This is a genomic window from Aeromonas sp. S9(2024) (assembly GCF_041403185.1).
Taxonomy (GTDB): Bacteria; Pseudomonadota; Gammaproteobacteria; order Enterobacterales; family Aeromonadaceae; genus Aeromonas; species Aeromonas enteropelogenes.
The window spans coordinates 56,781-113,591 of record NZ_JBGLRE010000002.1 but is presented as its reverse complement, the minus strand read 5'-3'; the positions used below and the strand labels follow the sequence as shown (position 1 = coordinate 113,591).

Below are 56,811 nucleotides of genomic sequence, written 5' to 3'. Positions count from 1 at the left end.
GATTTGAACAAGCTTTCATTTCGTTGAATGCATCTAAAGTCTATGGTTTGGAAAGAAATCGAAAGCTGTTTTGATGATTAAATAGTCAATGGTGGTGCAATGAAATCGGTGCAGGGGTTGATCGAAAGACATAAGCAGGGGGAGCCGGTCGGCATCTATGCCGTCTGCTCCGCCCACCCGCTGGTGCTGGAGGCGGCCATGCGCCTGGCCGCCACAGGGAATGAGTTGTTGCTGATAGAGGCGACCTCCAACCAGGTCGACCAATACGGCGGTTACACCGGCATGACGCCCGCCGATTTTCGTGACCATCTGTATCGGCTGGCCAAGGTGTGCGACTTCCCGGTGCACCGCCTCATGTTGGGGGGCGATCATCTGGGGCCCAATCGCTGGCAAGGGGAGCCGGCCGACCAGGCCATGGCTCATGCCGACGAGTTGATCGCCAGCTATGTCGCCGCCGGTTTCAAGAAAATCCATCTCGATTGCAGCATGCCCTGCCAGGGAGATGCCGTGCCCCTAAGCGATGAGTTGGTCGCCGAGCGGGCCGCTCGTCTGGCACGGGTGGCCGAAGAGACCTGCCAGGCCCGGTTCGGGCGCAGCGATCTGGTCTACGTGATCGGTACCGAAGTGCCGGTGCCGGGGGGCGCCCATGACGATCTGGTTGAGCTGGCCGTCACCACGCCACAGGCTGCTCGTCACACCCTGGAGGCGCACCGGCAGGCGTTTGTCCGCGCAGGGCTGAATACGGTCTGGCCACGGGTCATTGGCCTGGTGGTGCAGCCCGGTGTCGAGTTCGATCACACCCGTGTCATCGATTATCGGCCCGAACAGGCGGCGCCCCTCAGCCGGATGATCGAAACCTATCCCGACATGGTGTTCGAGGCCCACTCCACCGATTATCAGACCCCGACGGCTTGTCGCCAGCTGGTGCGCGACCACTTTGCCATTCTCAAGGTCGGCCCGGCCCTGACCTTTGCCCTGCGCGAGGCGCTGTTTGCCCTTGTTGCAATCGAAGAAGAGCTGGTCCCCACCTATGCCTGCTCGGGCCTGCGTCAGGTGATGGAAGAGGCGATGCTGGATCACCCCGATTACTGGCGCCATCACTACCATGGCAGTGCCAGGGAGTGCCGTCTGGCTCGTGGTTACAGCTATTCGGATCGCATTCGCTACTACTGGCCGGACAGCCGGGTCGACGCCAGCTACGCCAGACTGCTCGCCAATCTGGCCGCCGAGCCCATCCCCTTGCCCCTGCTTAGCCAGCATATGCCCCTGCAGTATCGCAAGGTGCGCCAGGGCACGCTGTCGGCCACTCCCCACGACCTCATTCTCGATCAGGTGCAAGAGGTGTTGCGGCACTACGAGTTCGCCTGTCATCCCCGGTTAGACCCAGTTGTATAAGGAGTTGCAGAGATGATCCTTGGTTATTCCGTTGAGACATTGCGTCTCGCCAATGGCCTGGCCACCGCCAGCGAGATCCACCAGCAGCCCGCCACCTGGCGGGAGACCCTCACCATGGTCGAGGCGTGTCGCCATCTGCTGGATCCTTTTCTCGCTCCCTTGCTCTGCCATGACCATCTGAGGGTGATCCTGACCGGTGCCGGTACCTCCGCCTTTGCCGGGCGCGCCCTGGCCCCTTATCTCGCGGCTCGCCTGAATAAGCGGGTCGAGGCGATAGCAACCACCGACATAGTCACCGATCCGGCTGAATATCTGGCGCAGGATTGTCCGACCCTGCTCATCTCCTTCGCCCGCTCAGGGAACAGTCCGGAGAGCGTGGCCGCAGTCGAGCTGGCCAGCCAGTTGCTCAGTGACTGCTATCACCTGGTGCTCACCTGCAATAGCGAGGGGGAGCTCTATCGACGCTGCCAGCAGGAGGCCAACTCTCTGGCACTGTTGATGCCGCCCCAGACCCATGACCGCAGTTTTGCCATGACCAGCAGCCTGACCTGCATGATGCTGAGCTGTCTGGCCGTCTTCTTGCCGGCACAATTCAACCCAAGGGGCTGTGTCGAGCTGGTGTGCGCCAGCGAGGCTATCCTGGCCCAGGTGGTACAGCGCCTCCCCGATTGGAATGACCCCATGGCCGAGCGAGTCATCTATCTTGGCAGCGGCAGCCTGCAGGGTGTCGCCCAGGAGGCCGCCCTGAAGTTGCTGGAGCTGACCGGCGGCCTCTTGATCGGCATGCATGACTCGCCCACCGGATTTCGTCACGGTCCCAAGTCCGTGGTCAACGAGCAAACCCTGGTTGTGCTGTTTGTCTCCAACGACCCCTATACCCGTCAATACGATCTCGATCTGCTGCGCGAACTGCGTGCCGATGGCAAGGCGGCCCGGGTTGTTGCCATCGCAGATAGGCACGACTCCCGCATCGAGGAGGGGGAGCACATCTACCTGCCTCGTACCCTGGCACAGGACGACGCCCAGCTGGCCTTCTGTTACCTGCTCTATGCCCAGTTCTATGCCTTTCATACCGCCTTGTGCCTGGGCATCAGCCCGGACAATCCCTGCCCGACGGGGCAGGTCAACCGGGTAGTGCAAGGGGTCAACATCTATCCGTACAAACGCCTGGATAAGAGGGCGATGTTCGCAAGAGGCGAGGAGGGGGGCCTGTTATGCCTGTGAACCTGTTTTGCACTCGAAATCGCAAACGTTTTCAACCGGTTCGGGCCCTGTGTCCGTCATCACCAGAACAGGAGTGAGTCCCATGCTGGGCATCATCATCAGCGGTCACGGCGGGTTCGCCAGCGGATTGGCAGAGGCGATGGAGCAGATCCTGGGGGAACAACCCTGCGTGGTGGCCATCGATTTTCCCGAATCCTCCACCACCGCCCGGCTGGAACGGCAATTTGCCCAGGCCATCCCGACGGTGGATCAGGGGGACGGGGTCGTGTTTCTCACCGACTTGCTGGGGGGAACCCCCTTTCGGGTGGCTTCCTTGCTGGCCATGAGGGTGCCCGGGCGAGAGGTGATCACCGGCACCAACCTGCAGTTGCTGCTGGAGATGCTGCTGGAGCGCGATGATCTGAGTGCCAGCGAGTTTCGCATCGAGGCCCTTGCCTGCGGTCATCGGGGACTCACCTCCCTGGCCGACGAGATGAACAAGGAGCAGCAAGCACAGGCTGGTTTGGTGGAGGGGGGGATTTAAATGGCTTCACGGATCCGTGCCCGTTACCTGCTGACCGAGCAGGGGTGGCTGGCACATCAGCAACTGACCTTCGAGGCGGGGCGCATCACCGCCATCGACCCCTTCACGGGAGGCGAGCCGGAATGGGATGTCGAGCTGTTGGTGCCCGCCCTTATCGATGGTCATGTTCACGGCGGCGCCGGGGTGGACGTGATGGATGAGGAGGCCGGCGCCCTGGCCCATCTCTCCCTTGCCAAGGCGGCCGAAGGGGTCGGCGCCTTTCTGGCCACCACGGTGACTGCGCCATTGTCGCAGATTGAGCAGACCCTGAACAGGATCGCCGACGGCGTGGCCAACGGGATGCCGGGGGCACAGCTGCTTGGCAGCTATCTGGAAGGGCCCTACTTCACCCCCGAGCACAAGGGGGCCCACGATCAGGCCCTGTTCCGCGAGCTGGATATCCCGGAGCTGGAGAGGCTGCAACAGCTTGCTCGCGGCACCCTGCGGGTGGTCGCCCTGGCGCCGGAGAAACCCCGGGCGCTGGAGGCCATCCGTCACCTTGTTGCCAACGATGTGCGGGTCATGCTGGGTCACTCGGCCGCCGACCATGACACCACCATGGCGGCGCTCTCGGCCGGCGCCACCGGGTTGGTGCACTGCTTCAACGGCATGCGCGGCCTGCACCACAGGGAACCCGGCATGGTTGGCGCAGGCCTGATCCATCCCCATGCCTGGCTGGAGCTCATCGCTGACGGCCACCATCTGCATTCCGGCGTGCTCAGGCTTTGCCACTGCTGCGCCGGCGAGCGCCTGCTGCTCATCACGGATGCCATGTGCGCCGCCGGCATGCCGGACGGTCACTACCTGCTGGGCAACCACAGGGTGGAGATGAAAGCGGGAGTGGTACGTACTGAAGCCGGCGGTCTGGCCGGCAGCACACTGACCCTGCTTGGCGCGGTACGCAACATGGTACAGCTTGCGGACGTACCGCTTGCCGATGCCATCCACATGGCCTCACTGGCGCCGGCCCGCATGCTGGGGATTGCGGATCGCCTCGGTTCCCTCTCGGTCGGCAAGCAGGCCAACCTGCTCGCCCTTGGCAATGAGCTCGCTCAACAACACATCTGGGTGGCGGGCAGGGAGATAGATCCAGCCTGTTTCAGCCCCCTCTTCTCTGAGTCTCGCGTCAGCCATGGCGCACAGGAGTCACCATGTATCTGATCTCTTCCCATGAAATGCTCAAGGATGCCCAGTGCCGGGGTTATGCCGTTCCCGCCTTCAATATCCATAACCTGGAAACCGTGCAGGTCGTGGCCCGCACGGCGGCGCGCATGGGCTCCCCCGTCATCCTGGCGGGTACGCCGGGCACCTGTCGTCACGCCGGCGTGGAGTACCTCGTCTCCATCTGCCAGGCCGCGGCGCAGCAGTACCGCATCCCGCTGGTATTGCACCTGGATCACCATGAGGACGAGCAGGACATTCGTCGCAAGGTCGAGGCGGGCATTCACTCGGCGATGATCGATGCCTCTCACTGCCCGTTCGAGGAGAACATCGCCAAAGTGCGCAGCGTGGTGACCTTCTGTCACCGGATGGGGGCCAGTGTCGAGGCCGAACTGGGCCAGCTTGGCGGCCAGGAGGATGACCTCGTGGTCGATGCAGACCACGCCCACCTGACCGACCCGCTGAAGGCGGCCGAATTTGTCCTGCGTACCGGCATCGATTCGCTGGCCGTCGCCATCGGGACTGCCCATGGTCTCTACAAGGAAGAGCCCCATCTTGATTTCGCCCGCCTCGCCGCCATTCGCCAGCAGGTGGATATCCCTTTGGTGCTGCACGGCGCCTCCGGCGTGCCGGAGGCCGATGTGAGGCGCTGCATCGGACTTGGGATCTGCAAGGTCAATGTCGCGACCGAACTCAAGATCGCCTTTGCCGATGCCATGAAGGCCTTTCTCGGCAGTCACCCCGATGCCAGTGATCCACGCCAGTATCTGGTGCCAGCGATGGCTGCCATGGAAGAGGTCGTCGCCGCGAAGATATGCATGTGTATGAGCGACGGCAAATTATAAAAACAACTCATCTCAATTACATAAGGGAGGAAATGCCACTATGCCAAATATTGTCTACACCCGAATTGATGAACGAGGATTGCACGGCCAGGTGACCGTGGGTCATGGGCCACATTCGGGTTGCAATTTAATTCTGTTTGCCAATGATGCGGTGGCCAATGATCCGGCACAGCAAGCACTGGCAAATATGTCGGCAGGTGAATTTGATACCCGCTTTTTTACTTTGCAAAAAACCATTGACGTTATTCATAAGGCCGCCGGCCACCAGAAGATATTTATTCTGGTGCGTACCCCTCAGGATGCATTGACGCTGGTGAAAGGCGGTGTACCCATTACCAAAATCAATATAGGAAATATGCACTACAAGGAGGGAAAGGAGCAGGTTCATGCCACTGTGTCGTTGGATGATGATGACAAACATACATTTCGGGAACTGCTTGAATTGGGGATCCCCTGCACGATTCAGCGTAATCCATCAGACACTCCAATCGATATTGGACAATATGTGAAGGTGTAGATATGGATATGATAACTGTATTGGCCATCGCCATCTGGTGCGGTTTGGCGGGCCTTGATTACTATGGTTCCGGACTGATGATTGGGCGGCCCATTGTCACAGGGTCCGTGGTCGGCCTCTTGATGGGCGATCTCAAAACCGGTCTCGAGATCGGCGCCACGCTGGAATTGGCCTGGCTTGGGCTGGTGCCGTTGGCCGGCGCCCAGCCGCCCAATGTCACCATCGGCTCGGCGGTCGGGGTCGTGTTTGGTATCCAGTCAGGATTGTCTTCCAGTGCGGTCGTCGGGGTGGTGATCCCCTTTGCCATCTTGATGCAGCAGTTGACCGTCATTCAATTCACAACCTTTGCGACCTTGATGGCCAGGGTCGATAAAATGGCCGCAGAGTGCGATATAAAAGGGATCGAGCGAATAAATTATCTGGGAATGGCGGCCTATTTCTTTACCTTCTTCATCTGCGCATTTATTCCAACCTATTATGGGGACGTTGTTGCCAAAACGATCGTCGAGCAGGTTCCCAAGGGTATTATCGAAGGATTAAGCATTGCCGGTGCCATGATGCCTGCGCTCGGTTTTGCCATGCTGTTGAAAATGATGTTGAAAGAAAAGAGATATATTCCATTTTTCATCATCGGTTTTATTTGCGTCACCTTCCTGGAACTGCCGGTGATTGCCATTGCGCTGCTCGGTTTGTCGGTTGCCATTATCGATTATTTCAACCAGGCCGAACGCAAACAAAGCATGACCCGACCTGAGGATAAACAGATGGATGAGGGAATTTGACATGTCACAGCAAGCCAATGAAATCAAAAACGATGATGAATATCTCGATCAGGGCAATGAAATCGTTCTGGATAAAAAATTGATGCGGCAATCCTGGCTGCGGATGCTGTGGGTGCAGGCTTCATTCAATTATCAACGCATGCAATCATCCGGATTTCTTTATGCCATGTTGCCGGCATTGCAGCGGATCCATAAAAACAAACATGATCTGTCATTGTCACTCCGGTTGCACAATGAATTTTTCAATACTTCTCCCTGGCTGGTTAGTTTTATGCAAGGGGTTATTTTGGCCATGGAAAAAGGCAAGCAACCCATAGAAACCATTCGAACCTTCAAAGTGGCCGCCATGGGGCCATTGGGCGGTATTGGTGATGCCATGTGCCAGTTGACCATGCTGCCTATTACAGCCTCCATCGCAGCATCATTGGCCCTGGATAAGGTCTATATAGCACCGCTTATTTTTCTGGTGCTGTTCAATATGGTGAGATTCTCGATATGGGTGCCTCTTTTCAATTATGGCTATAAATTGGGGCTCAATGCATTAAGCACCTTGAAACAACAGAGTGAAGCCTTTAGTCGCGGTGCCACCATTCTTGGCCTGATGGTGGTGGGGGCGCTGACGGCTTCCTTTGTCCGGGTTCAACTGGACGTCAAGATCCCTCTGGGCGAGACGGCGTTGAGTCTTCAGGAAGGACTGTTAGACAAGATAATGCCCAATATCTTGCCGCTCGTTGTCGTCGCCTGCTGTTACCAGTTGATTATGCATGGCTTGTCGCCTGTGAAAATCATGCTTGGCATGATCGCCGGTTCGATCATTTTTCATTACGCCGGAATACTTTGAGCCAGTGAGGGAAAGAGAATAATGATTAGCTATCTAGAGGAATGCAAAATCATCATCGAGCAGGTGATGAAGAGTGAAGAAAACAATATTTTGCATGGAGCAAACCTGATGACCCGCACCGTTGCACAGGATGGTGTGATCCATGTATCTGGCGGTCATTGCCATATCTATGCCATGGAGACTTTTTATCGGGCTGGCGGTCTGGTGCCCATCAACCCGCTATTACCCCATATTTTTGCGACGGCGCCGCGTACCCAGGCTTATTCCGATCACATATATGAGGTGGAGGGGATCGGTTCCACTATTTTTGCGGATCAATGCGTCTCGACGAATGACTGCATCATATTGGCGTCGATAGCGGGCCGCACCATCCCCGTGGTGGATATAGCATTGGCCGCCAAAAAACGGGGCTTGCCGGTGATTGCATTGCAGTCACTGGCATTTAGCAGGCAGACAACACCGAAACACTCTTCCGGTCTCTTCCTGAGCGATATCGCCGATGTGACGATCGATCTGCATATTCCTTACGGGGATGCCGTTATCGAGCTGGAGGGCTTGTCTGAAAAATGTTGCCCTGTCTCGTCCGTGATCGGTTTCACCGTCATCCAGGCGCTGGTGACGCAGACAGTATGCAATCTGGCCGAATCCGGCCTGACCCCTCTCGTGTGGGTGAGTTCCAATCTCGACAGGGGCGATGAGATAAACAAAGAACATATTTTGTCCATGAAAGGACGGGTCAGCTGCCTGTGAGGGAGGGAATACTATGTACAAAAAATATGTGGCCGGATTGCTGCAGCATATGGATGTCGTGAAGGAGCAGCAGGCAATAATAGAGACGTGTGCCAAGGCGATGGCGCAGACCATCATCCAGGATGGCATGATCCATGTCACCGGCTGTGGCCATTCACAGATGTTTGCCCATGAGATGTATTACCGTGCGGGTGGTCTCGTGCAGGTGAATGCGATTCTGCCACCGGTATTGGCATTAGCCCCCTATGCCCCCATGAGCACCTTTGCCGAACGGCAGCATGGCTTGGCCGCCGTCGTGCTGGATGCCGAAAAAGAGTTGCGGGCGGGGGACATTCTGATCGTGGTATCGACTTCGGGCCGCAACCCTGTGCCCGTCGAGTTTGCCATGGAAGGGAAGAAGCGAGGCTTGACCGTGATCGGGCTGACGTCTCTTGCCTTTACCCGTTCGGTCAGCTCCCGGCATCAGAGTGGTAAAAAACTGGCGGACGTGTGCGATTACCTGCTGGATATGGGCGGTGTGCCGGGAGATGCCATCGTGCCCGTTCCCCATCATGATTTTGCCACCGGTTCAATCTCTTCCATTATTGGTTTTACGATCCTGAACAGCCTGGTTTGTGAATGTGTCAAACAGATACTCAGGCTGGATCAAAAACCACTGCTATGGCGCTCGGTCAATGCCGCAGAGGCCGCCGAGACGAACCGTGTCAATCTGGATAAATATAAAAACAGAGTGACCTGCATGTAAATCATTGACGATGTTGCCGGTATTTTTACGGCAGCATCGATTTATATTGTCACATGAGGTTTGCCATGAAAAAACACACGCGATTTATGATAAGTGGAATAATAGGTCTCGGTTGTTTCTCCTTTCAATATGTCTGGGCTGCGGTGACAGCTGAACATACGTCTCCCGAGCAGGTGTTTCTGGTCAATGATTCACCGGGTTTCTCATTTATTGATGAAACCGGGAAATACCTGTATCACGATACCCTCTCGCAATATAACAAATACAATCCCAATAATGCCGATCATGCCTGGCGATTTTTCAGCGCCAAAAACTACCAGGGGGCAAGCGACAATATAAAAGACAAGCTGGGGGATTATGAAAAGATAAAACAGATCTACGACCAGGCAACGGTACAGAACACGGTTCCGTTATGTACCAATACTCCCTTGATGAAGCGTATAAAACCTCGTGGCAGTGGCTATGACTATATCAATTACTGCGGTTTGATGGATGTCTGGGTCGATCCGGATAGCGGGGACTGGTATGGCTTGCTGCATGACGAAATTTTTGGTCTGACTCCCAGGTATGATGCTATCGAGTTGGTCAAATCCACGGATAAAGGATTGAATTGGGCCGTCACCGATGTCATCCAGACCTCCCAATATGGCATGGCGGATTCGCGAGACGAAGCGCTGGGGCAAACTTACAATTACGGTGGTGGCGACCCTCGTCTGTTCGTGGATTATGCCTCCGGTTATTTTTATCTCTTCTATACCAGTCGGGTCATGAATCTGTCCGGCTGGTCCGGGTTCAGCTCCTTCATGCAGGAGCATGTCATGAGGGCCCCGATCTCGGGGAAAATGTCGCCAGAGACGTGGCGAAAATATCATGATGGAAAGTGGGAAGCATTCTCTGCGGATGACTATTCCCTGGGTAATGCCGGTGCCGCCAGCAACATAGTGTCGGTAGAGTTGTCCCCCAAGGGGTATTTCACTCCCGAATATGACCCTGTCACCATGAGCGGCACCGCATCCGAGCTGGCCGGGCAGGGCAAACTGGTCAATTCGCCATTAAGAGTGATCAATGTGGCGTGGAATAGTTATCTGAAAAAATATGTGGCAACCCCCGAGCCATCGTCAGGGCCGAAAAATGAGGGCAAGGCGCCGTTGGCGCTTTACGTGACCGATAGTCTGTCGAGCCAGAAGTGGGAGAAGTTGCTGACATTGGACAGCTATGTCACCCGCTCCTGGTATCGCTTCATGATGGATCCGCAGGTTCAGACAAGGTCCAATTTTATCGTGGGAAAAACCTTCCGGACCTATTGCTATGTTGAGTGCCAGAAATATGGTGGTGAATATATCGATGTGACCCTCCAGCGCTCACAAGAAGAGATCTCGCCCATACTGGAAAATACTCTGCTTAAAAACCGTGACGGCGAGGTATTGACCGCAGATGACAAGTTCAACCTGACGGTGAAAAAAGAACCGGGCGAGGGTGATATGTCCTGGGGATTACAGGATAGGCAGGATGGTTATTATTCTGTGGTGGCCTATCCAACCGGGAATACGGCGCAAAAACGATATTTGGGGGTGACCGGCAGCGGGGCGGTCAACGTTTTGAGAAAGTGGGGAGCCGAGGTCGGGTTGCTTGATAATCCTTGTCAGGATGCCACCGCCGATGAGTGCTTGAGCGCGCAGTGGATCAAGGTGCCGACTGTGATTAGCCGTGACGATGGCAGTGAGCGCCGTGATGGCAGCTATCGCCTGGTCAATCGCTTCAGTGGCTTGACGCTCAATCTCGATGCGAGTCAGGCTCAGGATCGCCAGGCCACCTTGTCGCCCTTCCGTTCCTGGGATTGCACCGGGGCGACTTGCAAGGACAGAAACAGGGCTTCCTCACAGATACTGCAATGATCCCTTGGTCGTGCGGTATTGGCACGCTCTCCCGGATCCTCGTCAAAGCGCCTTGAGAAGAGGCTGGAGGAAGAGAGGCTGAAGGGACAGGGACTTCTTAAGGTGCAGAGACATAAGAAAAAATAAGCCGCGCAGAAAAGAACAGAGCCACCCGTCGGGTGGCTCTGTTGTGATGGGGCCGTACATAGGCGGCCGAACCGGGGTTGCCGCAGGCCATCAGGCCATCTCGGCTTCAGCCTCCCGGGCGTTGGCCGGGGTGGCCAGCTTGTCGATGCGCACAGCCGCGACCTTGAACTCGGGGATCTTGGCGTGGGGATCGGTGGCATTGATGGTGAGCCGGTTGGCCGGCGCCTCGGCAAAGTGGAACGGAATGAATACCACTCCGGGCTGCATTCGCTTGGTGACGAAGGCGGGCAGCTCGATATGGCCGCGGCGGCTGGTGACCTTCACCCGCTCGCTGTTGCCAATCCCGAGGCGTTCGGCATCCGCCACACTCATCATCACCCTGGGGCCGGCGAGCTTGTCGAGCCCCCGGGTCTTGCGGGTCATGGTGCCGGTGTGGAACTGCTCCAGCAGGCGCCCAGTGGTGAGCACTATCGGATAGGTTTCATCCGGCAGCTCGGCGGCATAGCGGAATGGCGTGGCCACCATCTCCCCCTTGCCCCGGGTGAACTGCTTGCCGTGGAGCAGGCGAGTCCCCTCGGGAGCCTGGTCATGGCAGGGCCACTGCAATCCGGCCTGACCCACCTTGTCCCAGTGGATGCCGGCGTACTGGGGCGTCACCCGGCAGATCTCCTCGGTGATCTCGGCCACATTCTGGTAGTGCCAGTCGCCCCCCATGGCATTGGCGAGCTGCTGGATGATCCACCAGTCTTCCCGCGCCTGCCCCGGCGCCTTGATGGCGGGGGAGAGACGCTGCACCCGCCGCTCCGTGTTGGTGAAGTGGCCGCTCTTCTCGGCAAAGGAGCAGGAGGGGAGCACCACATCGGCCAGCTGGGCGGTTTCGGAGAGGAAAATGTCCTGCACCACCAGGAACTCGAGACGCTTGAGCCCCTCGATGACGTGATGCTGATCAGGATCGCTCAGCACCGGGTTCTCTCCCATCACATAGAGCCCCTTGATGGTGCCGACGCAGGCGGCATCTATGGTCTCGGTGAGGGTGAGGCCGGGCTTGGTGGGTAGCCAGGGGGCCTGCCAGGCGGCCGCGAAACGGGCGTGCACCTTGGGGTCGGCCACCTTCTGGTAGCCGGGCAAGTTGTTGGGCAGGGCCCCCATGTCGCAGGCCCCCTGCACGTTGGACTGGCCCCGCAGCGGGTTGATGCCGCCCCCCTCGATGCCGATGTTGCCGCACAGCAGCTGCAGGTTGGCGATGGCCCGCACGTTGTCGTGGCCCGTGGTGTGCTGGGTGATCCCCATGGAGTAGTAGATGGCCGTGCGCTCGGCGGTGCCGATGAGGCGGGCGAGCTCAATCACCTGCTCGGCGGGGACGCCGGTGATGAGGGCCACCTTGTCCGGCGCATAGGCGGGAGAGAGCACCTCCTCTCGCAGCGCCTCAAACCCTTCCACCCGCTCGGCGATGTAGCCCTTGTCGTGCCAGTCGTGCCGGATGATCTGCTGCATGACGCCGTTGAGCAGCATCACGTCGGTGCCGGGGCGATGGGCCAGGTAGAGGCTGGCATGATCGGCCATCTCGATCCGTTTCGGATCCGCCACCACCAGCCGCGCCTTGCCCTCGCGTACCACCCGCTTGATGTGGGAGCCGATGATGGGGTGGGCCGCCGAGGTGTCGGAGCCGATGATGAAGATGAGATCCGAGTGGTCGATGCTCGGGATGTCGTTGGTCATGGCCCCGCTGCCGAGCGACGCCTCCAGGCCGGTGACGGTGGAGGCGTGGCACAGGCGCGCGCAGTGATCCACGTTGTTGGTGCCAAGCTCCCGGCGCACGAATTTTTGGAACAGGTAGTTGTCTTCGTTGGTGGTCTTGGCCGAGGAGAACCCCGCCAGCGCATCGCTGCCGTCTCGCTGCTTGATGGCGCCAAAGCGCTCGGCCACCAGGGCGATCGCCTCCTGCCAGCTGGCGGGCACCAGCTGGCCCTCCTTGCGGATCAGCGGCGTGGTGAGGCGCTCCTCGCTCTGGATGAAGTCAAAGCCGAAGCGCCCCTTGACGCAGAGCAGCCCCTGATTGACCGGGGAGTGGCGGTTGCCCTCCACATAGCGAATGCGTTGCCGCGCCTCATCCACATAGAGGGTGACGCCGCAGCCGACCCCGCAGTAGGTGCAGATGGTGTTGACCGGGGTGAGCAGCTCGGTGCGCCCCTGGGACTTGTCGCGGGCATCCACCATGGCGCCGGTGGGGCAGACCTGCACGCAGGCGCCGCACTGCACGCAGTGGGAGTCCCCCATCGCCAGTCCCGCCTCGAACTGTGGCCGGGTCGAGAGGGTGCCATCGGCCAGCCTGGCAAACTGCAGGATGCCCTGCACCGCCTGCTCGTTGCACGCCAGCACGCACTGGCCGCAGCCGATGCAGCGGTTGGCGTCGAACACGATGAACTCGCTGCTGTTGTCCACCGCAAACTTCTGGCAGTCATGGGTATCGAGGGCGCTCTGGTCGACCTTGTATTCGGTTGCGTAGTCGCGCAGGGCGCAATCGGTATTGGCCTGGCAGCCGCACTCCAGGCAGCGGGCCGCTTCGGCTCGGGCGGCGGCATCGCTAAAGCCCTGCTCCACCTCGGCAAAGTTGCCGCTGCGCTCGGCCAGATGGGGCATGACGGCGCGGGCGACCTGCTTCAGGTGGGCGAACTGGGCGGGGTCCACCTGCTTGAGGGCGGGGGCCTTGCTGGCGTTGAAGGGGCGCACCGGATCCACCATGGTGCCGTGCAGGAAGTGGTCGATGGCCAGCGCCGCCTTGCGGCCGTCGGCGACCGCCTCGATGGCGGTGGCCGGACCCCGGCGCAGATCGCCGATGGCAAACAGATTGGCGTGACCGCTGTGCATGGTCTCGGGGTGGGCGTCCAGGGTATTCCAGCGGGTGAGGGGCAGGGTCAGCGACTCCCCCTCCATAAAGCTCAGATCCGGCCGCTGGGAGACGGCGGCGATGACGGTATCAAACTCCTCGACGATGAACTCGCCGGTGGGCTCGGGGCGGCGGCGGCCGGAGGCATCCGGCTCGCCGAGGGCCATCTTCTCGAGCCGCACCTGACAGACGCGGCCGGTTTCATCGGCCAGGTTCTCCACTGGATTGGTCAGCATCATGAAGCGCACCCCTTCGTGCTCCGCCTCGTCAATCTCGTACGCCTCGGCGGGCATCTCGGCGCGGGTGCGACGATAGATGAGGGTGGTCTCGGCACCGAGGCGCACCGCAGTACGGGCGCAGTCGATGGCGGTATTGCCGCCACCGATCACCGCAACCCGTTTGCCGGTGGTGAGGCGCTGCTCCAGCATCCGATCCTTGAGGTAGTCCACCCCGAGATAACAACCTTCGAGAGTGCAGCCCGGGTACTCCATGGGCACGGCCTGGGAGGCGCCGACCGCCAGACAGACGGCGTCGTAGTCGCGGCACAGAGCCGAGAGGCTGAGCTCCTGCCCCAGGCGCTGACTGGTGTGGATCCGCATGCCGCTCTCGCACATCAATGCGATCTCCTGATCGAGGATCGCCTTGGGCAGCCGGTACTCGGGGATGCCGTAACGCAGCCAGCCACCGGCCTCGGGCATCGCCTCGAAAAGATCCACGGCGAACCCCTCATAGCCCAGGTAGTAACCGCAGGTGAGGCCCCCCGGGCCGCTGCCGATGATGGCGACCCGCTTGCCCTTGGCGGGCTTTTTCGGGGGGTGATAGGGGGTCATCCCGGCGAGATCCAGATCGGCGGCATGGCGCTTGAGCTGACGGATGGCCAGCGGCTCATCTACCAGGGAGCGGCGACATTCGGCCTCGCAGAAGGCCGGACAGACCCGGCCGATGGAGAGCGGCATGGGCAGTGTCTGCTTGATGACGGCGGTGGCCGCCTCGTGATCCCCCATTGCGATATGGTGCAGATAGGACTGGATATCCACCCCGGCCGGGCAGGCTCGCTGGCAGGGGGCCTCGCAGTCGGCGTAGTGATCCGAGAGGATGTGGCCGAGCGCCTGCTGGCGGTGATCCCTCAGGGCCTGCGACTGGGTGGTGACCACCATCCCCTCGCTCGGGCGGGTTTCGCAGGCGCGCCGGATGCCGACACCGGCGATCTCGACCACGCAGAGATCGCACGGGGTCTTGGGGGCACGGTCGTTGTCGCCGCACAGGGAGGGGATGTCGATATGGTGCTGTTTTGCTATCTGAAGCAGGGTCAGGGTCGGATCAACCGTCAGCTGAGCCCCATCGAGAGTGAGAGTGAGCATGGCGTCATAAACTCGGGTCAAGGCGCAGAAAATGCTGCATCTGGCGGAGCCAGCAGGAGAAGCGATCGAACAATCGCTGGATATAACCCCACATTACCAAAGGTCATCCACAACTTTATTTGATTTCGGACAGGTTATTGCGCCATAGGGGAAAACGCTTTCAAGGTAGGCTCTGCGCCTGGGTCAGCGGGCGAGCTGTTAAAGATAATTCCTTTAATAGCAGTATGTTAGTGAGTCATTGCAGCTTGTGAACGACAGGATTACCAGCAAGGAATGACGCCAGAAAAGATGAGGTGTGGGCCATCTGGCTCTTTTTCTACAACTGTTTTTGCAATGAGGAAGGGATGGCCCGGGCGGCTGGCATCAGCACAAAAGGTTGCCATGGTGCCATATTGCCACATGAAAGGGCCGCGGCTGATACCGCGGCCGTCATGATGTCAGGGGGGGACCGCCTGCAACAGAAGGCTAGAGCGCCGCCAGATAGAGTGCGCGGATCTGTTCGGGATCTGCGGCGCGCGGATTGCCGGGGGCACAGGGGTCGGCCATCGCCTTGTCAATCCAGCGGTCGATGTCGGTGCTGGTGATGCCAAGGGCCGAGAAGCCGGCGGGGATGCCCACCCGTGCCGAGAGGGTACGGATTGCCTCGATGGCGGCCTGGCTCGCCTGTTCCTCGTCCATGGTGGTGGTGTCCACGCCGAGGGCGCGGGCGATGGCGGCAAAGCGGCTCACGCACACCGGCCGGTTGTAGTCGCAGATGACGGGCAGCAGGATGGCGTTGCAGACCCCGTGGGGCAGGTCGTGGGTCGCCCCCGGTTGGTGCGCCAGCGCATGTACCAGACCCAGCCCCGCACTGTTGAACGCCATGCCGGCCAGATACTGGCCATAGGCCATCATCTCGCGCCCTTGCAGATCCTGTCCCTGTTCCACCGCGTGAGGCAGCCAGCGGCCGATGATCTCGATGGCCGCCAGCGCCGAGTGATCGGTAAGCGGATGAGCCCCTTTGGCCACGTAGGCCTCGATGGCGTGGGTCAGGGCATCCATGCCGGTGGCGGCGGTCACCGCCGGCGGGATACCGAGCATCAGGGTCGGGTCATCCACCGCGATATCGACCAAGATGGCGGGATCGATGATCACCTCCTTCACCTGGCGGTCGGTGTCGGTGATCACCGCATTGCTGGTCACTTCGGCGGCGGTGCCGGCGGTAGTGTTGATGGCGGCGAGAAAGGCGCCGCGTTTGGCCACCTTGCCCACCCCGCTGTAGGCGGTGACGGGGCCCGGGTTGGCGGTGAGGATGCTGATCCCCTTGGCGGCGTCGATGGCGCTGCCGCCGCCGAGGGCGATGATGCAGTCACTGTCGCTGCGCACGAAGGCGCGATATCCTGCCTCGACGATCGCCACAGTCGGGTTGGGCATCACCTCGCCAAACAGGCAGTGATCGAGCCCGCGGGCGGTGAGCCCCTCCACCACAGGTTGATGCAATCCGAGGCGCAGCAGATCCCGGTCGGTCACCAGCAGCGCCCGCTTGAAACCCTCTTGCGCCACCCGATCCAGCATGTCACCGATGGCGCCCGCGCCGTGAAAACTCAGTCTGGGCATGGCCAGCATAAAGCTCATGATTGTCTCCTTGAACATTTCGAATGTATCCATGAACGGGTCTGCCCGTTCATCGGGACACTCGGGCGGGGCCTGGCCCCGCCGCATCAGGGTCAACTCGGGGTGACCCCTTTTTTAAGCAGGATGTTGCCGTACTTGGCGCACTCGCCGGTGATCAGGATGGCGTAGGCCTCCTTCGCCCGCTCATAGAAGGCGAAGCGATCGATGCGCGTCACGTCGACTCCCGGGTTGTGCCCGGCCAAGGCAGCCAGGTAGCGCTGCTCCACGGCCGAATCCAGCTCGTCTCCCGCCACCGCCGCCATCATCACCAGGGGCGGGGCGTAGGCGTCGAGTTCAAACAGCGGGCTGATGGCAGCCAGCAGGGCATCGACCGGGATGCCGTCGGCCCTCAGTACCCGCCGGCCGAGCTGGTGGGCCGGGAAGTGGGCATCGGCGAGGATCAGCTCGTCGCCGTGGCCCATCTCGGCCATCACCTTGAGCAGGTCTGGGCTGATGAGGGGCGAAATTCCCTTGAGCATGGCGTTCTCCTTAGCGGGTGTGCAGCGGGCGGCCGGCAAACTCGGTCGCGTTAAAGAGCTCGGCATCGCTGCGTTCGCTGCGGGCATCGGGCATGCCGAGGGCCTGGCGAATGCGGATGAAGTCGCGCATCGAGGCGGCATCGACCCGGGTGATGGGGCGTTCCAGCTCGGTGGCCAGCAGCAGGATGCGGCAGTAGGCGTCGACGTTCTCGAGCTTCCAGTAGGCATCCTCCACGTGATCCCCCCAGACGATGACGCCGTGGTTCTCCATGAAGATGCACTGGTGATCGACCGAGGCCTCTCCCACGTTGTGGGCGTTCTCCTGGCTCCCCGGGGTGGCATAGGCGGCCAGCCCCACCTCGCCGAAGAAGATGTCCGGCTCTGGCATGATGCCGGAGGGGGGCACCGAGCCCGTGATGAGGAAGGCGTTGGCATGGGCCGGGTGAGCATGCACGCAGGAGCGGGCACCGCTGCGACGCATGATGGCGAGGTGGGTCTTGATCTCGCTGGTGGAGGGGCGGATGCCGGCCTTCTGGCGCCCGTCCATGTCCACCAGGCAGAGGTCCTCGGGGCGCATGAAGCCCTTGCTGATCAGCGTCGGGGTGCAGAGCACCAGGTTGTCGCCGACGCGTACCGAGATGTTGCCGCCGTTGCCATCCACGTACTCTTTTTGCCACAGGCGGCGCCCGATGTCGCAGATGCGTTGTTTGAGCTGCTCCATGGGAGCGCTGTAGAAAAAGGCATGTACCTGCTCCGGGGTGACGGGGTCCTTGCCCTCTTCCCAGTGATAGACGAAGTCGGGAAGAGGCGGGTTGATGGTCCAGTCTGCGGCAGTACGAATATCACAGTTCATGAGTGCAATTCCTTGTAGAGAGTCTGGTAAGCCCCGGCATCGGCCGAAGGCTGGAAAGGGGTATAGCGTCTGGTGAGGGCGGCATGGGCAGCCGCCAGCGTGGGGTGCAGCTGGGCACCTGTCATGGCATAGAGGGCGGCGCCGAGCACAGTGGTCTCCGCCTCGTCGATGGCGAGCACGGGCAAGCCCAGCACATCGGCCTTGATCTGGTTCCACAGGGCATTGCGCGAGCCGCCGCCCACCACCAGTAACTGCTGCGCCTGGAAGTGGCCAATCTGCTCGAGCCGGGTCAGTTGCCCCTTGAGGTGAAAGGCCAGCGCCTCCAGGGCGGCGCGATAGAGATGGCCGCGACGGGTCGAGAGGGAGAGGCCGGTAAAGGCCCCTTGGCCATGCCCCACGCCATTGGCCAGCAGATTGGGTGCCATGCGCACGCCGTCACAGCCGACCGGCACGGCGCGCGCCTCATCGATCATCGCCTCGTAATCACCGCCCTCGGGCCAGCCAAGAGTGCGAACCCATTCCAGCACGCCGGAGGCGAGCCACTGCAGGCCGGGATTGAACTGGCCGCGGTCGGCATCCAGCTCGCAGGTCGAGTCTGCCACCCGGGCCAGGGCGTCGCTGTCTACCAGCGGGGTGCGCACCATCAGGATCTCCCAGGTGCCAGACGAAAGGACCGGTTGATCCGGGCCCGCGCCGGAGCCTGCCAGGGCGAACTGGGTGTCATGGCCGGCGCTCACCACCGGGATGCCGGCAGGCAGGCCGAGCCGTTCGGCAAAGTCGGGCAGCAAGGAACCGATCACTTCGCCCGCTGCCACCATGGGCGGGAAGAGATGCTCGGGCAGGTCGACCGCCTCCAGGATGGTGCGGCTGAAACACTCCTGCTGCAGACTGAGCAGCTGGCTGGTGCCGGCCATGGTGCGGTCGGTCGTCATCTTGCCGGTCAGGCGGTGATTGATGAGCGACGAGATGAAGAGCCAGGCGTGGGCGCGCTCGACCAGCTCGGGGTGCTGCTCGCGCAGCCAGATCAGCTTGTAGAGGGTATTGAAGCCAAACTGGCCCACCCCGGAGAGGCGCTGCAACTGCTCGGGATCCAGATAACGACGGATCTGCTCCATCACCGCCACGGTGCGCGGGCACTTCCAGCTGATGATGGGGTAGAGCAGCTCGCCCCGTTCATCCACCAGGGCACCATCGACGCCGAAGGTGGTGACGGTGACGGCCCGGATCTCGCACCCGGCCAGCGCCGGTTGCAACTCGCGGCAGCAGTGGGTGAAGCGTGCCAGGATCGCCTCCAGTGACCACTGGTGCCACTCCGGATGTTCCCGTGCAGGCTCGGTTGCATTGGCCACGGCTGCCTTGGCCACCACTGCACCTGCGGTGTTGACGGCAATGGCCCGGACATTGGTGGCACCACAATCGAGCACGATGACAACATCTTGCCTCATGACAACTCCTTACAACGAGGGAAGAGAGCAGGGCCTTGCGGCCCTGCCGGTACTTAGCGGTAGAGCGGGCCGTAGTTGGCGCAGGCGCGATAGTCCTGCCCTTCGCTGTCCATGCCGTGGGCGCCCCAGGCGGAGGGCCGGAACACCTTCTCTTCCGAGACGTTGTGCATGCAGACCGGGATGCGCAGCATGGCGGCCAGGGTGAGCAGTTCGCTGCCCACATGGCCGACCGTCAGCACGCCGTGGTTGGCACCCCAGTTGGCCATGACCGAGTAGACATCGCGGAAGGCTCCCTGCCCGGTGAGGCGGGGAACGAACCAGGTGGTTGGCCAGGTGGCGTCGGTGCGCTCGTTGAGCACGTCGTGGACCTGTTGCGGCAGCGTCACGCTGTGGCCCTCGGCGATCTGCAGGATCGGACCTATCCCCTTGACGATATTGATGCGGCTCATGGTGAAGGGGATGTCGCCCTCGGTCAGGTAGTGTGTGGAGAAGCCACCGCCACGGAAATACTCGTCAACGGCCGGACACCATTCGGTGGCGGCAAGACAAGCCTTCACGTCGTCCTCGGTCACTTCCCAGTGGGGCTTGATGGTCGGCTTGCCGTTGGCGTCGCGCTGACGGCCGGTGCCGTCGAGGGCGGCGGAGCCCGAGTTGATCATGTGGATGATGCCGTGCTCGGCCAGCCCTGCCAGACGGTGGCCGGTGACCCGCTCGACTGCCTCGGGGGACCAGTAGGTGCGCACATCGCAGAAGATCTGGGCGGTGCCGGTCAGACCGTAACCCAGCAGCATGCTCATGGCGTTGAGGCTGTCATTCTCGGTGCCCATGATGATGGGGGCACGGGGGCCGTTCCAGTCGAACGAGCTGTTGAGCAGGGTTTCGGCGGTGTCACCGTTGGGGTATTGATCGGTCCAGTGGCGTTGGCCCTGGAAGCCGCCGACGATGGCGTTGTAGCCGAGCGCCTCTTCGCCAAAGCCGAGCTCGGCCAGGCGCGGGTTGCCCTGCATCATGTCGCGCATGCAGATCGCCATCAGCAGACTCTCGCGCAGGACGGCCTGCTTCTGCTCCGGGTTGCGGCGACGCTCGGGAGGGTTGCGGTCAGTCCCTTCGTTGAAGTACTTGTCGGCCCAGCTCTGGGCCAGCTCCAGCTCGGCCGAGTCATAGATGCCCTTGTCCATACGGCGACGCAGCTCTGTCATGTCCACTGCCTGGACCTTCATGCCGAAGAACTCTTCGAAGAAGGTGTGATCGACGATGGAGCCGGCGATCCCCATGGAAACCCCGCCGAGGGAGAGATAGCTCTTGCCACGCAGGGTGGCGACCACCAGACCGGCGCGGGCGAAGCGCAGCAGCTTCTCCTGTACGTCGGCCGGAATGCCATCGCTGTCTGCATCCTGCACATCCTTGCCGTAGATGGAGAAGGCGGGCAGCCCTTTCTGGTTGTGGGCCGCCAGGGCCGCTGCCAGGTAGACGGCGCCCGGACGCTCGGTGCCGTTGAAACCCCAGATGGCTTTGGGGCGCAGCGGATCCATGTCGATGGTCTCGCTGCCGTAGCACCAGCAGGGAGTGACCGTGATGGAAAGGCCAACGTTGCAGGATTTGAATTTCTCCTCGCAGGCGGCGGACTCGGCCATGCCGCCGATGGTGGTGTCGGCGATGACGCATTCCACCGGCTCGCCGCTCGGATGGCGCAGGTGCTGGCTGAGCAATTCGGCTGTCATGCGAGCCATCTTCATGGTCTGCTCTTCCAGGGATTCACGGACCCCCATGCGACGACCATCGATGGTGGGACGGATGCCGATGGTGGGGAGTGCGCCGATCAACTTGTTCATGTCTTGCTCCTTATGCCTTGTGGCCTTTGAAACCGAAGTGAATGAGGTAGATAAATCCGATAAGCGGGATGATGAATGCCATGCGAATGCCGGCCATGTCCGAGATCTGGCCCATCAGGGCAGTCAGGACGGCGCCGCCGAGGATGGCCATGATGAGACAGCTGCCGCCGAACTGGGTGTCCTTGCCAAGGCCGTGTACCGAGAGGCCGAAGATGGTCGGGAACATCAGGGACATACAGGCGGAGACGGCGACCAGGGCGTATACGCCAGCCATGCCGCCGGCAAACATCACCCACAGCAGGCAGAACGACGCTCCCATGGCCAGCAACCCGAGCAGTTTGGCGGGGGAGATGTAGGTCATCAGGGCGGTGCAGATGAAGCGGCAGGCCGAGAAGATCACGATGGAGGCGAGCAGGTAAGTGGATGCATCAGCCTCGTTGCCGCCCACTTCCGTCATCACGTAGCGAATGGTGTAGGACCAGCAGCCAATCTGGGCGCCGACATAGAAGAACTGGCCCAGCACGCCGCGCACAAAGTAGCCCCTGGCCAGCAGGCGGGCGAAGCTGCCCTTGAGGTCCAGCCCCGTGCTGTTGGTATCGTGCGCCACCGGCATGCGGGTAAAGGCGATGGCCAACCACACCGCGACGATGACCAGGGCCACCATCAGATAAGGTCCCATGACCGCGGCCAGCTCGCCGGCCTGGATCTGGCCGAGTTCGTCGGCGGACATCAGTGCCCGTTCGGCATCGGTGGCCGGATTCAGTTGCGAGAGAATGTAGAACTTGCCGATCAGCACGCCGGTGATGGAGCCGATGGGGTTAAACGATTGCGCGAGGTTCAAACGACGGGTGGCGGTTTCCTGCGGGCCCATCGCAATGATGTAGGGGTTGGCGCTGGTCTCCAGAATGGAGAGACCACCGGCCAGCACGAACAGAGAGGCGAGGAAGGGGCCATAGGTCATGATCTGGCTGGCCGGATAAAACATCAGTGCACCGGTGCAAAAGAGCCCGAGCCCGAGCAATACCCCCGCCTTGTAGCTGAACCGCTTGATAAAGAGAGCAGCGGGCAGGGCCAAACAAAAATAGGCACCATAAAAGGCAGTCTGAACCAGACCCGATTGCATATCCGTCAAGGTGAATACCTTTTTGAATTGAGCAATCAGGACATCCGTCATATTATTTGCAAGCCCCCACAGGGCAAAGCAACTGGTCAGCAAAATAAAGGGGATCAATATACTTCTGGGAACTACCTGACTGGATATTCCCGTGCTTTCGGGCACAATATCATCGCGGCTGTTTTCGCAAACAGCGGCATTGGATATATTAGCCATAATGTAAACTCCATTTATTTTATATTGAGTTGGGTACAGTGTGTTATTTTTTGTATCTGCTTAATTGCCTTATATTGTTTTCATCTTTTTCTGTCAGAATTACATCAACATCGTTGAATTGACAGATCCTGACAATTCCGGAGCGGTTCTCTTTCCGGGTATCAGCCAGCAATACCTTCTGCCTGGCTGAGGCCAGCATCACCTTCTTGGTCGATGCGTTTATCTCATTGTTTTCCCAGACGCCGTTGCCTTTGCTGTAGGCGGCGCAGGAGAAGAAAAGAGTATCCACCCGGTACTGGCTGATGTTGCCACTGGCAATGGTGCCAACGAAGGCGGCATATTTCTCAGAGTATTCACCACCGATGGCGATGGTCTTGATATTCTTCTTGACTGCCAGGCTCAGCACATTTCGAAATGAGTTGGTGATTACCGTCATGGATATATCTGGCAGCGCTTCAGCCAGGTACCAACACGTTGAACTGGCATCGAGCATGATAATATCGCCGGGGTTAATCAGGGCCAGCGCCTTATAGGCGATCAGCTTCTTTTCAATAGAACTCTCGTGCTTGCGTTTATTGAATGCCAGCCCGGCATCGGCATTATCCAGAGAGATGGCACCGCCATGCACTCTTTTTACAGAGCCATTGGATTCCAATTCCTGCAGATCACGACGTATTGTTTCCAGCGATACTGAAAAACGCTCGGAGAGTTCCTTAACGGTGACTGAACCGGCTTGAACAATATATTTTTCAATATCGATAACACGAGGTGACAACATAATTGGCTCTGCTTTGTTGGAATGAGCCGATTATAGGGGGAGGTGACTCGTAATATGTGTGATCTGACGCAGGATTTACCGAGTGAAAAACGGATGTAAAACAATCAAAACGGGCATAACCCCACATGGGTGATGCATATAACTAGTTGAAGTATATGTATTTGGTTGAAAACAAGGCTTGCCCGTTTCGGCATTGATTATCCGAAATCGGGCAGTATTCAAATACAAAAAATTGAATTGGCTCACAGAGAAAAGAGAGCCTTAAAAATGGGGGGCATGTATTCAAGATGAAGCAGTAAATAGAGATCCTGAAAGGATGTCGTGTATTGGCATCATTGGAATCCTTTTTGTCATTCGTCAGATTGTCTGAAATTCGTGCGTGTTGACGTGTTGGTGTAACCCGCCATCAAGAATGAAAAACCGGGAGCGGGTGAAAAAACGGGGGAGATGGCAGGACAAACACAGGTGTGGTGAGGCTGGCGGCACGAGATGGCAAAGCCGGGCTGTTTACCAAAATATGACAAAGCGCCGTGCCTGGCTGATGGCGATGCGCTGAAAATGAAAAATGGCGTGATGAGTGGTACTGCACGTCTAAACGTTAGTATCCAGAGCGGCTTGCGCTGTCGGTGAAGATTTTTGTGGCTGGGCTGTGCTTGGAGTCTCGGCACGGTTGAATAGACTGCTCGATAACCAACAAAAAGGGCCTCTTCCGAAGAAGAGGCCCTTTCCAAACGTTTGGTGGAGCTGGGGGGATTTGAACCCCCGTCCAAAATTACTACATCCTTGGCACTACATGCTTAGTCACTCTTTACATTCGCCAACCCGCTGCGGAGAGACACGCCACGAATTGACTAGCTCGATTGGTTTTAATGCTTCCGCCCCGAGCAGGACTTCCACACGATCCTGTGAAGGATGACCTTCCGATTCCCTAGGACACAGGCAAGCTAGGGTAGAAGGGCTCTGCGCAGGTTATTAAGCTGCCAGTGCGTAGTTTTCGTCGTTTGCGACTATTTTTTTGCGGTTTATTAACGAGGCCTACCGCACCTCGGCATGCACCTTGGGTTTCGTGAATCTTGTCGAATCCAGAATCAGCCCCAAGTTGTTAAGAGGGATTGTACGCAAAAATGCTGCCATGGCAAGGCGTTGATGGCCATTCCCGCGGGGAGCCGCTCCGTTTGCCGATTTATTGTGCGCAAGCAGGGGGGAGAGGGTAAGCGGTAGGCCAGAAAAGAAAAAGTCCGGGCTTGGAGCCCGGACCTTGCAGCATCAATCGGATTAGCCGCGATTTTTGTTCTTCATGATGCGGGCTTTTTCCCGATCCCATTCGCGGGCCTTGGTATCTTCGCGCTTGTCGTGCTCTTTCTTGCCTTTTACCAGACCGATCTCGACCTTGACCCAGCACTGTTTCCAGTAGAGGGCGAGCGGCACTATGGTGTAGCCCTGACGGGCGATCAGGCTCTCGAGCTTGTCGAGTTCACGCCGGCTCAGCAGCAGCTTGCGGGTACGGGTCGGGTCACACACCACGTGGCTGGAGGCAGCCTGCAGTGGCAGGAAGCTGGAGCCGAACAGGTAGGCCTCGCCATCGCGGAAGATGACATAGGCTTCGCTGATGTTGGCCTTGCCCGCCCGCAGGGATTTGACTTCCCACCCTTGCAGAGACAGACCCGCTTCGATCTTCTCTTCGATGAAGTATTCGTGGCGCGCGGTTCTGTTGAGTGCAATGGTGCTGGACCCGGCTTTGTTTTTACTGTTTTTTTTGCTCATGACGGGCGATTTCCGGCAATGACTAGGAGGCTCGTATTATACGTAGGCGAGGGCGGCTGTAAAACGCGCAGCGGCTCGAGTGGCGGCTTAATGAGCAGTTTGGCCGAGGTTTTACCTCCACAAGCCGGAACATGATGATAAAATCGCGGCGATTGGATGAGGAAAAGTCATGCCCCGTATTACTCGCAGTGCCCTGGTGATGTTCAGTGCAGAACAGATGTTCAAGTTGGTTAACGATGTGGATGCCTATCCGCAATTTTTGCCCGGTTGCGTCGGCAGTCGTGTGCACGAGGCCGGCGATGACTACATGATGGCCTCGGTGGATGTGGCCAAGGCGGGTATTGCCAAGACCTTTACCACCCGCAATCAGCTGGACATGAACCGCCAGATCAGGATGGAGCTGGTGGATGGCCCGTTTCGCAAGCTGGCGGGCTGGTGGACCTTCACTCCGCTGGATGTGGATGCCTGCAAGGTGGAGTTCGATCTCGATTTCGAATTTACCTCCAAGCTGATCGAGGTGGCCTTCGGTCAGGTGTTCCGCGATCTGGTGAGCTCCATGGTCGCAGCCTTCTCCAACCGGGCGAAGGAGGTTTACGGTGTCTGAGCAGCTCACCATAGAGGTGGTCTACGCCTTGCCGCAGCAGCAGACGGTGATTGAGTTGAGGGTTGCGCCAGAGACCTGCGTGCTGGATGCCATCGAGCAGTCCGGTATCGTGCAAAAGCACCCCGAGATCGATCTGGCGGTCAACAAGTTCGGCATCTACAGCCGTCCGGTCAAGGGGAGCGATCACTTGCAGGACGGGGATCGCATCGAGATCTATCGACCGCTCATCGCCGATCCGCGCGAGATGCGCAAGAAACGGGCCGAGAAGGCCAAAGAGGAAGGTCGGGCCGATGCGGTGACCGGCGGTCGCCCCAACACCAATCGCAAGCGGGGCGATGGCGAGTCGCACTAGTGAGCCGCTCCGGGTTCCATTGCGATGCATTCGTCAAAAAGGCGCCCAAGGCGCCTTTTTTGATCCTGCGATATAGCCTTTTACCGTGCTGGTCAGCGCGCCGCCGCTGGCTGTGTGCCCTGACGGGCGAGCACCCAGGAAGTCAGCAGATCGACCCCGCTTTGCATCACCCGCTCATCGAAATCGAAGGCATTGTGATGGTGTGGCGCCGCGAGATCGGCTCCGAGCACCAGGTAGGCGGCTTCGCCTCCCTGCTTTTGCACCCGCTCCATCAGGAAACCAGCATCCTCACTGGCGCCGAAGCGGCGAGTCTGGATGGTGGCGAGCCCCAGCTGGCGGGCCAGGGTGGTCAGTTCGGCCTGCAGGGTGGGGCTGTTGTCCAGCGCGATGGCCTCGCCCTGCTTGATGATCTGGTAGGTGACTCCGTGGGTCATGGCCACCCCTTCGACGATACGCTGCACCTGGCCGAACATGTAGTCGTTTAGCGCGCTGTCGGCGCCGCGGGTCTCGCCGCGCAGTTCGGCATGATCGGGGATCACGTTGCGGCCGCTGCCGCCGTTGAGCTGGCCGATATTGATGCGGGTCATGCCATCCCGGTGGCGGGGAATGGCGAGCATGGCGCTGGTGGCCATGCAGGCGGCGGCCAGTGCGTTGCAACCGGCGTTGGGCTCAAGACCTGCGTGGGCCGCCGTACCCATGAAGTGCACATCGAACTTGGTGGAGCAGAGAAACTCGGTGGGGTTGATCACCAGCTCGCCGCTGCTGGCGTGGATACCGATATGCAGGGAGAGCAGGGCATCCACGTCATCGAGCGCCCCGCCGGCCGCCAGCGCCTTGCCGCCGCGACACCCCTCTTCGGCAGGCTGGAAGAAGAGCTTGATGCGCCCCCCCAACTGCTCTTTCATCGCCATCAACCGGCTGGCCAGCCCCATGCCGATGGCGGTGTGGCCATCGTGGGCGCAGGCGTGCATCCACCCCTTGTTGTGGGAGGCAAACCCTTCCCGCTGCGGTTGATGCTGCTCGTCGCCGGACTCTTCCACTTCCACCGCATCGATGTCGAAGCGAAAGGCGAGCGTCGGGCCGGGGCGGCCGGTGTCCAGCTCTCCCATCAGACCGGTAAAGTCACCGATGCGATCCAGCCAGTCGGGATGCGCCCCCTGGCGGCGGGCGCGGGCCTTCTCGGCCGCCACGTCCAGATCCCGCCCCATCACCAGATTGCTGGCCAGCAGCTTGTCACCGAGCACGATGTGATAGCCGAGTCCGCTCAGGTGGTGGGCGATCAGGCTGGTGGTGCGGAACTCTTTCCAGGCGGCTTCCGGCAGGCGGTGCAGATCGCGGCGCCACTGGATCAGGTGCTCAAGGCTCATCTCGGCTTCCTTGTTTGTTTGAACTGCCGGCTATTGTGCCCTTTTTTGTGATCAAGAACAGAGGGGAGGCGGCTGGCGCTTTGTCGCTACCGTACAGAATAAAAAACGCCTCCCGGTGGGAGGCGTCATTGGCAGAGCGGCGACTCAGGCCGCGTGATGGTAAGCGGAAGCTTCAAACAGCTGCTTGTTGGCCACCAGATCGATGGGGTCGAAATCATCGACGTTGATGGTGCGCAGGCGGCTCACTTCGGCGCGGCGCAGCAGGTCGGCCTCGCTCTGGTTCAGCACGCCGGCGGCCAGCCCGATGTCGGCTACCTTGTCCAGCGCCAAGAAGGGACGCTTGATGCCATCGGCCTTGCACACCTTGTCAAACAGCGGTTCGGCGGCCAGCACGTCATCGAGTGCCTGCTCCAGCAGGCCGAAGGGGTTGCCCTCCTCGCGGGTGAGGTATTGTCCCTTGGCCAGGCGGCTGCGGGTTTCGCTCGGCGTTTGCAGCAGGCGGGCTACCTGGTTGTCCAGCTTGTCGCTCGGGCGCTTCATGTCGCGACCCAGCGGCAGCACGATGACGCGCAGAGCCAATCCAATCCAGCGGTTCGGGAAGTTGCGTAGCAGTTCATCGATCGCCTCCTGTGCCTTGAACAGGGCATCTTGCAGCGCCCAGTGCAGCAGCGGCAGGTCGGCCTGTTGGCGTCCTTCGTCCTGATAGCGCTTGAGGGCGCTGGAGGCCAGATAGAGCTGGCTCAGCACGTCGCCGAGACGGGCGGAGACCCGCTCCTTGCGCTTGAGCTCGCCCCCCAGGGTGCCCATCGCCATGTCCGACAGGAACGCCAGGTTGGCGGAGAGACGGGAGAGCTGCTGGTAGTAGCGCTTGGTCTGATCCCCATAGGGGGCTGCGGCGAAGCGGGCACCGGTGAGACCCAGCCAGAAGCTGCGCACCAGGTTGCTGATGGCAAAGCCGACATGGCTGAACACTGCCTTGTCGAAGTCCTTGAGGGCCTGTTCCTTGTCCGGGTGGCTGGCCGCCAGCATCTCGGGCAACACGTAGGGGTGGCAACGGATGGCGCCCTGGCCGTAGATGATCATGCTGCGGGTCAGGATATTGGCTCCTTCCACCGTGACGGCGATGGGGGCACCCTGATAGCCGCGGGCCAGATAGTTGTTGGGACCCATGCAGATGGCCTTGCCGCCGTGGATGTCCATGGCATCGATGATGCACTTCTGGGCACGGTCGGTGAGGTGGTACTTGACGATGGCGGAGATGACCGAGGGCTTCTCGCCAAGGTCGATGCCGGTCACGGTCAGGTTCGCCGCGGCGCCCATGATGTAGGCGTTGCCACCGATGCGGGCCAGCGGCTCTTCAATGCCTTCCATCTTGCCGATGGGCAGCTTGAACTGGCGACGGATGCGGCTGTAGGCGCCGCTCGCCAGGGCCAGCATCTTGACGCCACCGGTGCTGTTGGAGGGCAGGGTGATGCCGCGACCGACCGAGAGGCACTCCACCAGCATGCGCCAACCCTGACCGGCCATGGCCGGGCCGCCGATGATGAAATCGAGCGGAACGAACACATCCTTGCCCTGAGTCGGGCCGTTCTGGAACGGCACGTTGAGCGGGAAGTGGCGACGGCCGATGCCGACTCCCTTGATGTGGGTCGGGATCAGGGCGCAGGTGATGCCGAGCTCCTCTTCCTCCCCCAGCAGGTGCTCCGGGTCACGCAGTTTGAAGGCGAGCCCCAGCACGGTGGCGATAGGGGCCAGGGTGATGTAGCGCTTGTTCCAGGTCAGGCGCATGCCGAGCACCTCTTCCCCTTCCCACTCGCCCTTGGTGATGATGCCAAAATCAGGGATGGAGCCCGCATCTGAACCCGCTTCCGGGCTGGTCAGGGCGAAGCAGGGGATCTCTTTACCGACCGCGAGACGAGGCAGGTAGTAATCCTTCTGCTCATCGGTGCCATAGTGTTGCAGCAGTTCGCCCGGGCCGAGGGAATTGGGCACGCCGACGGTGGAGGCCAGCACGGCGCTGGCGCCGCACAGCTTTTGCAGCACGCAGGACTGGGCGTAGGCGGAGAACTCCAGGCCACCATATTTTTTCTTGATGATCATGGCGAAGAACTTGTTGTCCTTCAGGTATTGCCACACCTCGGGGGAGAGATCGGCGCGCTCGTGGGTTACCTCCCAGTCGCTCACCATGCGGCACACCTCTTCCACCGGGCCGTCCAGGAAGGCCTGCTCTTCGGCAGAGAGGGTGCTGACCGGGATGGCGTGCAGCTTTTTCCAGTCCGGGTTGCCGGCAAAGAGGTCGGCTTCCCACCAGGTAGTGCCCGCTTCGATGGCTTCTTTTTCGGTGCGGGACATCTCTGGCATGATGGATTTGTAGAGCTTGAACAGCGGCTTGGTCAACTGGTTGCGGCGAAATTCCACCAGGTTGAGGGGGATGGCAACCACGGCAAACAGGGCCCATACCAGCAAGGGCACATGACCGTAGAGGGCCCCGATGATAAGGGCGGCGAAGGTTACCAGGGTCGAGATGAACAGGGATGCCCGGCGATAGGCCAGGGCTCCGATAACCAGGATCACCCCGAGCAGAGTGAGGGTCGTCGTCATTGCTTGCTCCTTGCGTGATAGGTTGCCAATGTGGCGTAACTGATCCAGAGGTCTGACCTGTTTGGTCTGGCCCTTGTTGTAATTCATACGCACAAAGTTATCAAGTTGTTTACAAGCTCATTACCTTGCGACTGTGATCCCCGTAACGTGGCAGGCCAGCCTGTGGCGCGACCTGCCGAGGGAGGGGGCGACGACGGGATTGCCTTGTGCGAGAATAGCGGCGACTTACACGCACACTAAAAAAGTGGAAGAGACATCATGTACCAAGAATTGATCCGCAATGAACTGACCGAAGCCGCCAGCGTGCTGCAAGCCTTCCTGGCCGATGAGCAGAATCTGAAGAATATCGAGGCGGCCGCCAAGCTGCTGGCTGACTCCTTCAAAGAGGAAGGCAAGGTACTCTCCTGTGGTAACGGTGGCTCCCACTGCGACGCCATGCACTTTGCCGAGGAGCTGACCGGCCGCTATCGCGAGAACCGTCCGGGTTATGCCGGCATCGCCATCTCGGATCCGAGCCACCTATCCTGCGTCTCCAACGACTTTGGCTATGACTTCGTCTTCTCCCGCTACGTCGAGGCCGTCGGCCGTCGTGGCGACGTGCTGCTCGGCATCTCCACCAGCGGTAACTCAGGCAACATCCTCAAGGCCATCGAGGCGGCCCGTGCCAAGGGCATGAAGGTGATCGCCCTGACCGGCAAGGATGGCGGCAAGATGGCGGGTCTGGCCGATGTGGAGATCCGCGTTCCGCACTTTGGTTATGCCGACCGCATTCAGGAAGTGCACATCAAGGTGATCCATATCCTGATCCAGCTGGTCGAAAAAGAGATGGCCAAGTAAGTGGCATTGACGCCGGGCAGGAGTGTGCCTGTCCGGCATCGCCAATCTGGACAAGCGGCTTGATGCAAAGAAAGGCTATGCTTTTCTGCCAAGTCAGCCAGATGAACAAGTAGTCAAGGAAGGAGTGGTCCAGATATGTGCGAACTGCTCGGCATGAGCGCCAATGTGCCGACCGATATCTGCTTCAGTTTTACCGGCCTGATGCTGCGTGGTGGCAAGACGGGTCCCCACAAGGATGGCTGGGGGATCACCTTCTATGAGGGGAAGGGGTTTCGTACCTTCAAGGATCCCGAGCCCAGTGCCCACTCTCCCATCGCCAGGCTGGTACAGGCGCTGCCCATCAAGAGCTGCGCCGTGGTCAGTCATATCCGCCAGGCCAACCGGGGCTGCGTGTCGCTGGAAAATACGCACCCGTTTACCCGCGAGCTGTGGGGACGGTACTGGACCTTTGCCCACAACGGTCAGCTGACCGGCTACAAGAGGCTGGCCACCGGGCGGCACAGGCCGGTGGGGGATACCGACAGCGAACACGCCTTCTGCTGGCTGCTCGACAGGCTGGAGCAGAAGTATCCCAGGCGACCGGCCAACTTCCCCGCCATGTTTCGCTACCTCGCTACCCTGTGTGACGAGCTGCGGGCATTCGGGGTGTTCAACATGCTGCTCTCGGACGGGGAGTATGTGATGACCTTTTGCTCCAACAATCTGCATTGGTTGACCCGGCGTGCCCCCTTTGGTGAAGCGAGTCTGCTGGATGAAGAGGTGGTGATCGATTTTCATAGCGAGACGACCCCCAATGACGTGGTGACCATCATCACGACTCGTCCGCTGACTGGGAATGAACACTGGGTCAAGATGGAACCTGGTGAGTTTAACTTGTTCCGGTTGGGTGAGCGTATCGCCAGCAATCACGACGAGATCGGCCAATAAAAAAATACCAGGGTAGATACCTACCCTGGTTCTTCGCAGCAGCCATAAAGGGCAAAAGGGATGAGAGGTGTTGCTGAGCATCATCACTCTGATGATGCTTAGTGTTACTTGAATGTTAATTTGTTGCAATGATGTTATTTTGCATTGCTGTCAAAGCGTGTTGATATTTTGAATCCGATCACGTTTTTCGTCTTTGGGTTTGTATGTTGAAGCAGTTTGCCGGTCTCAGGTGAGCTGTCAGGGCGTCCGTGGCCTGAAAACTATCTATAGTATGGTCTGTTTGAATACCATTTTGAGAGGCCTCGCATGGAGTGGGTGGATCGCAAGGTGTTGCAACAGCTGGCTGATGATATCGGTCAGGAGATGTTGCCGGTCGTGATAACCGTGTTTATCGAAGAGGTGGGGGAGCAGCTGAGCCAGCTTAGACCACTTTATGAACAACAGGATTGGGAGGCGCTGGCCAGGGTGGCACACAGCATGAAATCCTCCTGCGGCAGCTATGGTGCCCTGACGAGCTATCAGCAGGTGATGGCGCTGGAGCTGGCGTGCAAGCAGGCCGATAGTGACGAGGCTGCGCGTCAGCTGCAGCAACTCGAACACTCTCTGCCACAGGTGTTGGCCTTTCTGGCCGATTACCACTGAAAACCGGCCACTGCCACACGGCAGTGGCGGCGTCTTAACGCTGGTTGAGCAGGTGCCCTATGGTCTTGTCCAGCGCCAGCTTCAGTTTCAGCCGGTCATGGCGATGGGGCAATGCCGTCTCGCCCAGATCGGCTTCGATCAGGCGACCTTGCCATGTTTCCCCTTCCCCTGCGCCAAAGGGCGCCAAAATGGCATCAATTCGGCCATGTCCGATCCTGGATTCCAGCCAGCGGCACTGGCTGGCCAGATCCAGTTGACCGGCAGGCCCTTTCTCCGCAACCAGGTTGCAGATGAACACCACCATGGCATTGCTTTCGTTGATGGCCTGGGCGATCTCCGCCAGCAGCAGCGGCGGCATGATGGAGGTGAGAAAACTGCCTGGGCCCAGGATGATCATGTCAGCCTGCTGCAGTGCCTGTACCGCTTCGCGGGTGGCCTGCACTTCCGGCATCAGGCTCAAGGATAGGGGGGGAGTAGCCAGCTGATCGATGGAGACCTCCCCCAGGATCTGGTTGCCGCACTCCATATGGGCACAGAGATCGGTGGGTAATTCGGACATGGGTAACAATTGTGATTCAATTTTGAGCATGTCACTGATGAGCTTGATAGCATCCAGAGGGCGGACGCAGAGATTGTCCAGTGCCAGCAGCATCAGGTTACCAAGATTGTGTCCTGCCAGTTCGCCACGGCCGGCGAAGCGGTACTCAAACAGCAGGCTGCCGATACTGGGGTCGGTGACCAGCTGGTTCAGGCAGTTGCGCAGATCCCCCCAGGCGATGCAATCCTGGCTCTTGCGCAGACGGCCGGTTGAGCCGCCATCATCCGTGGTGGTGACGATACCGGTCAGCCGCTGACCAAGGAAGGAGAGGGCGGAGAGCACCCGGCCCATACCGTGGCCACCACCGATGGCAACGACCCGATCGAAGTCATTGATGTTTTTTTGCCACATGAGGGCATCCTGTCACTGGGGTTGATAGAAGGTTATGTTAGCAAGGAATATGAGCTAATTACTTGATAAGGGTATGACTTTTGCTTGCGACATGAATCCGATAACGCAAGGAGATGGTGTTGAACTTTCTGACCGTTCACTCTCTTGAGGAAAATTCCCTGCTGGCGGCTCAAGATATCTGCGCGCGGCTTCATCACCATGCCATGCAGTCGCCTTCCCTGTTGCTGGTCTATTTTACCCAGGCCCATGATGCTGCGGTACTGCGCGAGCAGCTTGGGCGTCAATTCCCGACGACCCCCTTGCTGGGGTGCAGCTCCTGCGGTGGCGTGATGACCGAAATGGGACATCATGTCAGGCAGGAGCATGGCGTGGCAGTGGCTGCTTTTTATGATGAGAAGGGGGCTTACGGCGTTGCCGGCGCCGAGGGGGAACCTGTGGATGTGCGTCTGTTGTTGCGCCGGGCCATGCTCGAGTGTGGTCGCCCGGGCGAACTGCCCCAGCTTGTTCTGGTTCATGCCAGCCCGGGCCAGGAGGAGGAAGTATTGGCCTCTATCGAAGCTGAGTTTGGTCACTCGGTACCCGTGGTCGGTGGCTCGGCGGCGGACAGCAAGGTGAGTGGCGACTGGCAACTTTGCTGGAGTGAAGGGCAGAGCAAGCAGGGGGTGGCGCTGGCGGTGCTTTATCCTGACTGCCAGCTGGCCTTCCAGTTTCACTCCGGTTATGTACCCGCCGAAAGCCACGGCGCCATCACCTCCTGTGATGGGCGCGAGGTGTTGACGATCGAGCATGAGCCCGCTGCAGAGGTGTATGCCCGCTGGTGTGGCCGGCAGCAATCCTGGCCAGTGGGCCCCATCCTGCACGAGAGCACCCTGACTCCTCTGGCCCGTCAGGTGGGTACCCTGGATGGTGTCCCCTACTACAAACTCTCCCATCCCGAAGCCGTGACGGAGCGGGGTGGGCTACGTCTTTTCACCGACGTGACCGTGGGCGAGCGCCTGTGGTTGATGTACAGCAGCCAGGAAGGGCTGTTGCAGCGCAGCCTCAGTGCCATCCGGATCGATCCCGAGTACGGTGTCGATGCCAGATTGCAACCCGTCGGGGCGCTGATCATCTTCTGTGCTGGTTGCCGTCTGGCGCTGGGTGATATGCTGTATCAGTTTGTGGAGCAGAGCCAGGCCCGGCTTGGCCAGATCCCCTTCATCACTCCCTTTACCTTCGGGGAGCAGGGGCGGCTGCCCCATGGTGAACTGGCTCATGGCAACCTGATGGTATCGAGCGTGATCTTTCTGACCAATGACACAGGACAGGCGACAAGATGATGGAGAACGGTGAACTGGAGGCGCTGGGCGAAAAGTTGCAAACCGCTCTGGTCGATCTTACCCGTTGCCGTGAACGTGAAGCCAGGTACCGTGACGAGTCCCACACTCTGCTCAAAGGGGTAGAGACCCTGGCTGATGCCAAGACCCTAGAACGGGTACTGGAGAGTCTGATCGAGGTACTGAGACCCTTCATCGGTTTTGAACACGCGGATGTGGTGGCCTGGGAGGGAGAACAGGGCATTACCCACCTGAGCAGCGAGACGGGAGAGCAGGGGCGCTTCTGGTCAATGACGCCGGCGTTTGCCAGGGCCATCGCCGGCGAAACCCTGGTGATCTACGATCCCTCCCTGCTGCCCGAGCTGGCGCCTCTGGCCTGTGAGCCAGGCTGGGCCAGCCTGCTCTTGACCGGATTGCAGGCCCCGGGTTTTACCGCCATCCTCATCTGTCGCCATTCCCAGGCAGGCACCTTCGATCTCACCAGCAAGGCCGCGATGCAACGCTGTCGTCCGCTCATCGCCCAGGCGCTGGTCAATATCACCTACCGTGCCCGTTTGCAGGAGCAGGTTGCCGCCAAAACCGAGGCATTGCAGGCCAGTGAGCGTCGTTTTCGCAGCTTTGCCGCCATGGCTTCCGACTGGTTCTGGGAAACCGATGCCGAGCATCGCCTCAGTTTTGCCTCCGAACCGGGTTACATGGAGGAATTCATTACCCCTTCCTCCCAGCCAACCCTGCATGACTATCTATACAACAAGCAGAGTCCGGAATCCCAGGGCTACCTGCGGCTGCTTGAGCAGCGGGCGCCACTACGGGCGGCACGGGTTTTGGTGGCCTTGCAGGACAGAGCCTGCTGGATGGAGGTGAACGCGGAACCCTACATGGATCAGAACGGCCACTTCCTCGGCTATCGCGGGACGGCACGGGATATCAGCAACCAGATCAAGCGGGAAGAGGAGCTGGCCAGGGCTCGTGATGAGGCGGAAGCCGCCAACCGGGCAAAATCCCAGTTCCTGGCCATGATGACCCACGAGATCCGCTCTCCCATGAATGCTGTGCTGGGCATGCTCGATCTGTTGCTGCATGCCGAATTGTCTAGCGATCAGCAGGCGCTGCTGCGCCATGCCACCCATTCTGCCCGTCTGCTGCAAACCATCATTGACGATGTGCTCGATTTCTCGAAAATCGAGTCCCAGACCTTGTTGCTGCAGTGCGAAAGTCTGCAACCTGTCGGGTTGTGTCAATCGATCATCGAACCCCTGCTACCCCGGGCGAAGGCCAGTGGCATCGAACTGTTGTGCCAAGTGGACGAGGCGGTGCCACAGACGTTGCAGGGGGATCCGATGCGATTGTCGCAAGTGATCGGCAACCTGCTGGACAATGCCCTCAAGTTTACCGAGCAGGGCCGGATCGTTTTGCGGCTGGAGTGGCATGACGAGATGTTGAGGGTGTCCGTGACCGATACCGGGCTCGGTATTGCTGCGGCCGATCAGACCCTGCTGTTCAAACCCTTCTCCCAGGTCGACAACTCGGCGACGCGCCGCTTCTCCGGTGCTGGGCTCGGGCTTGCCATCAGCAAACGCCTGGTGGCATTGATGGGAGGGGAGATATGGCTGGAGAGCGAGCCTGGCAAGGGGAGCTGTTTCTGGTTCGATCTCCCCGGTATGGCCCAGCCCTGTTATTGTCAACCGGTACGGGAAGAGAGTGCCCAGACCTTGCTACCACTGGATGTGTTGGTGGTGGAAGACAGCCCGGTTAACCAGCTGGTGGTCTCCCTGATGTTGCAAAAACTGGTCAGCAAGGTGCGCTTGGCCGCCAATGGCCTGGATGCACTGACTCTGGTGGAAGAGCAGCTGCCGGATCTGATCCTGATGGATATGCGCATGCCCGAGATGGATGGACTGGAAGCCACCAGGCGACTGCGTGCGCAAGGGGTGACCATCCCCATAGTTGCGCTGACGGCCAATGCAATGGCGGAGGACAAGGCGAGCTGCCTGGCGCAGGGGATGGATGATTTTCTGGCCAAGCCGATCACGCTGGCGAGACTGCAGGAATGCCTGGCGCGCCATTTCAGTCAGCGATTGCCGGAGCGTGGATAAAAAAAATGGTCAACTTGTTAGGTTGACCAGTTCTTCAGCAAATACTGAAGAGAGCACGGGATAAATCGGGTTGTATTAAACTGTATGAAAAATCTGTGCCAACTTTTAATGACTCTTTTTGTGTTCAATTCGGCCGATTAGCGCAACGGCTCTCTCTTTTTCATCTCCCTGCCTTTTGCAAAATGCGAATAATGAATTTTCATTGTCGGAATAATTGCATTTTGCAAAGGCTTTTTATCACTGCGAAATCAGGCGATGCAGAAATTGACGAGCCGCTTCGCTGTTTTGTTTGGCAATCAGCATCTGCTTTTCATAAATCGGCATCGGCAGGATCTCGAGCCAGCGCTGGCAAAGCCAGGAAGCATCTTCAAATCGTTTCTCGGGATAGAGTTCATCCAGTTCCGGATACTGCTCGAAGACTTCCCGCAGGCGATTTACCAACAACTTGTCGTTGAAGTCCGAATGGATACTGGGCCAGTTGGGCAGCATTTCCACTTTTGCCCGACGCAAACCGCTCGGATCCGTCTCCATCTCATGGATGCAGAAGCGTTCCAGACCGAGTACGGTGACGCCCAGCAATCCGTCGTTCAGGGTGTAGAAATCGGTGACCTTGACCCGGGTGCCGACAGGCAGGATCCGGCCGGATTGTCCCGAGGTGGTCGACTCTTCCATCACGATGCCGAAGCCCTGATCGTTGATGAACGATTCCTTGAGCATCTGCAGATGATGGGACTCGAACAGACGCAGAGGCAGCTTGCCGCCCGGAAGTATGTGGGAAGGCAGGGGGAACAGGGCCAAAGGTTGAATTTTCATGTTCCATCCTCCATTGAGTAGTTGCTGGATAAGACAATGCAGCGACTGTGCCAGAGAATGAAAAAAGCCACCTGAAGGTGGCTTTTAGGGGGAAGGAAGGCGCTTAGTTGCGCTGCTCCAGATACATGACGGCCGCTTCCACGCGGCTTTGCGCCTCGAGTTTCTTCAGCAGGCTCTTTACATGCACCTTGACCGTGCCTTCGGAGATATGGAGCACGGAAGCCACCTGTTTGTTGGAGAGTCCCTTTGCAATTTCGCGCAGGATTTGCATTTCGCGACGCGTGAGGCTTTCGAGTTTCTGCTGCAGGTGATCCAGCTCGTAGATGTTCTCGAGGTAGGGACGCAGCGGCTCGCTCAGGATCTGCTTGCCGGTCATCACGTCGGCCAGCTGGGCCAGCAGCAGGTCGGGTTCGGTATCCTTGAGCAGGTAACCATCGGCGCCGGCCTTGAGCAGGGCCACCACGTCCTGGCGAGCATCGGAGACGGTCAGAATAACTACCCGCGAGGTGATCTCCTCGGCACGCAACGCCTTGAGGGTGTCGAGGCCGGATAGCCCTTTCATGTTGAGATCAAGCAGGATCAGATCCGGTTCGGATTCTTTGGCAAGGGCAACGGCATCGGTACCATTGGAAGCTTCGCCGGTGACATCCATGTTCTCTTCCAGAGCCAGCAACTGCACAATCCCTTTGCGCATGAGGGGATGGTCATCTACGACCAGAACACTGTATTTCATCACGTCCATCAAGCGTCTCTCGTTAGACTGGTGGGAAAAGTCAGATGCACCCGGGTGCCTTGTGGCTGCAGTTCACTGATGGTCAGCAGGCCATGCAGCTTGCTGGCGCGCTCGTTCATAATGCTCAAACCGTAGTGGTTGATCGCTGAGCTGGCGAGACCAATACCGACACCGTCATCTGAAATTTGAACCTCAATGTTACCATCGGCGAGGGTCTGACAGCTAACATCAATCACTTGTGCATGGGCATGTTTGATGGCATTGAGCACTGCCTCACGGATAAGCTGCAGGATATGAATATGTTGGCCAGCCTCCAGATCCGTGTCGGACAGACCATAATGAAGCCGGATCTCTGCCGTGGTCTGGGGCTGCAGTTGTTCCAGCATGACCCGGATGGCTTCACCCAGATTGGCATCTCCTATGGTAAGGCGGAAGGTGCCGAGCAGTTCGCGCAGTTGGGTATAGGCGTTGCTGAGCCCTTCGTCGATCTGCTGCATCGCCTCCAGTGCTTTCTCCTGCTGGCCCTTGGCATGGGAGCGCTTGAGCAGGGTGGACTGGATCTTGAGGTAGGAGAGGGCCTGAGCCAGCGAGTCGTGCAGTTCGCGGGCGATGACGGCGCGCTCTTCCATCAATAGCAATCTTTGCTGTTGCAGCAGGGTCTGATCCTTGTGCAGCACCTGGGCCAGCAACATGGTGAAGTTCTTGATGAGGCGTTCGTCGATGGGATGCTGACTGATGATATCGAGCCGGCCAAACTCCTGCTCATCCATCTGCAGATAGAAGCTGGCTACCGCGTCGAGATCCCCGGGCCAGCCAGTGCGACCGGAAAGGTAAACCGGCATGACGTTGTTCTCGAAACGGGTCAGGCGGATGTAATCGATATGCTGGTGGGCCGCGGCGCGATCCAGCAGCTTGATAAGCGTGCGGGTACTGAGCGGGGCCGTGTGCAGCTTCTGGGCCGTGCTGTATAGAAACGAAAGGGTGTCGTTGGCCTGCTGCAGCTTGGCCGTTTTCTCCTCGACCTTGTTCTCCAGCTCCCGATAGAGTTTGCCAAGCTCGTCCGCCATGGTGCCAAAGGCACGTGACAGTTCTCCCAACTCGTTGTCGCGATGGGCCGGCAGGATCAGATCAAACTCCTGGCGCTGGATCTGGCGGGCGCAATAAACCAGCTGATTGAGGGGGGCCACTACCTGTTGGCGGGTAAAGCGCACCGTGAACCAGGCGATGGTAATGATGGAGAGCAACCCCAGCCCTTCGGCCAGTGCCAGCATGCGTACCTTGAACTCCACGTGGTATTGCATCTGGTTGACGAAATTGTCGATGGCCGCCACAAATTTTTCGGTGTTGTCGGTATATCGTCTGGGAGTCCGATCTTCGATATGTTGGCGCATCTCCTGCCACTGGCTGACCACCTCACCATAGGTGCGGCGCAGGGAGGCCGGGGTGATCCAGCGCTGGGTCTCCTGCAACTCCCTGGCATGGAGCGTCTCTTCGAACTGGTTGAGGCGTCCCAGTACGCTCTCACCCTGCTCGATTTCGTAGGCCATTCGGTAGGCCTGCATCCGCAGGGAGCCGGACAGGTTGATCGCCTTGGCGTCGGGTACCGAATAGAACAGGGTGACCATGGCGACCAGCGCGATCAAACTGGCCATGAAGAGGATCAAAATCATGGATCGGCCGATGGCACTGCTGACCGAGCGGACCCTGAACCGTTTTTGCATGATGCCAAAAGTCTCCGGAATGTGTGGATTACCTCTTTAGTTGCGTGGGAGTGTACTCCAACTTGTGTTAGTATCGAAAAACTAGATGAACTCCGAGCGGTTTTGCCTAAGTCCTTGAGATAGGGGGAAACCAGCCGTCAGCCGATGTTCGAGCTGTAAGGGTCAGGAAAGAAATGCCCTGGCCTCCCGTATTTGGAAAGGTGTTTATGTCGCCACTTGAAGATGGTTTTTCCCGTCGTTTTTACTATTTGCGCCTGTCGATCACCGACGTGTGCAATTTCCGTTGCACCTATTGCCTGCCGGACGGCTATCGTCCGGAAGGGCGCAAGTCCTTTCTCTCGGTAGACGAGATCCGCCGTGTGGTGAGCGGCTTTGCCGCCATGGGTACCCGCAAGGTGCGCCTGACCGGGGGGGAGCCCTCCCTGCGTCGCGACTTCACTTCGATCATTGAAGCCGTGGCAAGCACCCCGGGCATCGAGAAAGTGGCCATGACCACCAACGGTTATCGTCTCAAGGAGCGGGCCCGCGAGTGGTTTGATGCCGGGCTTTCCGCTCTCAATGTCAGTGTCGACAGCCTGGATCCCCGCCAGTTTCACCAGATCACCGGCGAAAACAAGTTGGCAGAAGTCATGGAGGGGATCGAAGCCGCCCTGGCCGCCGGTTTCAAATCGGTCAAGATCAATGCGGTGCTGCTCAAGGGGCTCAACGACTACCAACTGGATGCCTTTCTGGCCTGGATCAAGCACAAGCCCATCGAGCTGCGCTTCATCGAGCTGATGCAGACCGGTGAGATGGATACCCTGTTCCAGAACCATCATGTCAGCGGTGAGCAGATCAAACAGCGCCTGCTGGAAAGTGGCTGGGTTCAGCAACTGCGCGGCAAGGACGACGGTCCGGCCCAGGTCTTCATGCACCCGGAGTCACAAGGGGGCGTCGGTCTCATCATGCCTTACAGCAAGGATTTCTGTGCTGGTTGCAACCGGCTGCGGGTCTCCTCGGTGGGTAAGTTGCACCTCTGTCTGTTTGGCGACAATGGTGTCGAGCTGCGGGATCTGCTTGGCGCAGACAGCCAGCAGGAGGCGTTGCAACAACGCATTCGCTCGGCGCTCAGTGGCAAGGCGGCGACTCATCGGCTGCATGAAGGGAATGCCGGTGCGACGCCTCATCTGGCATCGATAGGCGGTTAAACCGCTCGCACACCTGACCATCACCACCTACCAAGTGGCTTTTCCCAATGGGGTACAAAATGTGCGCCCATCGAACATTATTGCGCCAAGGGTTTGATCCAGCGCAAGAATCCCCCCTGTTTATCTCCCTGGTGGTATATCCCTGAACTTGTCAGGGTCGCAATATACGCCCAATCTTATAATTGGTATTGCAGATGTCCGTCATCGGACTCGCCCGTGCGCTATTGATCACCAGTGCACTATCTATCACCAGGAAGGAGTCGATATGCCAGAGGGTGTCAACCTGTCACGTCGGGGTCTGTTTCGCGGCCGTTTGACGTCGAAGGAGCCTGGCGTCCAGTTGCCCTGGTCGCTCCCCTGGCCCGACTTCGTAGCCGACTGTACTCGCTGTGGCGACTGCCTGACGGCCTGTCCAGAGCAGATCCTGGTCAAGGGAGATGGCGGCTTCCCCATGGTGGAGTTCCGGCACGGTGAATGTACCTTCTGTGGTGATTGTGTCGCGGCCTGCAAGGCGCCGATTTTTCGTCCGACCACGGAGGCGCCCTGGCAATACATAGCCCATATTGAAGCCAACTGTCTGGCCAATGCCCAGGTGTTTTGCCAGCGCTGCCAGGACAGTTGTGAAACCCGTGCAATCCGCTTTTCCCCCATGCTGGGTCGGGTGCCGACTCCCAGTATTGACGCCGCCTCGTGCACCGGTTGTGGTGCCTGTGTGATGGACTGCCCGGTAGGCAGCATCCGGGTTGGCGCTCCCGGGTCGGAGAACCCAATATGAATCAGGATGTTTGTGAAGCAGGAGCCACAATGACCCAAGAGTTCCACGTATCGAGCCTGGTGGTGCTGACCCAACCCATGTTGCGTCACCGGCTCGCTGAACAGATCGCGGCTTTGGAAGGAGCCGAGGTCCACGCTGTCAGTGAAGAGGGCAAGCTGGTCGTCACCCTGGAAGGTGAGAGCCAGCAACCCATCATGGCGGCTATTGATGCTATTCAGGCGATGCCGGGAGTGTTGTCCGCCGCCCTGATTTACCACCAGTTCGATGAACTCGATAAGCAATGCGAGGATATGTCATGAAGCTGAGTCGACGCGACTTTATGAAGGCCAATGCGGTGGCGGCTGCCGCTGCCGTGGCTGGTGTCAGTGCCCCCGCCATGGCGGCCAATCTGATCACCAGTACCGATAAAACCGCCATCAAATGGGACAAGGCCCCCTGCCGCTTCTGCGGTACCGGCTGCTCCGTGTTGGTGGGTTCCCAGGATGGGCGTGTCGTGGCGACCCAGGGTGACCCCGATGCACCGGTCAACCGTGGCCTCAACTGCATCAAGGGCTACTTCCTCTCCAAGATCATGTATGGCGAGGATCGCCTGACCCAGCCTCTGCTGCGGATGAAGAACGGTCAGTTTGACAAAGATGGTGATTTCGCCCCCATCAGCTGGGATCAAGCCTTCGACATCATGGCCGAGAAGTTCAAGGCCACCCTGAAAGAGAAGGGCCCGACTGCGGTCGGTATGTTCGGTTCCGGCCAGTGGACCGTGTGGGAAGGCTATGCCGCCGCCAAGCTGTTCAAGGCGGGTTTCCGCTCCAACAACATTGACCCCAACGCCCGCCACTGCATGGCATCCGCGGTCGTCGGTTTCATGCGTACCTTCGGCATGGATGAGCCCATGGGCTGCTACGACGATATCGAGCAGGCCGACGCCTTCGTGCTGTGGGGTTCCAACATGGCCGAGATGCACCCCATCCTCTGGTCCCGTATCTCCGATCGCCGTCTCTCCACTCCGGAAGTGCAGGTGCACGTGCTCTCCACCTTCGAGCACCGCAGCTTCGAACTGGCGGACAACGGCATGGTGTTCACGCCCCAGACCGATCTGGCGATCCTCAACTATGTCGCCAACTACATCATCCAGAACGACAAGGTGAACTGGGACTTCGTCAACAAGCACACAGTGTTCAAGAAGGGGGTGACCGATATTGGTTACGGTCTGCGCCCGACCGATCCGCTGCAGCAGAAGGCCAAGAACCCGGATAGCGGCGACGCGACCCCGATGACCTTTGAGGAGTTTGCCAAGTTCGTCGCCGATTACGATGTCGACTCCGTCTCCAAGCTCTCCGGCGTCTCCAAGGACAAGCTGGAAAAACTGGCCCAACTCTATGCCGACCCGAGCAAGAAAGTGGTCTCCTACTGGACCATGGGCTTCAACCAGCACACACGTGGTGTCTGGGCCAACAACCTCTGCTACAACATCCACCTGCTCACCGGCAAGATCTCCGAGCCGGGCAATGGTCCCTTCTCCCTGACCGGTCAGCCCTCTGCCTGCGGTACCGCCCGTGAAGTGGGTACTTTCGCCCACCGTCTGCCGGCGGACATGGTGGTGACCGATCCCAAGCACCGCGCCATCGCCGAAAAAGTCTGGAAACTGCCGGAAGGCACTATTCCCGACAAGGTGGGCTACCACGCCGTGCTGCAGGATCGCATGCTCAAAGACGGCAAGCTCAACGCCTACTGGGTGATGTGCAATAACAACATGCAGGCCGGTCCCAACATGAATCAGGAGCGCCTGCCCGGCTACCGGGATCCGCGCAACTTCATCGTGGTGTCCGATCCCTATCCGACCGTGACAGCCCAAGCAGCCGACCTCATCCTGCCAACTGCCATGTGGGTGGAGAAAGAGGGGGCCTATGGCAACGCCGAACGTCGTACCCAGTTCTGGCACCAGCAGGTCAAGTCTCCGGAAGGGGCCAAATCCGATCTGTGGCAGCTGATGGAGTTCTCCAAGCGCTTCACCGTGGATGAGGTGTGGCCGGCCGAGCTTATTGCCAAGATGCCTGAACTCAAGGGCAAAACCCTGTTCGACGTGCTTTATGCCAACGGTCAGGTCAACAAGTTCCCGAAAGAGCAGAGCAAGGGGGATCTTAACGACGAGGCCGAACACTTTGGCTTCTATGTGCAGAAGGGCTTGTTCGAGGAGTACGCCATCTTCGGTCGTGGCCATGGTCACGATCTGGCACCGTTCGAGCAGTATCACGAAGCGCGCGGCCTGCGCTGGCCTGTGGTGGATGGCAAGGAGACCCTGTGGCGCTATCGCGAAGGGTTTGACCCTTACGTGAAAGCGGGGGAGGGAGTGCGTTTCTATGGCAAACCTGACGGCAAGGCTGTGATTTTCGCGCTGCCGTTCGAGCCTGCCGCCGAATCGCCGGATAAAGAGTACGATCTGTGGCTCTCCACCGGCCGCGTGCTGGAACACTGGCACACCGGCACCATGACCCGCCGTGTCCCCGAGCTCTATCGCGCCTTCCCGGATGCGGTGCTGTTCATGCACCCGGAAGATGCCAAAGCCCGTGGTGTGCGCCGTGGTGAAGAGGTGATTGTCACCTCCCGCCGTGGCGAGGTGAAGACCCGTGTCGAGACCCGTGGTCGCAACCGTCCGCCCAAAGGCCTGGTGTTCATGCCCTTCTTCGACGCGAGCCAGCTGGTCAACAAGCTGACCCTGGACGCCACCGATCCGCTCTCCAAAGAGACGGATTACAAGAAGTGCGCCGTCAAGGTGATGAAGGCCTAAGGCGGGGAGCGAGAGATGAGTCGTAGTCGTCGCCAGTTTCTGGCCGACATGGCCAAGGGGGCCTGTGGTGTGGGCCTGCTTGGTGTGGGGCTGGGCGGCATGGCCCGCCAGCAGGTGGAGGCGGTGCCGGCCCAGGCACTGCGTCCGCCTGCGGCCCTCGATGAAGCTGAGTTTCTCGGTGCCTGTGTGCGCTGCGGGCTCTGCGTCGAGGCCTGCCCCTACGATACCCTCAAGCTTGCCCGGCTGTTTGAGCCCGTCACCACGGGAACGCCCTATTTCAAGGCGCGCAGCGTCCCCTGCGAGATGTGTGACGACATCCCCTGCGTGGTGGCCTGCCCGACCGGGGCGCTGGATCAGGCCATGACCGACATCGATCAGGCGCGGATGGGGGTGGCGGTACTCATCGACCATGAGACCTGCCTCAACTATCTGGGCCTGCGTTGCGATGTCTGTTACCGGGTCTGTCCGCTCATCGACAAGGCGATCACCCTGGATCTGCAACACAACCAGCGTACCGGCAAGCACGCCATGTTCCTGCCCACGGTGCACAGCGATGTCTGCACCGGCTGTGGCAAGTGCGAGCATGCCTGCGTGCTGGAGGAGGCTGCCATCAAGGTGGTGCCCCGTGCCCTTGCCAAGGGGGAGCTGGGCCATCACTACCGGCTTGGCTGGGAAGAGAAACAGAAGGCGGGCAAGTCGCTCATCGGTGAGCGACTGACCCTGCCAACTCGCAAACCGGAGGGACTATGAGCCGTTATCCGGGACAAGAGGCACGGGCGCGTCTCGGCTGGTGGCGGTCACACCGTTTCCTGCTGCTGCGTCGCTTGAGCCAGTTCAGCGTGTTGGGGCTGTTTCTGCTAGGACCGCTGGCCGGCGTGTGGATCTTGAAGGGCAACCTCTCCAGCTCATTGCTGCTGGAGACGGTTCCCTTGACGGATCCCCTCACCCTGCTGCAGTCAGTAGCGGCGGGTCACTGGCCCATCACCACCCTGTGGCTGGGAGCGGCCATCGTGCTGCTGGGGTACTGGCTGGTCGGGGGGCGGGTGTTCTGCTCCTGGGTCTGTCCGGTCAACCTCATCACGGATGCCGCCGCTTGGCTGCGAGCCCGGCTCGGTCTCAAGGGCAATGGCCAGTTCAGCCGCAATACCCGCTACTGGCTGCTGGCCATGGTACTGGTGGCGCCGGCCATCGCCGGCGTACTGGTGTGGGAGCTGGTCAACCCGGTATCCCTTGCCCTGCGTGGCCTGCTGTTCGGCATGGGGGCGGGGTGGATGCTGCTGGCGGTGTTGTTTCTGTTCGATCTGTTCGTGGTGGAGCGCGGCTGGTGTGGTCACCTCTGCCCGGTCGGGGCCTTCTACGCCCTGGTGAACCGGGTCGGTTTTATCAAGATTGCAGCCTCGGGGCGCGAGCGTTGCAGCAACTGCATGGATTGTTATGCAGTCTGTCCCGAGCGCCCCATCCTGCGCGGGCCGGTTCATGGCGCCAAGCGCGGTCACGGGCCCCTGATAGTGGCTCAGGAATGTACCAACTGCGGCCGTTGCATCGATGTCTGCGCGGAGCATGTTTTTGAAATCAAAGTAGGTTTTGCCGTCAAGGCAGAAAAAACATTGGAGAATAACTAATGAAAAAGCTGATTGGAGCAATGCTGGCCTGCCTGATGGCGGGTTCCTTGATGGCTGCCACCTCCGAGATCACCAACAGCACCGGGGGGATCAAGTCTGAGCGGGGGTCTACCGATCTGGTGACCGAGGCGGCGCCGGCCCCCCTGAAGAACTTTCGCAAGGATGGCGACAGCTATGATCGCCAATATATCCATCAGCCGCCGCTGATCCCCCATGATATCCGCAACTACGAGGTGGATAACAAGGTCAACAAGTGCCTGGCGTGCCACAGCTTCAAGAATGCCACCAGGATGAAGGCGCCCAAGATCAGCCCGACTCACTTCGAGACCCGTGATGGCAGCACGTTGGGTGAAGTCTCCCCGCGTCGCTACTTCTGCCTGCAGTGCCACGTACCGCAAGCCGATGCCAAGCCGCTGGTGGAGAATACCTTCAAGCCGGTTGAAGCCCTGAACTGAGGAGCCCATAGATGAAATTACCCGGTTTTTTGCAGCGACTGTGGACCACCTTCAAGTCTCCCTCGAAGGCCGCCCTCTGGGTGCTGCTGATGATGGGTTTCTTTGGCGGGGTCATCTTCTGGGGCGGCTTCAACACCGCCATGGAAGCGTCCAACACCGAAGCCTTCTGTACCAGTTGCCACGAGATGCGCGACAACGTCTACGTGGAGTACCGTGATACCATCCACTACGCCAACCGTTCCGGCGTGCGCGCCAGCTGCCCGGATTGCCACGTGCCCCATGAGTGGACCTACAAGATCATTCGCAAGGTGCAGGCGTCCAAGGAGCTGTGGGGCAAGCTCACCGGCAAGGTGGACACCCGCGAGAAGTTCGAGTCGCACCGACGCGAGATGGCCGAGCGGGAGTGGAAACGGATGAAGGATACGGATTCGAGAGAGTGCCGTAACTGTCACAACTTCGAATACATGGACTTCTCCCTGCAAGGGCAGCGCGCTGCCAAGATGCACTCGACCAACCTGGCCAGTGGCGAGAATACCTGTATCGACTGTCACAAGGGGATAGCGCACCAGCTCCCGGACATGACAGGGGTGAAGGGTTTCTAACCCACAAGACGCAGGCCGGATTTATCCGGCCTGCGTCTTTTTTTTGCCAACCGGTGGGGTAAAGGACGGTTTTGTGAACCCTTTAGACCCATATCCAGTGAAACCTTTGATAGAATCAGCCCACCGTGCAGGATCCCGAGTGAACAAATGCTGGTGATTGAACCTGGTTGTTCCCGTCAACACGCCAGGGGGCAGCCCCGGGCTCCTCGCCCTTTTCTCATATTTCTCACGGTTTATAGCTAACAGGAGCTGCCCGATGGGACAGAAACATAACGAATTTATTCCCCTCAAGATCGCCGTGCTGACGGTCTCCAACAGCCGCACCGCCGCCGAAGACAGCTCGGGTGACTACCTGGTTTCGGCGTTGAGCGAGGCGGGACATCAGCTGGCTGATCGGGCGCTGCTCGCCGACGATCTCTATCAGATCCGCTCCCGGGTCAGCCAGTGGATTGCCGATGAAGGCATCCAGGTGGTACTGGTCAATGGCGGCACCGGTTTTAACGATCAGAACCGGGTGCCTGAAGCGGTCGGCGTGCTGTTCGACCGCACCGTCAAAGGTTTTGGCGAGTTGTTTCGCCAGCTCTCGTTTGCCGAGATCAAGGGCTCAGCCATGCAGAGCCGCGCCCTCGCCGGGTTGGCCAATCGCACCCTGATCTGCTGCCTGCCCGGTTCGACCGGTGCCTGCCGCCTGGGGTGGGAGAAGCTTATCCGCGATCAGCTCGATGCCCGCACCAAGCCGTGCAATTTTGTCTCCCATCTTTGAACACCTGCATGAAAGGGATAGTGATGAACCTGACCCATCTCAACCAAAGCGGCGAAGCCCACATGGTGGACGTGACCGACAAGCAGGTCACCGAGCGTGAGGCGCGCGCCGAGGCGTTTGTTGCCATGGCCCCCGAGACCCTGGCCCTGATCCTGAGCGGCCAGCACCATAAAGGGGATGTGTTCGCCACCGCCCGCATCGCTGGCATCATGGCGGCCAAGAAAACCTCGGATCTGATCCCCCTTTGCCACCCACTGGCGCTCACCAAGGTGGAGGTAGAAATTGCTCCGCTGCCCGAGCAGAACCGGGTGCATATCCGCACCCTGTGCAAACTCGCCGGCAAGACGGGGGTGGAGATGGAAGCGCTTACCGCCGCGTCGGTAGCGGCCCTCACCATCTACGACATGTGCAAGGCGGTACAAAAAGACATGGTGATCGAGCAGGTTCGCCTGGTTGAGAAACGGGGTGGCAAATCCGGCCACTTCCAGGTCGGTGACAACAGAGGAGAGCAGGCATGATCAAGGTACTGTTTTTTGCCCAGGTCAGGGAGCTGGTAGCATGCGACGAGCTGACCCTGCCCTGCGACTATGCCACTGCCGAGGCGCTGCGTGCCGCCCTGTGCGAGCGCGGTGACAAGTGGGCGCTGGCGCTGGAGGAGGGCAAGCTGCTGGTGGCGGTCAACCAGACTCTGGTGCCCCTTGCCACCGAGCTTCACGACGGCGATGAAGTGGCCTTCTTCCCCCCCGTGACCGGAGGTTAAGGATGCGCGAGATAATGACAGTGGATCGCATCACTGGGCTGTGCGGTGGCGACGAAGTGGCCTTCTTCCCTCTCCTTCCCGTAACGACCGGAGGCTGACATGAGCCAGACAAGCACCACGGATCGCATCCTGGTCCAGCGGGCCGATTTTTCGCTGGCCGATGAGTATGCCCACCTCGCCACTCGCGCCGACACTGGCGCCATCGTCACCTTCGTGGGCAAGGTGCGTGATTTCAATCAGGGGGAGGAGGTCAAGGGGCTGGCCCTCGAGCACTATCCCGGCATGACCGAGAAGGCGCTGATCGAGATCGTGGCCGAAGCGCGCCGCCGCTGGCCTCTGCAGGAGTGCACCCTCATCCACCGCATCGGCGAGCTGATGCTAGGCGATCAAATCGTGTTGGTGGCGGTGAGCAGTGCCCATCGCGAGGCGGCCTTCGATGCCTGTCACTTCATCATGGATTTTCTGAAAACGCGCGCCCCCTTCTGGAAAAAAGAGCTGACCGCTGACGGGGTCAAGCGCTGGGTCGACGCGAAAGAGAGCGACAATGCGGCCGCCGCCCGCTGGCAGCAGCCCGGGTCGCAACGAGAGGAGTAGGTTCGCCGAGAACCATGGCTCCTATTTCCGGGCCGGGCCATGCCAGACCCGCATCAGGAGGAAAGAAATGAAACCGCTGTTATCTGTATTGGTGTTGGGAGTCTGTGCCGGTGCGCTGCACAGTGCTGAGGTGCAGGCAGACGAGGTGAAGGTGGCCGTGGCAGCCAACTTCAAGGGAACGCTGGAGCGTATTGGCCAGGAGTTCACCGCCAAGACCGGCCACCAGGTGACCATCTCTTCGGCCGCAACCGGCGTGCTCTACACCCAGATAAGCCATGGTGCACCGTTCGATCTCTTCCTCTCCGCCGACGTGGCCACCCCGCAGAAGCTGGAGAAAGAGGGCAAGGGCAGCGAGCGCTTCACCTACGCCATTGGCCAGCTGGGGCTGTGGAAGAAAGGGGGCCCCGCACCGGATGAGGCTCAGCTTCGCGCCTGGCAGGGCAACCTGGCCATCGCCAACCCGCGTACCGCTCCCTATGGCGCCGCTGCCATGGCGACCCTCGAGAGTCTCAAGATCGATCCCAAGCAGTACCGTGTGCTGACCGGGGCCAACATCAGCCAGACCTGGCAGTTTGTCGACACAGGTAATGCCGAAATGGGCTTCGTGGCCTGGGCCAACCTGGTTGAAGCGGGTAAAACCGGCGAAGCCTGGGCTGTGCCACAGAACCTCTATCCTGCCATCGAGCAGCAGGGGCTGGTGCTCAAAAAAGGTGAGGCCGTGGACGCTCTGGTCGCTTGGCTCAAGGGGCCGGGTCAGAACACCATCAAGGAGGCGGGTTATGCCCTGCCTTGATATTCATGACGAGTGTCATTCATGAGTGAAGGGGATCTGCTGGCGGTCTGGTTGACCCTGAAACTGGCGGCCAGTACCACGGGCATCCTGCTCTTGCTGTCGCCGCCGTTGGCCTGGTGGCTGTCGCGCAGCCAGAACCGGTTGCGCCCCCTGGTGGAAGCACTGGTGGCCCTGCCGCTGGTGCTGCCGCCGACCGTGCTCGGTTTCTATCTGCTACTCGCCTTCTCCCCTGAATACGGGCTGGGGGCATGGTGGCGCCACACCTTCGGGGCACCACTTGCCTTCAGCTTCACCGGCCTGTTGTTTGCGTCGATCCTCTACTCGCTCCCTTTCGTGGTGCAGCCGCTCACCTCCGCCTTCGTCAACATGGGCAACAAGGAGCTGGAGGCTGCTGCCACCTTGGGGCTGGGACCCTGGGAGCGCTTCTTCCAGATCATCTTGCCGATGACGCTGCCCAGCTTCGTGATGGCGGCGGCGCTCGGCTTTGCCCACACCCTGGGGGAGTTCGGCGTGGTGTTGATGATTGGGGGCAACATCCCCGGTGAAACCCAGGTGCTCTCCATCGCCCTGTTCGACCATGTGGAGGCGATGGACTACCAGAACGCCCACTATCTGGCGGGCGGGCTGATGGGTTTCTCCCTGGTGATGCTGGTATTGGTGTACGGGGTGCTGCAGCGCCGTCAGCGGAGACTGTTTGGATGAGCCTGCAATTCAAAGCTCGCCGTGCCTTCGGCCCCTTTACCCTTGACTGCGAACTCGCTCTCGAACTGGGGGGGATCCTCGGTCTGTTCGGTCCTTCCGGCTGTGGCAAGAGTACCTTGCTGCGGATCATTGCCGGGCTGGATTGCCAGCCGTGCGACCGCCTGCACTGGCGAGGACACGAGCTGGCTCCCCTGCTGCCCGAGATGCGTCGCATCGGCCTGGTGTTTCAGGACTCGCGACTCTTTCCCCACATGACAGTGCTGGGCAACTTGCAACTGGCGGCGCGCAAGGGGCGCGGCCGCTGGCAGCCGCAGGTGCTGGCCGAGCGGCTCGGGTTTGCCGAGCTGCTTAGCCAGCCGGCCCATGCGCTTTCCGGTGGCCAGCGCCAGCGGGTGGCGCTCGGGCGGGCGCTCTTGGCCGAGCCTGATTTGCTGCTGCTCGACGAGCCTTTCTCGGCGCTGGATCGGCGCAGCCGCATCCATCAGGCCCATGTGCTCAAGGGGCTGCAGCGAGAGAGCGGCATCCCGATGATCTTCGTCAGCCATGCCATGGAGGAGGTGAGCCTCTTGTGTGATCAGCTGGTGTTGCTGGAGGGGGGCAGGGTGGAGGCGCAGGGCCGGCCGAGCGAGATCTTCGCCCGCACCGATCTGTCGCTCGCCAGTCGCGACGATGCTGGTGTCATGCTCGATGCCACTCTGGCCCACTACGATGACGACGAGCAGATGGCAACCCTGCAACTGGGGGAGCAGACCCTGAGGGTCACCATGTCTCATGCGCCGGACGAGGTTGGCCCGTTGCAGATCAAGGTGGCGGGACGGGACGTGGTGATCGCCACCGCCCCCATCGAGTACTCCAGTCTCTCCAACTGTCTGGTTACCCGCCTGCTGGCGCTGCGCGAAGTGCGCCCCGGCCAGACCCTGTTGCAGTTGGCGCTGGGGGAGCAGATACTGCTGGCCCGGATCACCAGCCGCTCGGCAAACCGGCTGGCGCTGGAACCGGATCAGCGGATATACGCTTATATCAAGGCGGTCAGCCTGGTCAGTGAAGGCTGACCAGCAGGTTTTCTGCACTGTGTGATGCCAAGGGTGTGATGACAACGGACAGGCATCAGGGGATGAGTCGAGAGGCAACAGACGGATGCGTCGCAATCAGGTAATCAAATTCAACGGCCTGGCCCTGCGCAGTGTGGGGGAGGGGCCCTTGTTGCTGCTGCTGCATGGGCTGGGCTCCTCCAGCCTCGACTGGCAGGCGCAGATGGAGCGTTTTTCCGAACGCTATCGAGTCGTGGCCATCGATCTGCGCGGTCACGGCCAGAGCATGCAGGAGGGGCCGTTTGACGTGCCCACTCTGGCGGCCGACGTGCTGGCATGGCTCGATGCACAGCCTGGGCCTGCCTGGGTGGTGGGGCTCTCCCTGGGGGCCATGGTGGCGCTGGAGCTGGCGCTGCAACGGCCCGACAAGGTGAGCGGTCTGGTACTGGTCAACGGCTTTAGCGAGTTTTTGCTGGATACGCCGAAAGAGCAGGAGCGCTATGCCCAGCGCCTCAAGTGGTTGCGCTGGTTCGGCATGCGGCCGCTGGCCTGGTGGCTGGGGCGGGAGCTCTTTCCCGGCCCGGATCTGGCCCAGGTGCGCCACACCTTCCGGCTGCGTTTCGTGCGCAACCGCAAGAAGATTTACAAGGCGCTGCTGGAGGCCTTGCCCGGCTGGTCAGTGCGATCCCGCCTCGGCCAGATCTGGCAGCCGGTGGCCATCATCTCCACCAGTCACGACTATCTGCCGCTGGCCAGACGGGTTGAGCAGTTCGCTGCCCTGCCCAATGCCACCATTCACACCCCCAATGGTCATCATGCCTGGCCGGCGGAAGATCCTTCCGGGTTCAATCAATTGCTTCACCGGATTCTAGAAATTCATTAAACTTGTCGCTTTTTTTAGCCGTGTATGTCTTGGCCCGCTTCCCTTGCCACTGGCAAAAGGCAACGGAAGCGGGCTCAATTTGCTTTTAAAACAGGTATTTCCTCATGTCTGAAGTAATGAAAATGGCCATCGATGATGGTTCGACCAACGTCAAGGTGAGCTGGATTGAGAACAAGGTGCTCAAGACCATCATCTCTCCCAACTCTTTTCGCAAGGATTGGAAGAGTGCCGCATTGCGCAAGGACAAGAAGATCTACAACTACGAAATAGGCAACACCAAGTACACCTATGACGCCACCTCCGACAAGTCGCTGGCAACGACTCACGTGGAGTACCAGTACGACGATCTGAACCTGCTCTCCGTGCACCATGCCCTGCTGCAGACCGGCGTGACCCCCTGTGACGTGGCCATCACGGTAACCCTGCCCATCACCGAGTTCTACAACCCGGATGACTGTCAGCGCAATGAAGAGAAGATCGAGAAGAAGCGCCGCAACCTGATGCGTGACATCAGCCTCAACAAGGGTGAGCTGTTCAATATCGTCAGCGTCGAGGTGATGCCGGAGAGCCTGCCTGCCGCCCTGTCCCGCCTCATTGGCTCGGGCTGCAACGAGTTCACCAAGACCCTGGTGATCGACTGCGGTGGTACCACCCTGGACATGGGGATCATCGTCGGTGAATTCGACGACGTCTCCGATGTCTACGGCAACAACGAGATCGGCGTCTCCATGGTGACCGACGCGACCCGCAAGGCGCTGGCGGCGGCGGATAGCGACTCCAGCTATCTGGTGGCCAACGAGTTCATCAAGCGTCGCCACGACATGAGCTTTGTGCGCGACGTGGTGAACGACGAGAGCCAGATCCCGCGCATCCTCGAGAAGATGCAGAACAAGATCGACGAACTGGGCTCCCAGGTCGCCCATGAGGCGAAGAAGTTTGCCAAGAACCCGAACCGGGTCTATCTGGTCGGTGGTGGTGCTTCCCTTATCTATGATGCGATCAAGGCGGCTTATCCGACCCTGGGTGAGCGGGTTGAACTGCTGGACGATGCCCAGGCCGCCTTGGCCCGCGAGATCTGCCTTTACACCACCGAAGAGGACGAGGTCTATCGCGAGGCGCCTGTGATGGCCGAGGTCGCCGATGAGTAGTCAACTCAAGCGCATGACCTTCTCCATCTACATGGATCCGGGTGCGCTGGAGTCTGATCGCTACGCGGTCGGGGTGCTGCAAAACTGGTATCAGCGAGCACGCAAGATCCAGGATGGCAGCGAGGAGTTCGACTTCTCCAAGAGTCGGTTCCACAAGGATATCTATCTCTCCGGCATGTTCATGTATGTGCTGGCCCCGAATCTGTGCAAGGCCATCGCCAATGCCCTGGGGCCGGAGCAGGTGAGCATGACCACCTTGCGCCACGCCTTCGCCAGCTGTGGCTTCTCGCTGGGAGCGGAGGATACGCCATCCTCCGATACCCTGATCGACGAGATAGTGGCCAGATTGGCTCCCCGGCTGGAACAGGGGGACAACCGGGCGCTGGCGGATGAGATAGTCCAGCGTCTGGGCCAGCAGGCTGCGGTGCCGGTACCGGACAACCTGGTGGACGAGATAGTGAGCCGGTTGGGTGAACAGCAGCCCACCGAACTGTGGGATGAGTTGCGCCAAGGGTTGCCGGCCCCTCTGGATCATGATCAGCTGGCCGAGGCCATCGCGGGCAAGTTGCCGGCTGCGGGGACTGAGCCGGATCTGGCTCCCCTCGCCAGCAGCATCCAGCTGCTCTCGCGCCAGCTTGAGGAGCAATCCAGGCTCATTCGCGAGCAACACAGGCTGATCCAGCGCCTGGCCAGTGCGCCTGCTCGCCAGAGCACTGCCACCGAAGCCCCTGAGCCTCTGGTGGAAGATCTTTCGAGCCAGGTGGCCAGCATGAAGAAGGTTAAGGCGAAGGGGATCTTCTGATCCCCCATCGTCATGATGAAGGCCAACAAAAAGCCGACCCCAGGGTCGGCTTTTTGTTGATGCAAAGAGTGGCTGGGCAACTCATTCGTGCGAGCAGACCGGACAGTCTGGCCGTTTGGGTAGCTTCATCTCGCGAAAGCTGCCGCCCAGGCCATCGATCATCAGCAGGCGGCCGCTGTAGCTCTTGCCCATACCGGCCAGCAGCTTGATGGCTTCGAGAGCCTGCAGGCTGCCCACCAGACCGACCACGGGCGCCAGCACCCCGGCCTCGACGCAAGTGAGGGCCTGCTCGCCGAACAGGGCACTGAGGCAGGCATAGCAGGGCTCGCCCTCCTGCCAGGTGAAGCTGCAGATCTGCCCCTCCATCCGGATGGCGGCACCGCTGACCAAGGGCACCCCGTGCTGGCGGGCTTTTTGGTTGAGCAGGTTGCGAATGGTCAGGTTGTCGGTGCAATCGAGCACCAGCTGGTGCCGGGGCAACAGGGTATCGAGCAGCGCCTCGTCGGCGACGGTGGCGTGGGTGTCGACCTTGAGCCAGGGGTTGAGGGCGCGCAGCGCCTGGGCGGCAGAGTCCACCTTGTACTGGCCCACGCGAGCATCTGTGTGCAGCACCTGGCGCTGCAGGTTGGAGAGCTCCACCTTGTCAAAATCCACCAGGGTAAGCTGGCCGACCCCGGCTACTGCGAGATACTGGCTGGCGGCGCAGCCCAGCCCCCCTGCGCCAATCACCAGCACATGGGCCTGCTTGAGCGCCTCCTGCCCCTCGAAGTCGAAGGATTTGAGGATGATCTGGCGGTTGTAGCGCAAGAGCTCGGCGTCAGAGAGGATCTCGCTCACAGCAGCAATCCCCCGAACGGCTCCACGGTGACGGTTTCACCCGCCGCGACCCGACCGCGCTCGCGCTCAAGGACGATGTAGCAGTTGGCCCGCGACAGGGAGCTGAACACGGCGGAGTCCTGGGAGCCGGTGCTGCGCACTTCGAGGCCGTTTGGACCTTGGCAGAGGATACCGCGCTGGAAATCCAGGCGCCCCGGGCTCTTCTTGAGCGGCTCGGCAGCGACAGCCTGGAGCTGGAGCGGGCGCTCGAAACGCTGACCGGCCAGCTTGGCCAGTGCCGGCTGCACCAGCTGATCGAAGGTGACCATGGCGGAGACAGGGTTGCCCGGCAGGCCGAAGAACCAGGCGTGGGGCAGGCGGCCGAAGGCGAACGGTTTGCCCGGCTTGATGGCGAGCTTCCAGAAGCCGATTTCGCCAAGCTCGTCCAGCAGCTGTTTGGTAAAGTCCGCTTCCCCCACCGAGACGCCACCCGTGGTGATCAGCACATCGGCCTCCTGATCGGCCCGGATGAAGGCGGCACGCAGCAGATCCGGGTTGTCGGGCAGGATGCCAAGGTCGAGGCAGTCGCACCCCAGACGCGCCAGCATCGCCTTGACGCCGTAGCGGTTGGAGTCGTAGATGTCGCCGTGAGCGAGCGGGGTACCGACCGGTTTGAGCTCGTCACCTGTGCTGAAGATGGCGACCCTGAGCGGGCGGCGCACGCTGACGGTGGCGATGCCAAGAGAGGCCAGCAGCGGCATCTCCCGAGGGGTGAGGCGGGTGCCGGCGCCGAGCACGCAGGCGCCCTTGGCCATGTCGCTGCCAGCGCGGCGGATGTTCTGGCCCGGCACGGGCTGGCAGAGGAAGGTGATCCGTTCGCCATCGGCCCGGGTCTCTTCTTGCATCACTA

53 protein-coding genes, 1 other RNA gene and 1 riboswitch (1 of these 55 cut by a window edge) are annotated in these 56,811 nt (G+C 60.0%); of the genes, 36 read left to right on the top strand and 18 right to left on the bottom strand.

All coding sequences use genetic code 11. The features are described from left to right. Positions 1-99: 99 nt before the first annotated feature. The 11 genes from kbaZ (at position 100) to ACB028_RS03760 (ending at position 10,717) form a co-directional block, all read left to right on the top strand. Complete coding sequence (gene kbaZ / locus ACB028_RS03810) at positions 100-1,395, top strand: tagatose-bisphosphate aldolase subunit KbaZ (protein ID WP_371143542.1); 1,296 nt, start codon at positions 100-102, stop codon at positions 1,393-1,395. Between the two features lie 12 nt (positions 1,396-1,407). After that, positions 1,408-2,619, top strand: a complete 1,212-nt coding sequence (locus tag ACB028_RS03805; protein WP_371143541.1) for an SIS domain-containing protein — start codon at positions 1,408-1,410, stop codon at positions 2,617-2,619. Positions 2,620-2,701: 82 nt separating this feature from the next. Beyond that, a complete protein-coding gene (gene agaF / locus ACB028_RS03800; protein ID WP_042072866.1) occupies positions 2,702-3,142 on the top strand; it encodes a PTS galactosamine/N-acetylgalactosamine transporter subunit IIA in 441 nt (146 codons plus the stop codon). Continuing rightward, positions 3,143-4,342, top strand: a complete 1,200-nt coding sequence (nagA, locus tag ACB028_RS03795; protein WP_371143540.1) for an N-acetylglucosamine-6-phosphate deacetylase — start codon at positions 3,143-3,145, stop codon at positions 4,340-4,342. After that, entirely contained in the window at positions 4,333-5,187 is an 855-nt protein-coding gene (locus ACB028_RS03790; protein ID WP_371143539.1) for a tagatose bisphosphate family class II aldolase, read from the top strand. The genes nagA and ACB028_RS03790 overlap by 10 nt, the downstream gene beginning before the upstream one ends. Positions 5,188-5,227: 40 nt before the next feature. After that, the gene (gene agaV, locus ACB028_RS03785; protein ID WP_371143538.1) at positions 5,228-5,704 is read left to right on the top strand and encodes a PTS N-acetylgalactosamine transporter subunit IIB; all 477 of its coding nucleotides are present in this window, start codon (positions 5,228-5,230) and stop codon (positions 5,702-5,704) included. Between the two features lie 2 nt (positions 5,705-5,706). Next, the gene (gene agaW / locus ACB028_RS03780; RefSeq protein WP_042027588.1) at positions 5,707-6,486 is read left to right on the top strand and encodes a PTS N-acetylgalactosamine transporter subunit IIC; all 780 of its coding nucleotides are present in this window, start codon (positions 5,707-5,709) and stop codon (positions 6,484-6,486) included. 1 nt (position 6,487) lies between these two features. Continuing rightward, positions 6,488-7,327, top strand: a complete 840-nt coding sequence (locus ACB028_RS03775; protein WP_225631628.1) for a PTS system mannose/fructose/sorbose family transporter subunit IID — start codon at positions 6,488-6,490, stop codon at positions 7,325-7,327. A 21-nt stretch (positions 7,328-7,348) separates the two neighbouring features. After that, entirely contained in the window at positions 7,349-8,077 is a 729-nt protein-coding gene (locus ACB028_RS03770) for a sugar isomerase domain-containing protein (protein ID WP_026456119.1), read from the top strand. 13 nt (positions 8,078-8,090) lie between these two features. Further along, entirely contained in the window at positions 8,091-8,822 is a 732-nt protein-coding gene (locus ACB028_RS03765; protein ID WP_342012874.1) for an SIS domain-containing protein, read from the top strand. A 65-nt stretch (positions 8,823-8,887) separates the two neighbouring features. Next, positions 8,888-10,717 carry an RICIN domain-containing protein gene (locus ACB028_RS03760; RefSeq protein ID WP_371143537.1) on the top strand — a complete coding sequence of 610 codons (1,830 nt, stop codon included), beginning with the start codon at positions 8,888-8,890 and terminating at the stop codon, positions 10,715-10,717. A 216-nt stretch (positions 10,718-10,933) separates the two neighbouring features. On the opposite strand, the gene fdhF is transcribed toward ACB028_RS03760, so the two are convergent. The 10 genes from fdhF to smpB all read right to left on the bottom strand — a co-directional run bounded on the left by fdhF (position 10,934) and on the right by smpB (position 25,225). Further along, positions 10,934-15,112: a formate dehydrogenase subunit alpha gene (fdhF, locus tag ACB028_RS03755; protein ID WP_371143536.1), complete on the bottom strand. Its 4,179-nt coding sequence runs from the start codon at positions 15,110-15,112 to the stop codon at positions 10,934-10,936. 444 nt (positions 15,113-15,556) lie between these two features. Continuing rightward, entirely contained in the window at positions 15,557-16,705 is a 1,149-nt protein-coding gene (locus ACB028_RS03750) for an iron-containing alcohol dehydrogenase (protein ID WP_371143535.1), read from the bottom strand. A gap of 92 nt (positions 16,706-16,797) precedes the next feature. Next, positions 16,798-17,223, bottom strand: a complete 426-nt coding sequence (fucU, locus tag ACB028_RS03745; protein WP_371143534.1) for an L-fucose mutarotase — start codon at positions 17,221-17,223, stop codon at positions 16,798-16,800. A 10-nt stretch (positions 17,224-17,233) separates the two neighbouring features. Next, positions 17,234-18,076 (bottom strand): class II aldolase/adducin family protein, encoded by an 843-nt coding sequence (locus ACB028_RS03740; RefSeq protein WP_052445754.1) that lies wholly within the window; start codon positions 18,074-18,076, stop codon positions 17,234-17,236. Then, entirely contained in the window at positions 18,073-19,521 is a 1,449-nt protein-coding gene (gene fucK / locus ACB028_RS03735; protein ID WP_371143533.1) for an L-fuculokinase, read from the bottom strand. Before fucK ends, ACB028_RS03740 begins: the two co-directional genes overlap by 4 nt. 53 nt (positions 19,522-19,574) lie before the next feature. Beyond that, a complete protein-coding gene (locus ACB028_RS03730; protein WP_371143532.1) occupies positions 19,575-21,353 on the bottom strand; it encodes an L-fucose isomerase in 1,779 nt (592 codons plus the stop codon). Between the two features lie 10 nt (positions 21,354-21,363). Next, positions 21,364-22,632, bottom strand: a complete 1,269-nt coding sequence (gene fucP / locus ACB028_RS03725; RefSeq protein ID WP_082037556.1) for an L-fucose:H+ symporter permease — start codon at positions 22,630-22,632, stop codon at positions 21,364-21,366. A 94-nt stretch (positions 22,633-22,726) separates the two neighbouring features. After that, complete coding sequence (locus ACB028_RS03720; RefSeq protein WP_042027570.1) at positions 22,727-23,461, bottom strand: DeoR/GlpR family DNA-binding transcription regulator; 735 nt, start codon at positions 23,459-23,461, stop codon at positions 22,727-22,729. A gap of 736 nt (positions 23,462-24,197) precedes the next feature. Beyond that, positions 24,198-24,557: a transfer-messenger RNA gene (gene ssrA, locus ACB028_RS03715) on the bottom strand. A 179-nt stretch (positions 24,558-24,736) separates the two neighbouring features. Continuing rightward, entirely contained in the window at positions 24,737-25,225 is a 489-nt protein-coding gene (gene smpB, locus ACB028_RS03710; protein WP_026455809.1) for an SsrA-binding protein SmpB, read from the bottom strand. A 169-nt stretch (positions 25,226-25,394) separates the two neighbouring features. On the opposite strand from smpB, the gene ACB028_RS03705 reads away from it, so the two are divergent. Beyond that, positions 25,395-25,829: an SRPBCC family protein gene (locus ACB028_RS03705; RefSeq protein WP_026455810.1), complete on the top strand. Its 435-nt coding sequence runs from the start codon at positions 25,395-25,397 to the stop codon at positions 25,827-25,829. Further along, a complete protein-coding gene (locus ACB028_RS03700; RefSeq protein ID WP_124240417.1) occupies positions 25,822-26,181 on the top strand; it encodes an RnfH family protein in 360 nt (119 codons plus the stop codon). The genes ACB028_RS03705 and ACB028_RS03700 overlap by 8 nt, the downstream gene beginning before the upstream one ends. Positions 26,182-26,273: 92 nt before the next feature. On the opposite strand, the gene ACB028_RS03695 is transcribed toward ACB028_RS03700, so the two are convergent. Further along, positions 26,274-27,548 (bottom strand): amidohydrolase, encoded by a 1,275-nt coding sequence (locus ACB028_RS03695; RefSeq protein ID WP_371143531.1) that lies wholly within the window; start codon positions 27,546-27,548, stop codon positions 26,274-26,276. Positions 27,549-27,692: 144 nt separating this feature from the next. Next, positions 27,693-30,149 (bottom strand): acyl-CoA dehydrogenase FadE, encoded by a 2,457-nt coding sequence (gene fadE, locus ACB028_RS03690; protein ID WP_371143530.1) that lies wholly within the window; start codon positions 30,147-30,149, stop codon positions 27,693-27,695. Positions 30,150-30,407: 258 nt separating this feature from the next. Between fadE and lpcA the strand changes: the two genes are divergently transcribed. The 3 genes from lpcA to ACB028_RS03675 all read left to right on the top strand — a co-directional run bounded on the left by lpcA (position 30,408) and on the right by ACB028_RS03675 (position 32,555). Further along, entirely contained in the window at positions 30,408-30,986 is a 579-nt protein-coding gene (gene lpcA / locus ACB028_RS03685) for a D-sedoheptulose 7-phosphate isomerase (RefSeq protein ID WP_026455813.1), read from the top strand. Between the two features lie 135 nt (positions 30,987-31,121). Further along, complete coding sequence (locus tag ACB028_RS03680; RefSeq protein WP_026455814.1) at positions 31,122-31,913, top strand: class II glutamine amidotransferase; 792 nt, start codon at positions 31,122-31,124, stop codon at positions 31,911-31,913. Positions 31,914-32,219: 306 nt separating this feature from the next. Then, a complete protein-coding gene (locus tag ACB028_RS03675) occupies positions 32,220-32,555 on the top strand; it encodes an Hpt domain-containing protein (protein WP_201940995.1) in 336 nt (111 codons plus the stop codon). 34 nt (positions 32,556-32,589) lie between these two features. Here ACB028_RS03675 and yvcK read toward each other — a convergent pair whose 3' ends face one another. Beyond that, the gene (gene yvcK, locus ACB028_RS03670; protein WP_124240421.1) at positions 32,590-33,504 is read right to left on the bottom strand and encodes a uridine diphosphate-N-acetylglucosamine-binding protein YvcK; all 915 of its coding nucleotides are present in this window, start codon (positions 33,502-33,504) and stop codon (positions 32,590-32,592) included. Positions 33,505-33,617: 113 nt separating this feature from the next. Between yvcK and ACB028_RS03665 the strand changes: the two genes are divergently transcribed. Together ACB028_RS03665 and ACB028_RS03660 are read left to right on the top strand one after the other, a co-directional pair. Next, a complete protein-coding gene (locus tag ACB028_RS03665; RefSeq protein WP_371143529.1) occupies positions 33,618-34,823 on the top strand; it encodes an FIST signal transduction protein in 1,206 nt (401 codons plus the stop codon). Beyond that, on the top strand, positions 34,820-36,916 hold the full coding sequence (locus ACB028_RS03660) for an ATP-binding protein (protein WP_371143528.1): 2,097 nt from the start codon (positions 34,820-34,822) through the stop codon (positions 36,914-36,916). The genes ACB028_RS03665 and ACB028_RS03660 overlap by 4 nt, the downstream gene beginning before the upstream one ends. 237 nt (positions 36,917-37,153) lie before the next feature. Here the strand turns inward: ACB028_RS03660 and ACB028_RS03655 are convergent, their stop codons facing one another. The 3 genes from ACB028_RS03655 to narQ all read right to left on the bottom strand — a co-directional run bounded on the left by ACB028_RS03655 (position 37,154) and on the right by narQ (position 40,183). Then, positions 37,154-37,729 carry an LON peptidase substrate-binding domain-containing protein gene (locus ACB028_RS03655; protein ID WP_026455820.1) on the bottom strand — a complete coding sequence of 192 codons (576 nt, stop codon included), beginning with the start codon at positions 37,727-37,729 and terminating at the stop codon, positions 37,154-37,156. Between the two features lie 103 nt (positions 37,730-37,832). Continuing rightward, on the bottom strand, positions 37,833-38,471 hold the full coding sequence (narL, locus tag ACB028_RS03650; RefSeq protein WP_026455821.1) for a two-component system response regulator NarL: 639 nt from the start codon (positions 38,469-38,471) through the stop codon (positions 37,833-37,835). Next, a complete protein-coding gene (narQ, locus tag ACB028_RS03645; protein WP_042072842.1) occupies positions 38,471-40,183 on the bottom strand; it encodes a nitrate/nitrite two-component system sensor histidine kinase NarQ in 1,713 nt (570 codons plus the stop codon). The genes narL and narQ overlap by 1 nt, the downstream gene beginning before the upstream one ends. Before the next feature lie 78 nt (positions 40,184-40,261). Next, a riboswitch (molybdenum cofactor riboswitch) is annotated at positions 40,262-40,402 on the top strand. On the opposite strand from narQ, the gene moaA reads away from it, so the two are divergent. The 18 genes from moaA (at position 40,390) to ACB028_RS03555 (ending at position 55,085) form a co-directional block, all read left to right on the top strand. After that, positions 40,390-41,370 carry a GTP 3',8-cyclase MoaA gene (gene moaA / locus ACB028_RS03640; RefSeq protein ID WP_042027477.1) on the top strand — a complete coding sequence of 327 codons (981 nt, stop codon included), beginning with the start codon at positions 40,390-40,392 and terminating at the stop codon, positions 41,368-41,370. Its footprint overlaps the riboswitch before it by 13 nt. 265 nt (positions 41,371-41,635) lie before the next feature. After that, entirely contained in the window at positions 41,636-42,145 is a 510-nt protein-coding gene (napF, locus tag ACB028_RS03635) for a ferredoxin-type protein NapF (protein WP_371143527.1), read from the top strand. 29 nt (positions 42,146-42,174) lie between these two features. Beyond that, complete coding sequence (locus tag ACB028_RS03630; RefSeq protein ID WP_026455825.1) at positions 42,175-42,444, top strand: chaperone NapD; 270 nt, start codon at positions 42,175-42,177, stop codon at positions 42,442-42,444. After that, positions 42,441-44,930 (top strand): nitrate reductase catalytic subunit NapA, encoded by a 2,490-nt coding sequence (gene napA, locus ACB028_RS03625; protein WP_042027475.1) that lies wholly within the window; start codon positions 42,441-42,443, stop codon positions 44,928-44,930. Before ACB028_RS03630 ends, napA begins: the two co-directional genes overlap by 4 nt. A 15-nt stretch (positions 44,931-44,945) precedes the next feature. Then, a complete protein-coding gene (gene napG / locus ACB028_RS03620) occupies positions 44,946-45,680 on the top strand; it encodes a ferredoxin-type protein NapG (RefSeq protein WP_201940998.1) in 735 nt (244 codons plus the stop codon). Next, positions 45,677-46,552 (top strand): quinol dehydrogenase ferredoxin subunit NapH, encoded by an 876-nt coding sequence (napH, locus tag ACB028_RS03615; RefSeq protein ID WP_042027474.1) that lies wholly within the window; start codon positions 45,677-45,679, stop codon positions 46,550-46,552. The genes napG and napH overlap by 4 nt, the downstream gene beginning before the upstream one ends. After that, positions 46,552-47,007: a nitrate reductase cytochrome c-type subunit gene (locus ACB028_RS03610; protein ID WP_042027472.1), complete on the top strand. Its 456-nt coding sequence runs from the start codon at positions 46,552-46,554 to the stop codon at positions 47,005-47,007. The genes napH and ACB028_RS03610 overlap by 1 nt, the downstream gene beginning before the upstream one ends. 11 nt (positions 47,008-47,018) lie before the next feature. Next, positions 47,019-47,609 (top strand): cytochrome c3 family protein, encoded by a 591-nt coding sequence (locus tag ACB028_RS03605; protein ID WP_042027471.1) that lies wholly within the window; start codon positions 47,019-47,021, stop codon positions 47,607-47,609. Positions 47,610-47,865: 256 nt separating this feature from the next. Then, positions 47,866-48,372, top strand: a complete 507-nt coding sequence (gene moaB / locus ACB028_RS03600) for a molybdenum cofactor biosynthesis protein B (protein WP_026458449.1) — start codon at positions 47,866-47,868, stop codon at positions 48,370-48,372. 23 nt (positions 48,373-48,395) lie between these two features. Beyond that, positions 48,396-48,890, top strand: a complete 495-nt coding sequence (gene moaC / locus ACB028_RS03595) for a cyclic pyranopterin monophosphate synthase MoaC (RefSeq protein ID WP_124240427.1) — start codon at positions 48,396-48,398, stop codon at positions 48,888-48,890. Beyond that, entirely contained in the window at positions 48,887-49,132 is a 246-nt protein-coding gene (gene moaD / locus ACB028_RS03590; protein WP_061475784.1) for a molybdopterin synthase sulfur carrier subunit, read from the top strand. Before moaC ends, moaD begins: the two co-directional genes overlap by 4 nt. A 99-nt stretch (positions 49,133-49,231) precedes the next feature. Next, positions 49,232-49,726 carry a molybdopterin synthase catalytic subunit MoaE gene (gene moaE, locus ACB028_RS03585; RefSeq protein WP_371143526.1) on the top strand — a complete coding sequence of 165 codons (495 nt, stop codon included), beginning with the start codon at positions 49,232-49,234 and terminating at the stop codon, positions 49,724-49,726. Between the two features lie 67 nt (positions 49,727-49,793). Continuing rightward, the gene (gene modA, locus ACB028_RS03580) at positions 49,794-50,519 is read left to right on the top strand and encodes a molybdate ABC transporter substrate-binding protein (protein ID WP_042027463.1); all 726 of its coding nucleotides are present in this window, start codon (positions 49,794-49,796) and stop codon (positions 50,517-50,519) included. A 21-nt stretch (positions 50,520-50,540) separates the two neighbouring features. Continuing rightward, positions 50,541-51,221, top strand: a complete 681-nt coding sequence (gene modB, locus ACB028_RS03575) for a molybdate ABC transporter permease subunit (RefSeq protein WP_026457496.1) — start codon at positions 50,541-50,543, stop codon at positions 51,219-51,221. Continuing rightward, the gene (gene modC / locus ACB028_RS03570) at positions 51,218-52,273 is read left to right on the top strand and encodes a molybdenum ABC transporter ATP-binding protein (protein WP_371143525.1); all 1,056 of its coding nucleotides are present in this window, start codon (positions 51,218-51,220) and stop codon (positions 52,271-52,273) included. The genes modB and modC overlap by 4 nt, the downstream gene beginning before the upstream one ends. Before the next feature lie 85 nt (positions 52,274-52,358). Continuing rightward, the gene (locus tag ACB028_RS03565; RefSeq protein ID WP_371143524.1) at positions 52,359-53,135 is read left to right on the top strand and encodes an alpha/beta fold hydrolase; all 777 of its coding nucleotides are present in this window, start codon (positions 52,359-52,361) and stop codon (positions 53,133-53,135) included. A 104-nt stretch (positions 53,136-53,239) separates the two neighbouring features. Next, positions 53,240-54,283: a plasmid segregation protein ParM domain-containing protein gene (gene parM, locus ACB028_RS03560; protein WP_223378403.1), complete on the top strand. Its 1,044-nt coding sequence runs from the start codon at positions 53,240-53,242 to the stop codon at positions 54,281-54,283. Continuing rightward, the gene (locus tag ACB028_RS03555; protein WP_223378401.1) at positions 54,276-55,085 is read left to right on the top strand and encodes a hypothetical protein; all 810 of its coding nucleotides are present in this window, start codon (positions 54,276-54,278) and stop codon (positions 55,083-55,085) included. Before parM ends, ACB028_RS03555 begins: the two co-directional genes overlap by 8 nt. Before the next feature lie 81 nt (positions 55,086-55,166). Here the strand turns inward: ACB028_RS03555 and moeB are convergent, their stop codons facing one another. After that, on the bottom strand, positions 55,167-55,922 hold the full coding sequence (gene moeB, locus ACB028_RS03550; protein WP_371143523.1) for a molybdopterin-synthase adenylyltransferase MoeB: 756 nt from the start codon (positions 55,920-55,922) through the stop codon (positions 55,167-55,169). Then, positions 55,919-56,811, bottom strand: partial view of a molybdopterin molybdotransferase MoeA gene (moeA, locus tag ACB028_RS03545; RefSeq protein ID WP_302056702.1) — the 3' portion only. Its footprint extends 334 nt past the window's final position; only the last 893 of its 1,227 coding nucleotides appear in the window; its start codon lies off the right edge, out of view — the gene reads right to left on this strand; its stop codon occupies positions 55,919-55,921. The genes moeB and moeA overlap by 4 nt, the downstream gene beginning before the upstream one ends.

What these genes read in the sequence shown, in the direction of transcription:
- smpB (WP_026455809.1), bottom strand. Translation starts at nt 25,225, where the DNA reads ATGAGCAAAAAAAACAGTAAAAACAAAGCCGGGTCCAGCACCATTGCA.
- kbaZ (WP_371143542.1), top strand. Translation starts at nt 100, where the DNA reads ATGAAATCGGTGCAGGGGTTGATCGAAAGACATAAGCAGGGGGAGCCG.
- ACB028_RS03660 (WP_371143528.1), top strand. Translation starts at nt 34,820, where the DNA reads ATGATGGAGAACGGTGAACTGGAGGCGCTGGGCGAAAAGTTGCAAACC.
- modA (WP_042027463.1), top strand. Translation starts at nt 49,794, where the DNA reads ATGAAACCGCTGTTATCTGTATTGGTGTTGGGAGTCTGTGCCGGTGCG.
- ACB028_RS03730 (WP_371143532.1), bottom strand. Translation starts at nt 21,353, where the DNA reads ATGAACAAGTTGATCGGCGCACTCCCCACCATCGGCATCCGTCCCACC.
- moaC (WP_124240427.1), top strand. Translation starts at nt 48,396, where the DNA reads ATGAACCTGACCCATCTCAACCAAAGCGGCGAAGCCCACATGGTGGAC.
- ACB028_RS03740 (WP_052445754.1), bottom strand. Translation starts at nt 18,076, where the DNA reads ATGAACTGTGATATTCGTACTGCCGCAGACTGGACCATCAACCCGCCT.
- fucU (WP_371143534.1), bottom strand. Translation starts at nt 17,223, where the DNA reads ATGCTCAAGGGAATTTCGCCCCTCATCAGCCCAGACCTGCTCAAGGTG.
- ACB028_RS03760 (WP_371143537.1), top strand. Translation starts at nt 8,888, where the DNA reads ATGAAAAAACACACGCGATTTATGATAAGTGGAATAATAGGTCTCGGT.
- ACB028_RS03805 (WP_371143541.1), top strand. Translation starts at nt 1,408, where the DNA reads ATGATCCTTGGTTATTCCGTTGAGACATTGCGTCTCGCCAATGGCCTG.
- agaW (WP_042027588.1), top strand. Translation starts at nt 5,707, where the DNA reads ATGGATATGATAACTGTATTGGCCATCGCCATCTGGTGCGGTTTGGCG.
- modC (WP_371143525.1), top strand. Translation starts at nt 51,218, where the DNA reads ATGAGCCTGCAATTCAAAGCTCGCCGTGCCTTCGGCCCCTTTACCCTT.
- nagA (WP_371143540.1), top strand. Translation starts at nt 3,143, where the DNA reads ATGGCTTCACGGATCCGTGCCCGTTACCTGCTGACCGAGCAGGGGTGG.
- moaD (WP_061475784.1), top strand. Translation starts at nt 48,887, where the DNA reads ATGATCAAGGTACTGTTTTTTGCCCAGGTCAGGGAGCTGGTAGCATGC.
- moaB (WP_026458449.1), top strand. Translation starts at nt 47,866, where the DNA reads ATGGGACAGAAACATAACGAATTTATTCCCCTCAAGATCGCCGTGCTG.
- modB (WP_026457496.1), top strand. Translation starts at nt 50,541, where the DNA reads ATGAGTGAAGGGGATCTGCTGGCGGTCTGGTTGACCCTGAAACTGGCG.
- ACB028_RS03790 (WP_371143539.1), top strand. Translation starts at nt 4,333, where the DNA reads ATGTATCTGATCTCTTCCCATGAAATGCTCAAGGATGCCCAGTGCCGG.
- ACB028_RS03605 (WP_042027471.1), top strand. Translation starts at nt 47,019, where the DNA reads ATGAAATTACCCGGTTTTTTGCAGCGACTGTGGACCACCTTCAAGTCT.
- napH (WP_042027474.1), top strand. Translation starts at nt 45,677, where the DNA reads ATGAGCCGTTATCCGGGACAAGAGGCACGGGCGCGTCTCGGCTGGTGG.
- ACB028_RS03765 (WP_342012874.1), top strand. Translation starts at nt 8,091, where the DNA reads ATGTACAAAAAATATGTGGCCGGATTGCTGCAGCATATGGATGTCGTG.
- napF (WP_371143527.1), top strand. Translation starts at nt 41,636, where the DNA reads ATGCCAGAGGGTGTCAACCTGTCACGTCGGGGTCTGTTTCGCGGCCGT.
- narL (WP_026455821.1), bottom strand. Translation starts at nt 38,471, where the DNA reads ATGGACGTGATGAAATACAGTGTTCTGGTCGTAGATGACCATCCCCTC.
- ACB028_RS03695 (WP_371143531.1), bottom strand. Translation starts at nt 27,548, where the DNA reads ATGAGCCTTGAGCACCTGATCCAGTGGCGCCGCGATCTGCACCGCCTG.
- ACB028_RS03630 (WP_026455825.1), top strand. Translation starts at nt 42,175, where the DNA reads ATGACCCAAGAGTTCCACGTATCGAGCCTGGTGGTGCTGACCCAACCC.
- moaE (WP_371143526.1), top strand. Translation starts at nt 49,232, where the DNA reads ATGAGCCAGACAAGCACCACGGATCGCATCCTGGTCCAGCGGGCCGAT.
- ACB028_RS03770 (WP_026456119.1), top strand. Translation starts at nt 7,349, where the DNA reads ATGATTAGCTATCTAGAGGAATGCAAAATCATCATCGAGCAGGTGATG.
- fadE (WP_371143530.1), bottom strand. Translation starts at nt 30,149, where the DNA reads ATGACGACGACCCTCACTCTGCTCGGGGTGATCCTGGTTATCGGAGCC.
- ACB028_RS03750 (WP_371143535.1), bottom strand. Translation starts at nt 16,705, where the DNA reads ATGAGCTTTATGCTGGCCATGCCCAGACTGAGTTTTCACGGCGCGGGC.
- ACB028_RS03775 (WP_225631628.1), top strand. Translation starts at nt 6,488, where the DNA reads ATGTCACAGCAAGCCAATGAAATCAAAAACGATGATGAATATCTCGAT.
- napA (WP_042027475.1), top strand. Translation starts at nt 42,441, where the DNA reads ATGAAGCTGAGTCGACGCGACTTTATGAAGGCCAATGCGGTGGCGGCT.
- ACB028_RS03675 (WP_201940995.1), top strand. Translation starts at nt 32,220, where the DNA reads ATGGAGTGGGTGGATCGCAAGGTGTTGCAACAGCTGGCTGATGATATC.
- ACB028_RS03680 (WP_026455814.1), top strand. Translation starts at nt 31,122, where the DNA reads ATGTGCGAACTGCTCGGCATGAGCGCCAATGTGCCGACCGATATCTGC.
- ACB028_RS03665 (WP_371143529.1), top strand. Translation starts at nt 33,618, where the DNA reads ATGGTGTTGAACTTTCTGACCGTTCACTCTCTTGAGGAAAATTCCCTG.
- ACB028_RS03555 (WP_223378401.1), top strand. Translation starts at nt 54,276, where the DNA reads ATGAGTAGTCAACTCAAGCGCATGACCTTCTCCATCTACATGGATCCG.
- ACB028_RS03610 (WP_042027472.1), top strand. Translation starts at nt 46,552, where the DNA reads ATGAAAAAGCTGATTGGAGCAATGCTGGCCTGCCTGATGGCGGGTTCC.
- agaF (WP_042072866.1), top strand. Translation starts at nt 2,702, where the DNA reads ATGCTGGGCATCATCATCAGCGGTCACGGCGGGTTCGCCAGCGGATTG.
- lpcA (WP_026455813.1), top strand. Translation starts at nt 30,408, where the DNA reads ATGTACCAAGAATTGATCCGCAATGAACTGACCGAAGCCGCCAGCGTG.
- moaA (WP_042027477.1), top strand. Translation starts at nt 40,390, where the DNA reads ATGTCGCCACTTGAAGATGGTTTTTCCCGTCGTTTTTACTATTTGCGC.
- ACB028_RS03705 (WP_026455810.1), top strand. Translation starts at nt 25,395, where the DNA reads ATGCCCCGTATTACTCGCAGTGCCCTGGTGATGTTCAGTGCAGAACAG.
- agaV (WP_371143538.1), top strand. Translation starts at nt 5,228, where the DNA reads ATGCCAAATATTGTCTACACCCGAATTGATGAACGAGGATTGCACGGC.
- napG (WP_201940998.1), top strand. Translation starts at nt 44,946, where the DNA reads ATGAGTCGTAGTCGTCGCCAGTTTCTGGCCGACATGGCCAAGGGGGCC.
- ACB028_RS03565 (WP_371143524.1), top strand. Translation starts at nt 52,359, where the DNA reads ATGCGTCGCAATCAGGTAATCAAATTCAACGGCCTGGCCCTGCGCAGT.
- ACB028_RS03655 (WP_026455820.1), bottom strand. Translation starts at nt 37,729, where the DNA reads ATGAAAATTCAACCTTTGGCCCTGTTCCCCCTGCCTTCCCACATACTT.
- yvcK (WP_124240421.1), bottom strand. Translation starts at nt 33,504, where the DNA reads ATGTGGCAAAAAAACATCAATGACTTCGATCGGGTCGTTGCCATCGGT.
- ACB028_RS03720 (WP_042027570.1), bottom strand. Translation starts at nt 23,461, where the DNA reads ATGTTGTCACCTCGTGTTATCGATATTGAAAAATATATTGTTCAAGCC.
- fucK (WP_371143533.1), bottom strand. Translation starts at nt 19,521, where the DNA reads ATGAGGCAAGATGTTGTCATCGTGCTCGATTGTGGTGCCACCAATGTC.
- parM (WP_223378403.1), top strand. Translation starts at nt 53,240, where the DNA reads ATGTCTGAAGTAATGAAAATGGCCATCGATGATGGTTCGACCAACGTC.
- narQ (WP_042072842.1), bottom strand. Translation starts at nt 40,183, where the DNA reads ATGCAAAAACGGTTCAGGGTCCGCTCGGTCAGCAGTGCCATCGGCCGA.